This is a genomic window from Oceanicaulis sp. UBA6590, from assembly GCF_002433705.1.
GTDB lineage: Bacteria > Pseudomonadota > Alphaproteobacteria > Caulobacterales > Maricaulaceae > Oceanicaulis.
In genome coordinates, this window is record NZ_DJIQ01000051.1 from 1 (window position 1) to 57671 (window position 57671).

Here is a 57671-nt window from a genome sequence, read left to right on the forward strand (position 1 = left end):
GCTCGCCCGGGAATTCAGCGCTCTACTTTTTATCTCTTCCCCAGCGAAGGCTGGGGCCCAGAGCCGGGAGCGCAGCGTTTCATGATCTCTGGGTCCCCGCCTGCGCGGGGAAAGAGAAGAGAGTTTTCAATAACTCAAACCCTGTCATCCCCCGCTTCATGCGGGGGGATCCATGCCGGTGGGTCCGATGACAGGTCACGGCATGGATTCACCGGATAAACCGGTGAATGACATGGGGAGAGACGGGTGTCGCATGAGCCTCCGGATCAAGTCCGAAGGCCGAGAGGTTCAGGCGCTACATCCCGGTCCTCGGGCTTGACCCGGGGACCCATGCGGCGGCTCAGCGCTGTTCCGCGCGCCAGACCACCTCGCCCTCGACCACGGTCATGACCGGACGGGCCTCGGCCAGTTCGGCGTCCGGCACGGTCATGAGATCACGGTCAAAGACGGAGAAGTCCGCCAGCTTGCCCACCTCGATCGTGCCCAGATCATCCTCGCGGAAGGTGGCGTAGGCGGGCCAGATGGTGAAGAGCTTGAGCGCGGTCTCCCGATCCAGCGCCTGTTCCAGATGCCAGTGCTCATCGGCGAAGCCATTGAGGTCGCGGCGCACGGCGGCGGCGTAGAACTCGATCCGCGCCTCGCCGCGCTCCACAGGCGCGTCAGACCCGCCTGCAATGATGGCTCCGCTGTCGATGAGCGACCGCCAGGCATAGGCGCCCTCAAGACGGTGCAGGCCGATGCGGCTGGCGGCGAAGTGCAGATCGCCAATGGCGTGGCTGGGCTGCATGGAGGCGATGACGTCCATGTCCCCAAAGCGCGGAATGTCGTTGGGGTGCAGCACCTGGGCGTGTTCGACGCGCCAGCGGGGTTCCGCAACAGCACGATCGGATGCGGGGACAGCCTCGAAGCTGTCTTCCATCCAGTTGAGCACATTGCGGTTGCCCGCATCGCCAATGGCGTGAATGGCGAGCTGCACGCCGTCCTCCAGGGCGCGCTGCATCATCGCTTCGGCGCGCTCTTCCTCGGACAGGAACAGGCCGGTGGTGTCCGGCGCATCGTCATAGGGTTCAAGAAGCGCCGCGCCGCGAGACCCAAGCGCGCCGTCCATGTAGAACTTCACGCCGCGCGCAATGACCCGGCCATCCGCCTCCATGCGCGGGGCGCGGCTGGCGACCGCGTCATAGTCTTCGGGATTGGCGTAGACCGAGACCCGGATGGGCAGGTCGCCGGCCTCGGCAAGGCCCGCCATGATGTCCACATCCGCGTAGGGCACGCTCATATCGTGCACGCTGGTCCAGCCCTGGGACGCCATGACTTCCGCGCCCAGCCGGTAGAGCGTCTCGCGCTCCTCGCCCGTGGGCTCGCCCGCCAGCGCCGCGAAGGGGGCCATGGCGGCGTCGATGATCATGCCGTTGGGCTGGCCGGTTTCATCCTTCAGGATGGCGCCGCCTTCGGGGTCGGGGGTTGAAGCGGTGATCTGCGCGGCGTTCAGCGCCGCCGTGTTGGCGACGAGGGCGTGGCCGTCCGCGCGCACCAGGATCACCGGACGTTCCGATTCGACTTCATCAAGATCCGCAGCGGTCGGGAAGCGTCCTTCTGGCCAATGGGTCTCGATCCAGCCGCGACCGGCGATGATCGAGGCGCTGTCGTCAGCCGCCGCTTCGGCGACCCGCGCCTTGAGATCCTCGATCGAGGCCGTGCCTTCAAGGTTCAGAGAGCGTTCGCGTTCGCCCACCCCGATGATATGGGCATGGGCGTCGGTGAAGCCGGGAAAGAGCGTTGCGCCGCCCAGGTCCACCGTGCGCGTGTCATCGCCCATATAGGACTGGCCATCGGCCAGGCTGCCGACAAAGACGATCCGTCCGTCATCCACCGCAATCAGCTCGGCGGTGGGCTGGCTTTCAACGCCGGTATAGATCGGACCGCCGGTGAAGACGGTGTCTGCGGCGTTCAGGCCGGCGGCCTGATTGACCGCTTGCGGATCAAAGCAGCCGGTCAGCGCCAGAGCGCCGGCGCTCAGCGAAAGCATGGCGAGTGTTGAACGGATCATGATGGTTCTCCCCGAAGTCGTTGAGGGGGAAACTAGCGCGGCGCGCCCGTCAGGTCACGGACAGGATGAGCCGGTCGATGATCAGGGGGATGCTGGCCGCCGCCGCCGCCATGATGGGGGGCAGCCCCATCGCGCCCTGGGCCACGCGCCAGTGGATGAACAGGCGCAGCAGGCTGTACAGCGTCATCGCCTGTCCGATCGCGCCCGGATCGGCCAGTCCGGCCGGGTAGAGCGCCAGCAAGAGCGCCTGGACATGGACCAGCACAAAGACGGTCCAGTTATGCACCACCAGCCAGCTGGCGAAGCGGTCCTTGAGACCCATCACCATCACCACGACTGCGGCGACGACCGGGAAGAGCAGCCAGAATCGCGCCCAGCTGATCACCGCGTCGACAAGGGTGAAGCGCATGTCCGCGGTGTAGGCGGCGGCGTTCTCGGCATAGAAATAGTTCACGCCGACAATCAGGAAGAAGAAGGCGGGCAGGGCCAGGATGACGCCCGAGAAGGAGCGGGCCACGCCCTCTGCGCTGACGTCGAAATGCTTGCGCCAGTCAGGTCTGAACGTCAGCAGCGCAAAGACGCCCGCAACGCCGGACCGCATGTCTCTGATAGCCTGTCTCATGATGCGAAAGTCTTGAAATACCTCTGCAGCACGTCGGCATAGATGGCGGCGAGACGGGTCACATCGCTGACCGGCACGCGCTCATCCACCTGATGCATGGTCTCGCCCACGAGGCCGAACTCCGCGACCGGGCAATAATCCTTGATGAAGCGCGCGTCCGAGGTGCCGCCGCCCGTGGTCAGCGCCGGATCATGGCCGGTCTGGTCCCTGACCGCGGCGCGCAGCAGATCGGTGAAGGGGCCGGTCTCGGTCAGGAAGGCGTCGCCGGTGACGGTCAGATCAAGATCGATATCGCCGAAAAACCCCTGTTCCGCGGCGACGGCCTGTTCGCGCAGCCAGGTCTTCAGCCCGTCTCCGGTCTGGGCGGTGTTGAAGCGGATGTTGAACTTCGCCGTCGCTTTCGCCGGGATGACGTTATGGGGGGCATTGCCCACATCGATCGTCGTCACCTCGAGATTGGAGGGCTGGAAGTGCGGCGCGCCCTCGTCCAGCGTCCGCGATGTGATCCGGTTGAGAAAGTCGATCAGCACCGGGATCGGGTTCTCGGCCTTTTCCGGATAGGCCACATGACCCTGCTGGCCCGTGACGGTGACGACGCCGTTGAGCGAGCCGCGGCGGCCCACCTTGATGGTGTCGCCCAGATGGTGCGGGTTGGTGGGTTCGCCCACCAGGCAGTGGTCAAAACGCTCGCCCTTCTCCGCGACAGCCTTGAGCAGCTTCTTCGTGCCGTTCACGGCGGGGCCTTCCTCATCGCCGGTGATCAGGAAGGCGATGGATCCGGCCGGCCGCCCCTGAGACTGAAGCAGCCGGGCGACGCCCGCGACCATGGCGGCGATGGCGCCTTTCATGTCCGACGCGCCGCGTCCCCACAGGACGTCGTCGGCGATCTCGGCCTCGAACGGACCGCGGCTCCAGGCCGCTTCATCGCCGGGCGGGACCACATCGGTATGCCCGGCGAAGCAGAAGACCGGCGCCGTCTGGCCCAGCCGGGCGTAGAGATTGTCCACCTCTTCGAACTTGAAGCGCGTGCATTCAAATCCCAGCGTTTCCAGCGCTTCGGACAACACGTCGAGCGCGCCGGCGTCAGCGGGCGTGACTGACGGCGCCTGGATGAGGCGGCGGGCGAGGGGGATCGGGTCGGTGAGGGCGGACAGATCAAGCATGACGCAGATTTAGGGCGTTTTCGCCACGGGCGCCATGCCTGACTATCGTCTGTCCATTCTAGTCGCGCAGCAGGGCGTTGATGGAGGTCTTGGCGCGGGTCTGGGCGTCGACGCGCTTGACGATGACGGCGCAATAGAGCCCCGGCTTGCCCGCTTCGCCCGGCAGATTGCCCGGCACCACAACGGCGTAGGGCGGCACCTCGCCGCGGAAGATCTCGCCGGTCTCACGATCGACGATCTTGGTGGAGCCGCTCAGGTAAACGCCCATGGCCAGGACCGCGCCCTCGCGCACGATCACGCCTTCGGCGACCTCGGCGCGGGCGCCGATGAAGCAATTGTCCTCGATGATCACCGGATTGGCCTGCAGCGGCTCGAGCACGCCGCCAATCCCGGCGCCGCCGGAAATGTGCACGTTCTTGCCGATCTGCGCGCAGGAGCCGACGGTGGCCCAGGTGTCCACCATCGTGCCTTCATCCACATAGGCGCCGATATTGACGTAGGACGGCATCAGCACCACGCCCTTGCCGATGAAGGCGCCCCGGCGCACGGCGGCGGGCGGCACGGCGCGGAAACCCGCTTCCTGGAATTCCGCCGCGTCCCAGCCTTCGAACTTTGACGCCACCTTGTCCCACCACGGGCCATGATCGGCGCCGCCGGGAATGATGCGGTTCGGGTTCAGACGGAAGGACAGCAGAACCGCTTTCTTCAGCCATTCATGAACGACCCACTGACCGGACTCGTCCCGACTGGCGACACGGGCTTCGCCGCTGTCGAGCAGGTTGAGCGCGGCGTTCACCGCATCGCGGACATCCCCCTGGGTCTGGGTGGTGAGCTGGTCGCGGTCGTCCCAGGCGGCGTCGATGACGGATTTGAGAGCATCACGGTTCATGGCGTCGTCTTCTTCTTGTTCTCGGCGGCGGCGTGCCAGTCGCCCAGGAAGGTGCGCAGGCAGTCCACGGCGTAATGGATGTGGGGAGGATGTACCAAGGGTTCGGGGCGAGCGCCATCCGCAAGCGCTTCGACGGGCGGATGCACCAGCACGGTGGTGAAGCCTACATCATGGGCGGTCTGCAGGTTCTTGACCGAATCCTCGAACATCACTGTGCTTTGCGGCGTGATCGAGAAATGGCCGGTAAAGCGGTCAAAGCCCTCCCGGTGGGGCTTGGGCGTGAAGGCGGCGGCCTCGATGTCATAGAGGTCTTCAAACAGCCCGTTCAGTCCGAGACGGTCGATCACCTTCTCTGCGTGCTTGCGCGAACCATTGGTGTAGACGATGCGTCGGCCGTCCAGCGCTTTGACATGTGCGGCGAGTTCGGGATCAGGCGTGATCACCGAATGATCGACGTCATGAACGAAATCGAGAAAGCTCGCCAGATCCCGCACCTGATTGTTCGCCAGCAATCCGTTCAGCGTGGTGCCGTAGGTCGTGTAGTAATGCTGCTGCATGGCGTGCGCTTCCTCCCGGGTGAGGGAGAATTCGCGCTGGACCCAGTCGGTCATCTTGTCGATGACCTGGCTCATCACGGCGGCGTCGGCGGGGTAGAGCGTCTCATCGAGATCGAACACCCAGGTGTCCACATGATGCAGGTCAGGGGTTCGGGTCACGGAAGCGGTTCCTCAAAGTCATTCAGGTCGAGCCGCATCACGCTGCCGCCGTCTTCGGGGGCGGGCGCAGCGCGGAACAGGGCGGGCTGGAAGCCCGAATTGGTGCATTCGCTCCGGGTCTGGCTCGTAAAGCGCGCCGGGGTGATGCAGAAGGCCTCGGTTCCGCCCGCCAGGGGGCGCAGGGCGTCCGCGTCGATCAGCTGCGCGTAGACATAGGTTTCATTGCTTGTGAGCTGGGCGGAGAGCGTCTGCGCGCAGCCGCCCGGCGCAATGCGCCACCAGCCGCGGGTTTCATATCCATCCCCGGCGGCGCGTGCGACGGCGACGCCCATGGGCAGGTTGGCGTCATTGCAGACCTGCAGCCCCAGCCCGGTATTGCGCGCCAGGGCGCGTTCATGCAGCGCCTCGATCAGAGCGGCGCGGTCCGCGCCGAAACTGCGGCCCTGGTCCTCTTCGAAGGCGGCGACCTGGCGGCGGGTGCGCCGGCCGGCATAGCCGTCGATGACATTGATGTCATAGCCCGCCGATTGCAGCAGGCGTTGCAGCCCGGCCTCCTCGGCCCGATCGCCGAAATCGGCGACCTCGACCAGGACGGCATGATCGCGTTCGGCGTCGGTCAGCTGGCGGAACTTGCGGGTCTCAAGGCCCAGGGTTTCGCAGTCCGCCACGCCTTCAAAGGCGAAGTCGGTCTCGTCCACGCAGATGTCGAGGCTGCCGCGCCATTCGCGCACCCCGCCCAGATAGGCGCGGGTGGTGCGGGCGTAGAGATATTGATCAGAGCTGGTGGACGGGCCGATCTCGGCGCAGCCGCCCGGCGCGATCCGCGCCCAGCCCTCCACGGCGAGCCCGGTGGGCGTGCGCCAGGCCTTGGCGGCTTCGACCATGAAGCTGGTCTCGTTGCACACCTGACCGGCCTGGGCCGCACCGCTGAAGCCCAGGGCGATGAAGGCGGCGATCAGGATCCGGTTCAGCATGTCGACAGTCCCGTTTGGCAGGGCGTGTCAGGGCCCCGGTGGCTATTCCCCGGCCGGCAGGGCCAGGGTGGAGATTTCCCCGCGCAGCTCATCCAGCCCGTCACGCTTGGCGCTGGAGGTGGCCGAGATCACCGGGAAGGCGGCGGGCCGCCGGGCGACTTTCGCCTGGGTTTCCTCAAGGCGCTTCTGCGCTTCGGATGGCTTGAGCTTGTCGGTCTTGGTCAGAACGATCTGGTACACCACCGCGGCGCTATCAAGAACCTTCATGATCGCTTCGTCAGAGGGCTTGATGCCGTGCCGGGAGTCGATCAGCAGGAAGACCCGCTTGAGATTGACCCGGCCGCGCAGATAGTTCTGCGTCAGGCGCGTCCAGCGCGCCGCGACCTCCTTGGGGGCTTTGGCGAAGCCATAGCCGGGCAGGTCGACGATGCGCAGCCGGCCATGCATGTCAAAGAAGTTCAGCTCGCGCGTGCGGCCCGGCTCGGTCGAGGCGCGCGCCAGCTGCTTGCGGCCGGTCAGGGCGTTGATCAGCGAGGACTTCCCCACGTTCGAACGGCCGGCGAAGGCCACTTCCGGCACATGGGTGTCGGGCAGGGTGTCCATGGACACCACGCCCAGCATGAAGTCGATCTGGCCCGAGAACAGCTTGCGACCCGCCGCGAGACGGGCCGCCTGTTCTGCCTGGGCTTCGGGAGAGGGCTCGGTCAGGGCCGCCTCCTATTTCTTCTTGCCGCCGCGCGGTTTTTTCGCTGCGGGGTTGGAGCTGACCCGGCGGCCGGTCGGCGCGGGCTTGGTCTCGGTTGCGGTGTCAGTCGGGGTCTTCCCGTCTGTCGCCGCATCATCGGCGTTGGCGTCATCGGCCAGGTCGCCGACAGCTTCCTCGACCTTGCCCTCAATCACCTGATTGGTGGCGGTCGGGGTGTCCTCGCCCTGGTATTTGACGGGCACGGCCTTGCCGGTCAGCTTTGAGCGCAGCTTGAAGAAGTTGCGATCGAGCTCGGTCACCACGCCCTGACGGCGCATGATCAGGTATTGCTGGCCGATGGTCAGGGTGTTGTTCCAGGACCAGTAGATGATCAGGGCCGCCGGGAAGGGCGCCATGATGATGGTGAAGATCACCGGCATGAAGGCGAAGATCTGGCGCTGGATCTTGTCGGCGGGCGGCGGGTTCAGCGATTGCTGGGCCCACATGGTCACGCCCATCAGGAGCGGCCAGACGCCGATCGCCAGGATCGGGCCGACAATCGGCAGGCCGGACGGATCATAGGGCAACAGGCCGAACAAATTGCCGATCATGGTCGGATCGGGCGCGGACATGTCCTGGATCCAGCCGAAGAAGGGCGCATGGCGCGCATCGAGCGAGATGAACACCGTCTTGTAGAGCGCAAAGAAGATCGGGATCTGCGGCAGCATGGGCAGACAGCCCGCCACCGGGTTGATGCGCTCCTTGCGATAGAGCTCCATCATCGCCTTCTGCTGGGCTTGCGGATCGTCTTTGTAGCGCTCGCGGATCTCGGTCATTTTCGGCGCGGCCGAGCGCATCTTGGCCATGGAGGCGAAGGCGCGGTTGTTCAGCGGGAACAGCACCAGCTTGATCAGAAGCGTCACGACCATGATGGCGAGGCCGTAATTGCCCAGCACGCCGTAGAAGAAGTGCAGCGCCGCGAAGAAGGGCCGGGTCAGGAACCAGAACATGCCCCAGTCGATCGCCATGGTCAGGCGGTCAATGCCCAGATCGTTTTCATAGGCGGCCAGGATCGGCTGTTTCTTGGCGCCGGCGAAGACATAACTCGTGGATTCGAGCGTGGCGCCCGGCGCGAGGGTTTCGGCGTCGCTGAGATAGTTGGACTCAAAGACCGGGCGGTCGGGACGCGAGACGACGCGGAACTGGGCGCGCACATTGGGCTGGCCTTCGGGCGCGACGGCGGCGAGCCAGTATTTGGAGGTGATGCCCATCCAGCCGCCGGGGCCGTTGCGCTCGATCAGGCCTTCATCTTCCCATTTCTTGAACTTGCGATCGAAATGGGTGCCGTCGATGACGCCGACCGCGCCTTCATGGAGCACGAAGAAATTCTGCAGGTCGGTCGGGACGCCATGCTGGCGCACCAGCGCATAGGGGCGAAGGGAGACGGCCGCCGAGCCATTATTGATGACGGTGTCATTGACGGTGAAGAGATAGTTCTCGTCCACCGAGATCGTCCGGCGGAAGGTCAGGTCGCCCGCGGCGTGCTCCAGCACCACCGGCGTGGTTTCGGTCAGCACATCGCCCTCGACCAGCGTCCAGTTCGTGCTCAGCCCCGGCAGGCCCTGGGGCGCATTGGCGCCGCCCAGCCAGCCGCTGGCGGCGAACTGATAGCCGTCAAAACCTTCCGGGCTCATCAAGGTCACCGGCACGCCGGAATCCACTTCGGTCTCGTAGCGCAGCAGCTGCAGGTCATCGATCCGTGCGCCGGTCAGCGACAGCGAGCCAGACAGGGCCTCGGTGCGGATCTCGATGCGCTGGGAGCGGGCGAGGGCGTCTTCACGGCTCATGCCGTTCTCGCCCAGCCCGGCGGCGAAGCCGGAGTCGGCGGCCTGGGGCGCGTCGTCGCCCGTCTCCTGGACCTGGGTTTCTGCCGTCGCCTGCTCAGCCGCTTCACGGTCTCGCGCCATCGGGTCGAGGATGAAGGCCTGATAGAAGAACAGAATGCCGATCGCTATGACGGCCGCGAGCAGGAAATTGCGGTTCTCACCCATGGGAGGAACGGTCCCTTACGGTTTTGAGGGCGTATGATCGCGCGAACCGCCCGTCGGTCCGCGTTCACGCCGCGCGAGGCTTATCAACGCGGCTTTCACATCGTCAAGCAAGGCCGGCCAGGATCGGGCCGCAGTTTGAGCGCGCGCAATGAACACATAGTCGGTTCCGGGCTGTCCGTGGAGGGGCAGCAACAGGCGGGCGGCTGCGCGCAATCGACGCTTGGCGCGATTGCGCGCCACGGCATTGCCGATTTTCTTGGTCGCCGTAAACCCGGCCCGGGTCGGGCCGTCGCGATCATCCTTGCGGACAAGCATCTGAATGACCACGGAGGGTTTGGCGGAACGCGGCGCTTCTCGCGCGCGTAAAAAATCGCGCCGCTCGGTGATCCGTGCGGCGCGATCTGGATACATCGTCGTGTCGTCTGGCGCCTGAATTAGGCGGACAGGCGCTTACGGCCCTTGGCGCGGCGACGCGCCAGAACCTGACGACCGGCTTTGGTGGCGGCGCGGGCACGGAAACCGTGGCGGCGCTTGCGGACCAGTTTGGACGGCTGGAATGTACGTTTCACGGTTCGGCTCCCATGGGGATCAGCGGCCGGTCTCCCGGCGGCTCAAAATTCGAGCCGCGGTGGATACGGGAGGTGAGCGCATGAGTCAAGCGCCCCACCGCCTCCGATTGCGGCTGTTCGCAGAGCTTATAGCATGGCTAGCGATCATATTCCGCCAGAAAACGCGGCGCCGGGGCGGGCAGCTGCAGTGCGCGCCGGACCGCAGGGCGCGCATCAATGCGCGCGATCCACGCCGCAAGGGCGTCGAGACCGTCAATCGAGACCCCAGCCCAGGAATGGCAGCGCACCCAGGGAAACATCGCCATGTCGGCGATCGAATACGCCTCGCCCGCCAGCCAGTCGCGACCGTGCAGGCGCGTGTTCAGGACTTCAAACAGACGCCGGGATTCGGTGGTGAAGCGCTTGAGGGCGCTCTCGCTGGCCTCCTCCTGATGCGGCGCGAAGCGGCGAAAGAACATGGTCTGGCCCATCATCGGACCCACGCCGCCCATCTGCAGCATAAGCCATTGCAGGGTTTCAGAACGGAGCTTGGGATCGTCGGACAGGAACAGATCGGATTTTTCGGCCAGATACCACAGCATGGCGCCTGATTCGAAGACGACGAAGTCTGAGGCGGCGTGATCGACCAGCACGGGAATCTTCCCATTGGGGTTGAGCGCCAGAAACGCAGGCGTCTTGTGGGTGCGGGCCGAGAAATCGATGGGTTCGAGCGAATAGTTCAGTCCGCTCTCTTCCAGAAAGATCAGCGGTTTCCAGCCATTCATCGTGGCGGCGGTGTACAGGGTGATGTCTGCTTCGGGCATGGTGGGGCGTCCTTGGTCACAGGGCGCAAGACGCCCGTCGCGCTGTGACTGCCCGCTCCAGTCGCGATGCGATATCGGGTCATGTCCGCACGGGAAACTACCTAGGCAGGCGATAAATCCGTGATTTTGAAATAAAGTTTCACGCCATGGTGAAGATGGCGCAGCGGGATGTGGTTTTCCCCTACTCGACGGCGCGGTCTATATCCGGTCACAACAGTCACACGAATGCTGAAGGGGTATCCGGATGGACGCCGAACCGAACCTGTCTGAAGACGCGCCAGAGACCGCGCCCTCCAAGCCGCTCTGGCGCCGCCTGGCGCCGCTGGTGATCCTCGTCGCCGGTCTTGCCGCCTTCTTCGCGCTGGGCGGGCAGCAATATCTCGACGCCGACCGCGCCCAGGCCCTGCTGCGTGACATGGACGGCTGGGTTCAGGACAATCTCCTGCTGGCGCTCCTCGCCTACACTGTCTTCTATGCGCTCGCCGTGGCGATTTCCGTGCCGGGCGCTTTGTGGTTCACCATTGGCTCGGGCTTCCTGTTCGGCGCGTATCTGGGCACAGGGGTCGCGGTGATCGGTTCGACCACCGGCGCGACCATCATCTTCCTTGCGGCGCGCTACGCCTTTGCGGACTGGGTGCGCCAGAAATTCCCCGGCTATGTGCAGAAGCTGCAGGACGGCTTCTCGCGGGACGCCTTCACCTACATCGTCATCCTGCGCCTGATCCCGGTGCTGCCCTTCTTCGGCATCAATATCGCGACGGCGCTTCTGAATGTGCCGGTGCGCGCCTATGCGCTGGGCACGCTGGTGGGGGTCATTCCGGGCGCCTATGTGTATGCGACCGTCGGCGCGACCATCAAACGCGCCGCGGCCGAGGGCGTGCCGAGTTTTGGCGCGCTTCTGACGCCGGAACTGATCTTCGCCATGGTCGCCTTCGCCGTGCTGGCGCTGCTGCCGATGGTTCTGCGCCGGGTGCGCAAGGACAAGGGAGAGGCCGCATGAGCCGCGAACGCATCAAGGCCGATCTCGCCATCATTGGCGCAGGCGCGGCGGGTCTTGTGACCGCTTCGGGCGCAGCGCAGCTGGGCCGCAAGGTGGTCCTGTTCGAAGCCGGCGAGATGGGCGGGGATTGCCTGAACTATGGCTGCGTGCCGTCGAAAGCGATCCTGACCGCCGCGCACAAGGTCCACGCCATCCGTGAGGCGGGGAAATATGGCGTCAGCGTGGGCGAGCCGAGCGTGGACTTCGCGAAGGTGCGCGAGACCATCCAGTCCGCCATCACCACCATCGAACCCAATGACAGCCAGGAGCGGTTTGAGGGCTTCGGCGTCCGGGTTGTGCGTGAATACGCCCACTTTGTCAGCGAGGACACGGTCGCGTCCGACAGCATCGAGGTGAAGGCCAAGCGCATCGTTGTCGCCACCGGCACGCGCGCCTTCATTCCGCCGGTCGAAGGGCTGGCCGAGGCGCCGTATCTGACCAATGAAACCATCTGGTCGCTGGAAACCCTGCCCGAGCATCTGATCGTCATGGGCGCAGGCCCGATCGGCATGGAGCTGGGACAGGCCTTCCGCCGGCTGGGCTCAGAAGTCACGATCATCGAAGCAGGCGAGCCGCTGGCGCGGTTCGAACCCGAGCATGCGGGGCTTGTCACCGACCAGCTGATGGCGGACGGCGTCACCCTGCATACGGGCAAGAGCGCGGCGCGCGTTCAGTCTGGCGATGCGGGGATCACGCTCACCCTGTCTGATGGCGAACAGGTCACGGGCAGCCATCTGCTGGTGGCGACGGGCCGCAAGCCGGTGCTCGACGGTCTGGAGCTTGAAGCGGCGGGCGTTGAAACCGACGCGCGGGGCATTGTCTGCGATGACCGTTTGCGGACGTCCAACAAGCGCGTCCTGGCGGCGGGCGACATCGCCGGCAAGGGCGGTTTGACCCATCTGGCGGGCTGGCATGGCAGCGTCATCCTGCGCAATCTCTATTACGGGCTGAGCACGGCTCAGTCCTCCCAGCCCATTCCGGCGGCGGTCTACACCGATCCGCCCATCGCCCAGATCGGCCTGACCGAAAGCCAGGCCCGCGCCGAGCATGGCGACACGGTGAAGACAGCAAGCTGGGGCTTTGACGACAATGACCGCGCGATCGCCGAGCATGATGTGCGCGGCGGCGTGAAGCTGGTTCTGGGCAAGGGCGGCAAGGTGCTGGGCGCACACGCGGCCGGTGCGCGCGCCGATGACCTCATCCAGATCGCGGGCGCGGTGATGGCCAGGGGCGGAACCGTCCGCGACCTCACAAGCCCGGTTGCGCCCTATCCGACGCGCGGCGAGATCTTCAAGCGCGCGGCGGGGTCCTACTATGAACCGGTGGTGTTCGGATCCATGGCGAAACTGCTCGCCCGGATCCTGAGCGCGTTTCACTAGAGCCTAAGTCCGGCTGGGGAGGCGGAGTGGAAATCAGGGCCGACATCCAGACACGCGCCGAACGCCGCGCAGCGCCCCTTGGGGCGATGCAGGCGGTTCGCAAGGCGCTGGTGTCCATGCCGGGCAAGCTCCTGGGCCTGTCCATCGGCTTTGTGCTACTGGCCGAGATCCTGATCTTCTTCCCTTCCGCGGCCAATTACCGCTCGGACTGGCTCACCGAGCGGACCGACGACGCCTATCTCGCCTCGCTCGCCGTGGAGACGGCGGACGAGATGGGGCTGGGCGACGAGATGATCGCCAATCTTCTCTCCAGCGCCGACGCCGTGATCGTGGGCCGGGTCTATGACGGCATGAACGTGCCATTGCTGGCGCAACCGGGCGGGATCGGCGCGGCCCCCGTGGTCGAGGTAATGCTGGCCGAAGAGAATCTCTTCAAGCGCATCTTCAACACCATTGGCGTGTTCCTGGCCCCGGAGGGGCGGTATCTGCTGATCATCGATGAACCCATGGCGGGCGCGGCGGGGCTGATCAGCGTGGTGGTGCCTGAAGCCGGTCTGAAGCGAGACCTCTACGCCTATTCGGGCCGGGTGCTGTGGCTGTCCATTTTCATCGCGGTGATGACGGGCGGGCTGATCTATCTGTGCCTGATGTTCATGTTCGTCCGCCCCATGCGCAAGCTGGCCCAGGCCATGACCCAGTTCCAGCAGGACCCCGGCAATCCCGCCTGCACCGTGGCGCTGTCGCGCCGGTCGGACGAGATCGGGGAGGCGGAAAGCGCGCTCGCGGCCATGCAGGACGAAGTGCGCACGGCCTTCCGCCAGCGCGAACGTCTGGCGGCGCTGGGCGGGGCGGTGGCGCGCATCAATCATGATCTTCGCAATGTGCTGACCAGCGCCCAGCTGATCTCCGATCGCCTGTCGTCGAACGCGGATGAGCGGGTGGCGGCCATGGGCGCGCGCCTGGTGCGCGCGGTCGATCGCGGCATCCGCCTGTGTGAGGACACGCTGCAATATGGCCGATCCGAAGAGCGCCCGCCCGAGCTGCAGCCGGTCAATCTGCGCGCCGCGCTTGATGATGCGGCGGGGGACGCCTTTGCGGCTACTGGCGCTGCGGACTGGCGCAACGAGGTGGATGAGGGATTGCTCGTCGAGGCGGACCCGGACCATCTGCACCGCATTTTCCTGAACCTGTTCCGCAATGCGCTACAGGCCATGGAGAAGACGCCAACGCCGCTGATCCATGTGCGCGCCCGTCTGTTGGGGGCCGGTGAGAGCGTCTGTGTGGAGGTCTGCGATACGGGGCCGGGCGTGCCGGCGCGCATTGCCGAAACCCTGTTCGAGCCTTTCGGACGGACGGGATCCAGAGGCGGGTCTGGGCTGGGCCTGTCCATTGTTCGCGAACTGGCGCGGGTGATGGGCGGCGATGTGCGGCTGCAGTCGAGTTCAGATGCGGGCGCAGTCTTTGAGGTCCGTCTGCGCTTCCAGGAGCGCTGACCGGACGAGGCGTCCTCGTCCGGCCCGGCCTTCAAGCCCGGATCAGCGCCTAGCGCTCCTCGTACTCTCCATCATAGCGATGGTTGTCATTGTCCCAGCGATGGGGATGAAAGCGCGAGGCGCGATCACTCGTCTCAAAGGGATAGCTGGGTGTCCAGGGCGCATTGGCGCGCCGTTTCTTGGCTTTCTGGGCGGGGCCCGTCTTCTTCAATCCGGCCATGGCCGTAGATCCTGATGCTGATGGAGTGTGAAGCCGGGCGGCTTGAGGACCGCCCGGAAATGTCCGCCCGGCCTAGCGGCCGACGGCGGACAGCATGGCCCACAGATCGCGTGCGCGAACCTTGTTGGGACGCGGTTTGTCCGCGCCGGGATGAAGGTGAGCATCGGAGCTGCTGGGTCTGTAAAGAGAGGCGGCTTCACCACCAAACATGGCCGAACGGGCCGAGCTGGCGATTGAGGACTGATACTGCGTGCGCATCGCGCACACTCTCCATAACAAGATAGGCGCCGGCGAATGCTGGGGCGTCGCGACGCGATACGCGCCGCACGCAATAGATGGCGATTGAATTCTGTTTTCGGCAAGTGGAGTTTTGTCGCAACTGAAAACAAATTGTTACAAACCAGGGTCTGCCCTTGTTTCCGGTTGCAGGCGTCGCCCTTCGGGCGTATTGACCGCAGCGATGACGGACCCCGCGCGAGGGCGCGCGGGGCGGACTGTCAGCCTGTGGAGCTCTCGCTTCCATGACGCATGGCGTCAGCATTCGCCCGGCGACGATTTCGGACATTCTGTTTCTGATGCATCTGGAGACCCGGTTTCCCCCGGGAGACCAGATTTCCATGCGCAGCTGGCGGCGTTTCCTGTCGCGCGAAGGCTGCGTCCAGATCGCGGAATCCGCTGACGGGGCCTTGGGCGCTGTGGTCGTGCTTGTGCGGAAGGGCGGGCAGACCGCGCGAATCTACTCTCTCGCCGTGGATGAAACCGCACAGGGCCGTGGAGCAGGCCGCCATCTCGTGGAGGCGGCCATCAACTATGCGGCCCGGGCAGGCTGCTCACGAGTGAGCCTTGAGGTCCGGCCCGACAACGACCCGGCCCGCGCCCTTTATCGCAAGTGCGGTTTTGTGGAACGCGGCGTCAAACCCGAACATTATGCAGACGGTACGTCTGCCCTGGTTATGGACAGAGCGGTCCCGCGCGGACCTGCGGAGACTTTGGAACAATGACGGACTGGCTGATTCTGGTCGAAAGCGATTCCGACCTCAAACAGACCGAAACCCCGCACAAGGTGATGCGGGTGTCAGACTATCTGGCGAACCCGACCCTGTTCGCCGGACGGCGCCCCTATGTGCTCAATCTGGCGCGCTCCTATGCCTATCAGGGCGCGGGCTATTACGCGGCGCTGCTGGCCGAGGCGCGCGGTCACCGGGTCAGTCCGACGGTTCAGACCATGGTCGAGCTGTCGCGCAAGGACCTCTACGCGCACGCCCTGCCGGATTTGAACGCCCGGCTGTCGGACACTCTGGCCAAGGGTGTCGCGCCCGTGGAGGAGGTGTTCATCGCCTTCTCCAAGACGGCCCAGTCTGGCTACGAGCGTCTCGCGCGCGAGGTCAGCGACTGGTTCCGCACGCCGGCGCTGGAGCTGGAGATCAGTCTGGAGCGCACCCCGCGCATCACGCGCATCCGGCCGGTGCCGCTGAACAGGATGAGCGCGGATCAGCGCGCCTTCTTCTTGCAGGCGCTGGCGAGCTATACCCGCACGACCGTGCGCAATCCGAAGGCCAAGGCGCACGCCAAATGGTCGCTGGCGGTGCTGGTCGACCCCAATGAGCACACCCCGCCCTCGCAACCGTCCGACATCAACCGCCTCATCGATGTGGCGGGCAAGATGGGCGTGGATGTGGAAGTGCTCGACACCAATGACCTGCCGAGCCTGGCCGAATTTGACGCGCTCTTCATCCGGGCGACGACCTCGATCGACAATATCACCTATCGCTTCGCCCGCCGCGCCGATCAGGAAGGCATGCCGGTGATTGACGACCCGGTCTCGATGATCCGCTGCACCAACAAGGTGTATCTCAAGGAATTGCTGGAAAAGGCGCATGTGCCGATCCCGCCCACCGAGGTGATCGACAAGAAGTCCGACCTCAAGAAGGTGTTCGAGCGTCTGGGCGCGCCGGTGATCCTGAAGACGCCGGACGGCTCGTTCGGGCTCGACATGGTCAAGGCGCAGACGCTGGAAGAGCTCGAAGCGGGGGCCAAGCGCCTCTTTGCCGAGACCGCGCTTCTGATCGCGCAGGGCTTCGTGCCCACCACCTTCGATTGGCGCATTGGCGTTCTGGGCGGCAAGCCGCTGTTCGCCTGCCGTTATGGCATGGCGAAAGGCCACTGGCAGATCGTCAAGCATGGCGAGAACGGCAAGATGACCGCCGGACGCACCTCCACCCTCGCCATCGAGGACGCGCCGCAGGAGGTGGTGGAGACCGCCGTGCGCGCCGCGCGCCTGATCGGGGACGGGCTGTACGGGGTGGATCTGAAGGAAACCGAGGCGGGGGTCATGGTCATGGAGATCAATGACAACCCCAATCTCGAACACTCCGTCGAGGGCGCGGTCCTCAAGGACGCGCTGTGGAAGGCCATTGTCGACTGGTTCTCGACCCGGCTTGAAAAACGCCTGTCCGCCGGGCGCTAGATGCAAACAGGGCCGCGCAGTGCGCGGCCCTTGTCATTGGAGTTCGTATCAAGCCTAGGGCTGGGCGGCGATGCCGTCCCGGCGCGGGTCCGCCGCGCCGATCAGCGTACCGTCTTCCAGCTCGCGCACGATATGGATGCCGGAGTTTTCCCCGCGTCCGCCCTGAATGGTGAAGCCGCGATCGCGCAGTTCGGCCATGATGGCTTCATCAAAGCCTTCCTCGATATTCACCGTGTCGCCGCGCGCGACCACATTGGGCAGGGCCGCGGCGTCTTCCGGGCTCAGCCCCCAGTCGAGCATGCCGACCAGGGATTTGGCGGTGTAGGCGATGATCGAATTGCCGCCCGGCGAACCGGTGGCCAGCTCGAAATCACCATTGGCGTCCAGAACGATGGTCGGGGACATGGACGAGCGCGGGCGCTTGCCCGGTTGCACGGCGTTGGGCAGCAGGCGACCCTCTTCGTCACGCGCAACGAACGAGAAGTCGGTGAGCTGGTTGTTGAGGAAGAAGCCGCCGACCATGCGGCCCGAACCGAACGGGCTTTCCACGGTGGTGGTCATGGAGACCACATCGCCATCCGCATCCATCACCACGAAATGGCTGGTGCCGGGGCGATCATCGGTGGCGTCTTCAGGGCGGTCTTCCGCGCCCGGCGGCGTGCCGTGGCTGACCTCTGCGATGGCTTGCTGAGGATTGATCAGCTGGGCGCGCGAGGCGAGATAGTCGCGATCGAGAAGCCCCTCGACCGGCACATCCACAAAGTCCGTATCGCCCACATAATGGTCGCGGTCGGCATAGGCGAGGCGGCTGGCCTCGATGAACAGCGCCCAGCCATCGGCCGTTTCCGGACCGTTCGCGCTCATGTCGAACTGTTCAAGCATGCCCAGGATCGCGCCGACGGCGATGCCGCCGGAAGCGGGCGGCGGCGCCGAGCAGATCTGATGGTCGCGATAGGGCGAGCACAGGGCGCTGACCTTCACCGGCTCGTAAGCGGCGAGGTCCTCTTCGCTCAGATAGCCCAGACGCGGCGCTTCATTGACAGCGGCGACGATGGCGCGGGCGAGATCGCCCTCGTAGAAATTGCGCCAGTCGGCGGCGATCAGGCGCAGGCTGTCGGCATAGTCTGGATTGGTGAGCACATGTCCCACCGGCCAGGCCTCGCCAGTCTCGTCGAACAGGTAACCGGCGGCGACGCCGGTCTCTTCCATGTCGGTGAAGCCCGCCATGCGCTGGGAAATGCTGTTCAGGCGCGGGGCGACCTCAAAGCCGTTCTCGGCGAGATCGATGGCGAAACTGAAATTGTCCGCCCAGTCGAGCTGGCCGTGATCGGCGTGGGCCATGTGCAACATGGCGACCGCGCCCGGCGCGCCGGTGGACAGGCCCGAACGCCAGGCTTCCACATAAGGGTAGGGCTGGCCGGTCTCGGGATTGATGAAGAGGTTTTCGTCCGCGCCCATAGGCGCGCGTTCGCGGCCGTTATAGACGTTCACTTCGCCGGTCGAGGCGTCGTAGTGGACCATGAAGGCCCCGCCGCCAATGCCGGAGCTTTGCGGCTCCACAAGGCTGAGCACGGTCTGCACCGCGATGGCGGCGTCCACGGCGTCCCCGCCGGCGCGCAGGGCGGCGAGGCCGGCCTCCACAGCATCCGGGTTGGCCGCCGCGACCATGCCGCCCATAGGGGCGGCGGTTTCGGTCGGCTCCGCCGCAGACGGGGCGGGCGTCTCGGTTTCAGACGGCGCATTGCAGCCCGCAAGGGCGAAGGCGGAGGCGGCGGTGAGCAGGGCGATACGGGTCATGCTATCCTTTCACAGCCTTCAAAGGCCGGTTCTCGTCTGGGCCGTTAGAGGCCGGGAGTTTCAAACGGACGGGCTTCATCCATCAAGAAGTCTTTCAAGCGTCGCGCCGCATTGTGCAGCGCACGTCCTTCTGGCCAGAGCAGATGATATCCCCAGCCAAGTGGGGTCACCCCTGCGCCGATCAAGAACACCAGCCGTCCGGCCTTGATGTCCGGTTCGGCGAGACTGCGGCGCGCCAGCGCCAGCCCGCGCCCCTGACAGGCGGCCTCCAGCACATGATCATGACGATTGTACCGGTCCCCGCTCAGCGTGTCCTGACGCCTGACGCCGCGGTGCTCGAGCCATTGCGCCCAGCTGGGTCCGACCGGTTCGCCCCCCGTGCGTTCATGATGAACAAGGGGGAGGGCGTCGACGGCGGCGCGCCAGTTCACCCGTTCGGCGTCCGGATGCAGCAATTGGGGCGCGACCGCCGGGGTCAGGCTCTCGCTGAGCAATTCCAGAGTCTGCACGCCCTGGGGCGGGGCGGGCATGAACCGGATCTCGATATCAAGCTGGAAGCGATGCAGGCTTTCCGGCGTCGGATCGGTGATCAGCTGGACGCGGTATTCAGGATGGTCCGCCTCGAAGCGATTGATCCGCGCGGACAGCCACCGCGCGGCGAAGGCGCCCGGCGCGCCCAGTCGAATCAGGCCGGGATCCTGATGAGCGCTCAGCCTGATGCTGGCTTCGCGCAGGCGCTGGAAGGCGTCATGGACCATTTCGGCTGTGGCGCGGCCCTGGGCGGTCAGGGCGAGTCCGCGTCCGGCGCGGACAGTCAGCTTGGTCCCGATCAGTTCTTCCAGCAATCGGACCTGTTGCGAAACCGCACCACTGGTCACACCCAACTCAGCCGCCGCCCGGGTCACGCTTCCGTGACGGGCCACGCACTCAAAGGTCCGCAAGGCATTGAGCGGCAAGGAAGAAGCGGTCTCTGCTGTTAGTTTATCTAAATCCATGTTGAGCGCTTCTTAATTGTGTCACGATGCGACATCCGTCAGCGTCCTGCTCGACCCTAGCGTCATATTCACGCCCGAACCTTGAAAAAACGGGTATTTTTTTATGACCGGGGTGAGCGTGCATAGAGGGGTGCACTTGGTTTTGTGTCTTTTCAGCATATGGGGTGTGACACAATGAAGAAACTTCTTGGAGCCGTTTCCTTAGCTGCGCTTACGGCCGCCACGGCTTATGCACAATCAGCGGACAATGATGACGTCATTGTCGTCGTCGGGACCCGGTCAGAAGGGCGAACCGCCCTTGAAACCACCGCGCCCGTCGATGTCGTTGACGTCAGCGCGCTTGAGAACACCGGGATCACGGAACTGAATGCGGCGCTGGCCTACACGCTGCCCTCATTCAACTTTCCGAGCCCGTCCATCACCGACGGGACGGACCATGTGCGTCCGGCCACGCTGCGCGGCCTCGGCCCGGACCAGACGCTGGTCCTCGTGAACTCCCGCCGCCGCCATTCGTCCGCACTCGTCAATCTGGGCGGGTCTGTCGGACGTGGCTCCGCCGCCGTCGATCTGAACACCATTCCCACCTCCGCCGTGGGCTCGGTGCAGGTGCTGCGTGACGGCGCCTCGGCGCAATATGGCTCTGACGCCATTGCCGGCGTCATCGACGTCCAGCTGCGCGAAGCGAGCGAGGGCGGTCAGGTCAGCGCCACCTATGGCCAGTACGCCACCGATATTCCGCTGACCACGGGCGAACGCTCGGCCAGTGACGGCGACACGCTGAACGTGTCGGGCTGGGTCGGCCTCCCGCTGGGACGGGACGGCTTCCTCACCCTGTCGGCGGAGTATCTTGATCGCGAGCCCACCAACCGCGCCGGCCCGGATTCGCGTCAGCAATATCCCAGCCTGCCCGGCGGCGGACTGGATCCGCGCGAACTGAGCTTTGATCGCATCAATCACCGGTTCGGTCTGGCCGAGGCGGAAGCCTTCTCCTTCTTCGCCAATGCCGGTCTGCCGATCAATGCGACGACCGAGCTCTATGGCTGGGCGGGCTATCAGACCCGCGAGGGCGAGGCGGCCGGCTTCTACCGTCGCGCTCAGGACAGCCGCAACACGCCCGCCATCTATCCTGATGGCTTCCTGCCGCTCATCACCACCGATATCGAGGATTTCTCCGCGGTCGGCGGCGCGCGCGGGGAGTGGGCCGGCTGGGACTGGGATGCGTCCCTGGGCTATGGCCGCAACGAGCTGGGCTATGGCGTCGAGAACTCGCTCAACACCTCGCTGGGCGCTTCCAGCCCGACCTCCTTTGATGCGGGCGCGCTGATCTATGACCAGATCACCGCGAATCTTGACTTCGTGCGCTCGTATGATCTCGATGCGTTCGCCGGACCGCTCTCGGTCGCCTTCGGCGCCGAATACCGTCTGGAAGGCTATGAGATCCAGGCCGGGGAAGAGGCGAGCTACATCACCGGCGACCCGACCAAGGCCGGCGGCAGCCAGGTCTTCCCGGGCTTCCAGCCAAGCAATGAGATTGACGAGGATCGCGATTCCATCGGCGTCTATCTCGATCTGGAAGCGGATGTCACCGATCGACTGCTGCTGACTGGCGCGGTGCGGGCGGAAAGCTATTCCGACTTTGGTGAAACCGTGACCGGCCGGGTGTCCGCGCGCTATGAGCTGACCCCGTCGCTCGCCCTGCGCGGCGCGATCTCCAACGGCTTCCGCGCCCCGTCGCTGCAACAGGCCTATTTCACCTCGACCTCCACGGTGTTCACCGGCACGCCGCCGACGCCGGTGGAAGTGGGGACCTTCCCCGCCGACAGCCCGGTTGCGGCCGCTCTGGGCGGTGAGCCGCTTGATGCCGAGGAATCGGTGAACTATTCGGGCGGCGTCGTGTTCACCCAGGGCGCCTTCAGCCTGACGGTGGACGCCTACGCCATTGATATCGACAACCGGATCGTGCTGTCCGAGAACCTCTCGGGCGCGACGGTGGAAAACCTGCTGCAAGCCGCCGGGATCAATGGCGTCACCAGCGCGCGCTTCTTCATCAATGGCGTGGAAACCGAGACCCGCGGCATCGATATCGTGGCCACCTATGGCGTGGGTACGGAGCGTTACGGCGATTTCGACTTCACCCTGGGCTATAACCGCAACGACACGGAAGTGACCCAGGCGCCGAGCTCGGAAGTGCTGCCCGGCGTCACCCTGTTCGCACGCCGCGAGATCGCCCGGTTCGAGGAAGGTCAGCCTGATGACAAGCTGATCGCATCCATGACCTGGAGCCGGGGCGCCTTTGGCGGCGTGCTGCGCGCCACCCGCTTCGGCGAAACCGTGGATCCGGGTTCCGCGGCGGACGGTTCGGGCGATGAGGTTCTGGATCCGAAGACGATCGTGGATGCGGAGTTCTCCGCAGACGTGGTCGAGGGGCTGACCGTGTCGTTCGGCGCGAACAATCTCTTCGACGAGTATCCGGACGCCACGTCGCTGAACCCGAATCTGGCGGGCACGTTCTCGGACATCTTCCCGTTCTCCGGCTTCAGCCCGTTCGGCTTTTCCGGACGCTATGTCTACGGCCGCATCCGCTACACCTGGTAAGCTGAGGCGTTCGTGAAGACCCGACCCCCGCCGGAGCCCTCCGGCGGGGGTCGTTTTTTGTCGGGGTTCCGGGCAAGCTGGGGTGACATGCACGGGTTGCGAACCGAGCGCTCTGGGGGAGCCTGTGCCGCATTTGGATCGACGATCTTTCATGATGCTTGCGCCGACACTGGCGTGCGTCGCTACGACAGGAGCCAGCGCGATGGGCGGACCGGCCAGCCGAAACGATATTACCGACATTGCCGGATTGCGGGTCGGGCGCGCAGAGCATGACGGCGCGAACACCGGGGTGAGCGTCATCCTGTGCGACCAGCCCTTTACGGCGGCGGTGGATGTCCGGGGCGGCGGCGCCTGCACGCGCGAGACCGATGTGATGAATCCGGGCGGTCTTGTGGAGACGGTTGACGCGCTGGTGCTCTCGGGGGGCTCTGTCTACGGGCTGGCCGCTGCGGACGCTGTCACGGCGGCGATTGGGGAAGCCGGCGGGGGTTTTGCGCTCTTTGACATGCCGGGCATTCCCGCTTCGCCCATCGTGCCGGCGGCGTGCCTTTATGATCTCGCCAATGGCGTGGACAAGAACTGGGGGCGCACGCCGCCCTATCGGGAGCTGGGTTTCTCGGCGCTGGAGGATGCGCGCCAGGGCGGCCCGGTCCTGATCGGGCGCCATGGCGCCGGATACGGCGCCAGCGCCGGAACCCTGCCGGGCGCTGTCGGTTCGGCCAGCTGGCGCGGGGAGGACGGGGTGACCGTCGCCGCCTTTGTCGCTGTGAACTGCTTCGGCTCCGTGACCATGCCCGGCCAGGACGATGTCTACTGGGCCTGGCCTTTCGAGGTGGGGGATGAATTCGGCGGCCGTCGCCCGGATGTGAGCCGGCTGGCGGATCTCGAGGATTGGGGCGCGGCCAAGTTGAATCCGGGCGTGCGTACGCAAACCACCCTGGCGGTCGTGGCCACGGACGCCGCGCTGTCACGAGATGAGACTCGGAGGATGACAGTCATGGCGCAAGATGGACTTGCGCGGGCGATCCGGCCAGTACACGCACCCGTTGATGGGGATGTCGTGTTCGGACTTTCAAGCGGTGCGCGAGAAATCGAGGAGCCTCGAGCGATCGCTTTGACGCGTCTCGGGAATCTCGCTGCAGATTGCTTAACGCGTTCAATCGCGCGTGCGGTGCATGCCGCACGACCTTGATGAATGCGACAATAACTCCACAAATAAAATAACATAATTCTAAACAATTGAAATATATAATGAATATGCGTATTTCTCGCGCCAGGGGAACACTCGATTAAGAGGTCATTCACGGCTTAACCGGCATCTCTCCCATGAACGAGTTCACTATACTTGTGTTGGGGTATGAGAATGATCCGCATTTTAAGCGCAGTCGGTCTGGCCGTTCTGCTCAGCAGCGCGGCTTCCGCGCAAACCACCGAGCGTGATCTGGCCGTCGTTGGTCGCGCGCTCAGCTTCCTGGAAGGCGCGTCCGGCTCGGACCGGACGGTCGCCATAGTCTTCGACCCGGCAAGTGCGGCGGAAGCCGAAGCCCTGAACGCCGCCATGGCCGGCGGGCTCAGCGCGGGTCGCGTCACGCTGAACGGACAGCTTGTGCCGGTTGGCCAGGCGGTCAGCGGCGTGGACGCCGCCCTCTTCGTGGGCGGCGCGGCGTCGAACGCCGGCGCGGTTCAGGCCGCGACCTCGGCGGGCGTGATGACGGTCTCCACGGACATGGCCTGTGTTCAGGCCGGCAATTGCGTGATGGGCGTCCAGAGCGAACCGTCTGTCCGCATCGTGGTGAACAGCGCCGCCGCCAGCTCGGCCTCGGTCAGCTTCTCCACCGCTTTCGCCATGATGGTCGAAGAAATCTAACGCTGCCTCGGAAGGATTCGAGACGATGAAAAATACACTGCTTTATTCCGCGGCGGCGCTGATTGCGACCTCCGCAGCCGCCAACGCCCAGTCCATCGACTATCAGGTGATGAGCGAAATGTTCGGCGAGCCGGTGACCACCGGCGCCACCGGCGCGCCTCAGCGCTCCACCGATGTCCCGGCGACGATGATCATCATCACCCAGGACGATATCGCCAATGCGCCGGAATACGACATCCCCGGCATCCTGCGTCATTACAGCGGCGTGGATGTCGCCCGCTTCTCCATGGGCCAGGGCGAGGTCGGCATCCGTTCGGCGGCGTCTCCCTACACGCCGCGCCTGCTGGTGCTGGTGAATGGCCGCGAAGTGTATCTGGACAGCTATGGCTACACCGCCTGGTCGACCCTGCCGGTCAGCCTGGACGAGATCCAGCAGATCGAAGTGGTCAAGGGCCCGCAATCGGCGCTCTACGGCTTCAACGCGGTCGCCGGCGTGGTCAACATCATCACCCGCAATCCCGCGTTTGGCGACTACGCCAACGCCACCGCGGAAGTCGGCACGAACGGGTATCAGCAATATCGCCTGTCGGGTGGTCGCGCGCTGAATGACCAGATCGCGCTGCGCTTCAGCTATGGCCGCACCGATGGCCGCGATTTTGACGTCGAGCCGGACGCCACCGAGGCGGTGGGGCTGCGCGCCGCCAACCCGGATTTCTCTCGCGAGCATTTCGCGCTGGGCGGCTCGGTGCAGTTCACCGACAAGGTGGGCCTGACCTTTGAATACACCCAGTCTGAAGCTGAAGTGCTCGAGCTGACGTCCGTGTATTCGTCCGCCGCCAACGCCTATGACCTCACGTCCTATCAGGGCGAGCTCGGCGCGGACACGGAATTCGGCTACATCACGCTGAGCGCCTATCGCAACGAATCCCAGATCGCCTACAGCTTCGGCGACCTTGATGGCGAACTGACCTCGTTCAAGCTGCAGGACCTGATCAAGGTCGGGACCAACGACACGCTGCGCTTTGCGGTGGAGTTCCGGACCGCCAAGACCGCGTCCTTCCCCGATACGACCGCCGGTGATCTGAACTACGAGACCCTGGCGTTCTCGGGCATGTGGAACCACAAGTTCTCCAACCGGCTCGAGACCACCCTCGCAGTTCGCTATGACATGGTGGACTGGAGCCGTGACGGTAGCCCGAATCCGGCGCTCTATCCGTATACGCAGTCCGATTACGACGTCAGCTTTGAAGAGTTCAGCTATAACGCGGCTCTGGTCTACAAGCCCGAAGCGGGCGGCACGGTGCGTCTGTCCGCAGCGCGCGGCATCCAGGCGCCGACCATGTTCGACATGGGCTTCCTGCTGCCGGTGGGAGCGGCGGTCCTGATCGGCGATCCGGGCATCCAGCCGTCCATCGTGGACAATATCGAACTGGCCTATGATCGCAGCCTGTCCAACGGCGTGCAGCTGCGCACGGCGCTGTTCTGGCAGAACACCGATGACGTGAAGTCCTCTCTGGGCGGCGCCCCGGGGCTTTTCCCGCCGAACGCGCCGCTGCCGGCTTATGTCTTCGGCAACCGCGGTGAATCCCGCCTGTGGGGCTTTGAAGGCTCGCTGGCCGGCATGATCGGCGAGAATGTCGATTGGGATCTGAACTACACCTACAAATCGGTGGAAGACGATCTCGCGCCGTTCCCGACCAGCACCTTGCTCGATTTTGAAGGCATCACGCCCGAGCATACGGTCAACGCCCATCTGGGCTGGACGTCCGGTCGGATCAGCCTGGACGGCTACGCCAACTATGTGTCCGACACGACCATGCCGTTCCAGCCGGTCTTCGGCGCGGTGGCGTCGCGTGAGATTGACGGCCACATCTCCTTCTCGGGACGAGCCAGCTATGCGCTGAGTGACAATCTGGACCTCAGCCTGACGGCCCAGAACGTGAACTTCGGTGATGGCGAGCTCACCACGCCCGTCTACGAAACCGAGGCCCGCTACTGGGTCAGCCTGCGGGCGAATTTCTAACTGCCTGCCAATTCCGCCGTCCCGCATCCGCGGGGCGGCGGGATACGAGGGCGAGCATGCATAACCTATTAAACAATCAGGCTTAGGTTGGTGATAACCATATGCTCGCGCTGGGATTTAAAGGGGTCGCATAGTGATGTTCAAGCGTCTGAGTTTTAACGACTGGCCATTTTCGCTGAAGTTCGGCGTTGCGCCGGCTTTCGCGGTTCTGGCCCTGATCGGCATCGCCCTGATGGGTGGGTTCGCCCTGAACGGCGTTGCGAACAGCCAGCGGGACACGGTCGAGCGTCTGACCAATGTGATCGCACTGGACTCCCTGCGCACGGAGACCGAATCCCTGAACGCGGATGTCTATCAGACCCTGACCGCTGTGGCGGCGGGCCGACAGGTGGACGTGTTCACGCAATTTGACGGCTATATGGCCCGTGTGGGCGAGCTGCGCGCGCGCTTTGAAGGGATCCATCAGCGCTCCGGCGGCACGAATGAAGAGGTGTTCTCCAATCTGGACGAACAGCTTGAGCTCTATGCGGGCGGCCTCGAGGTTGTCGGTTCCATGCTGGAAATGGATTTCGCCAGCGCCGTGAGCTTCATCGAACCGTTTGACGAAGTCTTCGACCAGATGAACGCCGACATTGTCAGCCTGAGTGAAGCGGCGATCGCCGAGGCGAACGCCCGGGCGGAAGCTGCGAATGCGTCGGCGGCCCGCACCAAATGGATGTTCGGCATTGCGACCCTGATCGTCGCTCTGGGTCTGACGGCGGTGGCCTTCGGCTTTGGCCGTGCGGTCAGCCGCTCCGTGAAGTCCATCGCCGGCGCCACCCAGAAGCTGGCTGCAGGCGATTTCTCGGTGAATGTGACCCATCTCAAGCGCGCCGATGAGCTCGGCGCCATCGTTGAATCGCTTGAAACCTTCCGCAATAGCGGCGAAGAGGCCGCTCGCTTGCAGCAGGAAAGCCTGCGCGCCAGCGAGGCCGAAGCCGAGCGCGCACGCAAGATCGAACAGCTGGCGGCTGATTTTGACGCCGCCGTGGAGCGCACGCTCGAGGCGGTGACCATGTCCGCCAGCGCCCTGCAGGAAACCGCCGAGGTTCTCGTGGGAGCGTCGGCCAACACCACCAGCCGGGCCGGTGAAGTGTCGGGCGCGGGCGCGGTGGCGTCCGAAGCGGTCGCCACCGTGGCGTCTGCGGCCGAAGAACTGTCCGCCTCCGTTTCCGAGATCGCGGCGCAGGTCGAACGCTCGAGCGATGTGTCGGGGCAGGCGAAGGACCGGATGGAGCGCGCTTCGTCTGAAATGAGCCAGCTCACCGCAGCGGCCAACGAAATCGACCAGGTGGTCAAGCTGATCTCCGACATTGCCGAGCAGACCAATCTTCTGGCGCTCAACGCCACCATCGAGGCGGCCCGTGCGGGCGAGGCCGGCAAGGGCTTCGCCGTGGTCGCCAGCGAGGTGAAGACCCTGGCTGAACAGACCGGCCGGGCGACGGGCCAGATCTCCAACCAGATCACCCAGATCCAGTCCGCCACCGGCGCGGTGGAAAGCGCCATGCAGGAAGTGCGCGGCGTGATCGATGAGATGCTCAATGTGGCGTCGGCCATCAACGCTGCGATCGACGAGCAGCGCGCCGCGTCCACCGAGATCGCCAGCTCGGCCCAGAGCGCGGCGGCGGAGACCCAGCGGGTTTCGGCCAATATCGAACAGGTCAGCCGCTCGGCCGACGAGACCAGCTCCCAGGCCGGCACGGTGCAGGAAACCGCCGCCACGGTCCGCCAGGAAGCGGGTGGTCTGGCGAGCCGCGTGCGCGACTTCCTGTCCGCAGTTCGCGCGGCCTAGGACTTTCGCGACGGGGCCGGATGCGCGCCTGATCCCTTGTGATCCGGCCGTCTCCGGCCCCGCTGCATCAAAGGTGAGAAAAGCGCAGTCAGGACGCTTGCCAAGCCGTCAAGCCTTGGCTAGTTTCCGCGCCTCGCCGACAGGGACCTTAAGGGTTCCGGACGACGAAACAGGCGCCGGTAGCTCAGCTGGATAGAGCACCAGACTACGAATCTGGGGGTCGGGAGTTCGAATCTTCCCCGGCGCGCCATTCCTCCCAAAGAATATCTTGAATGCAGAGCTGTTGCGTTTCGCGGCGCAGGGTTCGCTTGTCCGCGCGATCGGTGTCGAGTGTCGCTCGCGACCCGTCGCATCGCCCGTTCCGGACTCTGCTCCTGGCGCTGAACCGATACGCCCTGCCTTCGCACCCCGAATTCTGATCAAGCAAACCTGCGCAGCCCGCACAGGGCGCTGAACGTCAAGACGCGGGCCCGCCGGAGCGGGCCCGCGTCCTGTTCATCTGTCCAAGGCGTTCAGCGGTCCTGATAGGCTTCCGCCTGGCTCTCGGCGAGATCGATCAGATCGCCCATGACCACGTGCATGTCGATCAGATGCAGGCCCCAGTCCGTCAGCACCTGACCGTTGGCGACCACGTCGCCGGTCAGGATGTCGGTGCGCGGATCTGACGGGTCGGCATTGACGGTCACCGACAGGTATTGCGCGCCATCGCGATTGACGCACTGGCCGCTGAGAAAGCCGGGCAGTTTGACAAAGCGGGCATCCACCTCCTGGGTCTCGGTCCAGCTCTGTGTCGCCATGTCGTACCCGTCCGAGCCATTGCTGAGATAGGAGTCCAGCATGACCGGGCCATCGCCCGTGAGGCTGGCGGGATTGACGCAGGCGATCTGGTTGGCCGGGTCCGGGCTGCGTCCGAAGCGCGTATTGGGCGGCGGCGGGACATCGTCGCGGAAGGTGACATAGGACACCACGCAGCCGGTCTGGTCCGCCTCGGTGCACAAGGGCAGGGCGCTGAAGTCGCCGCCCACGGTCTCGCCTTCAGGCACCTGGACGTTCCAGCCGATCAGATAGGCGGAAATGACCTGATCCTGGACCGGTTCGCCCTCGATCTCCTGATTGATCAGCGTCTGCAGCATGCGCGCGCCCTGGCTGTGTCCGACCAGGATGACGCCGCGACCCTCATTGTCGTGCTCGAGATAATGACGCCAGGCGTCGCGGACATCGCCATAGGCGAGGGCGCCGCCCGACATGGCGTCGCCATTGCCGGCCATGGCGGCGCGCAGGGCGGTCAGGGTCACCTGCCGGTAGAGCGGTGCAAACGGGCGACAGACTTCGCTGAAGCGGGCGAACTGGGCGTGCACCACGCCGCGCTCTTCCGGGCCGATCTCGAGATCGCTGTTCACGCCCGGATCGACCGAAACCGTCGGATAGACGTAAAAGCAATCCACTGCGGGGTCCTGTGCGGGCTGGTGAATATCCATGGTCACCGAGCCATCCGCCTGAACGACGGCAGCGTCCAGATCGACCGCGCACGCATCCTCGCGCCCCGGGCGGCACAGCCAGACCGAGCCGTCGCTGTAGTCCGGCGCGGCGCCCGCGTCGCCCTGTGCGTAAGCGGCGCCGGGCAATGCGGTTGCAGCGGACAGCAAAGCCGCCCCTGCCCAAGTGCGAATAAGGCCTCCTGATGTGAGCGCCATGATGTCCTCCCCTGTCAATATTTGTGTATCGGGTATGTAGAATTCTGACGCAGCTGCACTGAAATGTCGACATATAACGCCGTGTTATTGCGATTTCTGCGCGATCGCGGCATAACCGCTTCCTGAAAATAGAAAGAGCGGTATGGGTTGCCCGCCCGCCTGGGGAGAGTGTCATGACACGCGAAGCCGCAATCGTCTCAACAGCGCGCACGCCGATCGGCAAGGCTCATCGCGGCGCCTTCAACGACACCGCGCCGGACCGGCTGGCCGCTCATGTCATGAAAGCGGCGGTCGAGCGCGCGGGCGTGGATCCGCAAAGGCTCGATGATGTGATCTTCGGCGCGGGTAATCAGTACGGTCCTCAATTCTACAACCTTGCCCGCATGAGCCTGTTCACGGCGGGCCTGCCCCAGTCGCTGGGGGCGACCACGCTGGATCGCAAATGCGCCTCCGGCCTCACCGCCGTCGCCTTGGCGGCGCGCTCCATCATGGCCGATGATGCGGACATGATCCTGGCGGGCGGGGTGGAGTCGGTCTCCATGACGCGGCTGCCAGGCCTGCCCGATGAAAGCTGGCGGTCACAAAGCGTTATCGCCGCCGAGCCGGACGCCTATATGGCGATGATCGAGACCGCCGAAGTGGTGGCCGAGCGCTATGGCGTCAGCCGGGAGGCGCAGGACCGCTACGCCGTTGAAAGCCAGCACCGCGCGGCCGCCGCGATTGAAGCGGGGCGGCAGGCGGCGGAAATCGCGCCCTTGCCCACCGAGAAGATCGTGCGCGCCAAGGACGGGTCCGAAACCGGGCGCGAGGAAGTCAATCTGACAGCGGATGAAGGCGTGCGCCCGGACACGAGCTATGCGGCGCTCAGCAGTCTCAAGCCGGTCTGGAGCGGGGGCGAGGCTGTTGCGGAAGGCCGTTTTGTCACGGCGGGCAATGCCAGCCAGCTGTCGGATGGGGCGGCGGCGCAAGTGGTCATGGATCACGCAACCGCCAGGGCCGAAGGCCGCGAGGTGCTGGGCGTGTTCCGGGGCTTTCAGGTCGCCGGCTGCGCGCCGGACGAAATGGGCATCGGCCCGGTGTTCGCCATTCCGAAACTGCTCAAGCGCGCCGGTCTCGGGGTCGGGGATATCGGTCTGTGGGAGATCAACGAGGCCTTCGCCAGCCAGATCGTGTACTGCCGCGACCGGTTGGACCTGCCGTCAGACAGGCTCAATGTGAACGGAGGCGCGATCGCGGTGGGCCACCCGTTCGGCATGACCGGATCGCGCCTCGTGGGGGCGGCGCTGCTGGAAGGCCGGCGCCGGGGTGTTAGATATGTCGTCGTATCCATGTGCGTCGCAGGCGGCATGGGCGCGGCCGGCCTGTTCGAGCTGGTCGACTAGAAAAGCGGAGGAGACCGTCATGGATCTCGATTTCACCGAAAAGGACGAAGCCTTCCGCGAGGAAGTGCGCGAATTCCTGAACGAGAAGCTGCCCAAGCGCCTGTCAGACAAGGTGCGCTACGGACAGCGGCTGACCAAGGCCGACATGGAGGAATGGCACGCCATCCTCAATGAGCGCGGCTGGCTGGCGCCGCACTGGCCCGTGGAATGGGGCGGCACGGACTGGAGCGTGGTCCAGCGCTTCATCTTCGAAACCGAAACCGCCATGGCGCATGCGCCGCGGGTCGTGCCCTTCGGCGTGTCCATGCTGGGCCCGGTGCTGATCAAGTTCGGCACCGAAGAGCAGAAGAAACACTGGTTGCCACGCATCCTGGACGGGTCTGACTGGTGGTGTCAGGGCTATTCCGAGCCGGGCGCCGGGTCGGATCTGGCGAGCCTGAAAACCTCCGCCGTGCGCGAGGGCGACCATTACGTCATCAATGGCCAGAAGACCTGGACCACCCTGGCCCAATGCGCCAACAAGATCTTCTGCCTGGTGCGCACCAGCAAGGGAGGCAAGAAGCAGGAAGGCATTTCCTTCCTCCTCGTCGACATGGACACGCCCGGCGTCGAAGTGCGCCCGATCAAGCTGCTTGATGGCGATCACGAGGTGAACGAGGTCTGGTTCTCCGATGTGAAAGTGCCCGTCGAGAACCTGGTGGGGGAAGAGAACAAGGGCTGGACCTGCGCCAAATACCTCTTGAGCTATGAGCGCACCAATATCGCCGGCGTCGGCGCCTCCATGGCGGCGTTCGAGCGGCTCAAGGAAGTGGCGCGCACGACCCGGCGCAACGGGTCCGCGCTGGCCGAGGACCCGCTGTTCGCAGCCCGCATGGCGGAAGTGGAAATCGACCTTGAGAACATGCGCACGACCAATCTGCGCGTGCTCGACAGCGTCGGCCGCGGTCAGACGCCGATGGCGGAATCCTCGATGCTGAAAATTCGCGGCACCGAGATCCGCCAGAAAATCACGGCGCTCATGCGTCGGGCGGCGGGGCGCTACGCCCAGCCCTTCCTGGATGAAGCGCTGGAAGGCGGCTTCAACGGCGAACCGGTCGGTCCGGGCTGGGCCGCGCCTGTGGCGTCGCAGTATTTCAACAATCGCAAGCTTTCGATCTTTGGCGGCTCCAATGAGGTGCAGCGCGAGATCATCGGCAAATCGATGATGGGGCTCTGATCATGGATTTTTCTCTGGGTGATGATCGCCGGATGATGGCGGACTCGCTGTCGCGCTATTTCGCCGACACGCTGGGCTGGGAAGCCCGTCAGGCCGCGGCCGAAAGCGAAGCGGGTTTCAGCCGTGACATGTGGGCGGGCCTCGCTGAACTGGGCGTGCTGGGCATGCTGTTCGGGGAAGAGGCCGGCGGCTATGGCGGGTCGGCCTTTGACGCGGGCGCCGTGTTCGCCGAAGTCGGCAAGGCGCTCGCGACCGGGCCGTTCCTGGCCACGCTGCTCGCTGGCAATATCCTGGAGGCTGCGGGTGAAGCGGATCTTCTGGGCGAGGTGATCGCGGGCTCGAAGATCCTGACCTTCGCCGATGATCCGGCCATGGATGCCAATGGCGTCGTGACCGACCCGCTCAAGGCGGTCAAGGAGGGTGACGCCTGGCGTCTGACCGGCGCGAAAGGCGTGGTGGACTATCTGGGCTCTGCGGACCTGATCGTGGTGACGGCCGAGACCAGCGATGGCTGGGCCAGCTTCCTGGTCGAGGCGGACGCCAAGGGCGTCAAGCGTCGCGCCTATCCCCTGGTGGATGGCGGCGCGGCGGGCGAGCTGACCCTGGACGGCGCGTCTGCCCGGCTTCTGGTGTCCGGAGAGGACGCCATCTCGAAGGCGCGCGCGCTGGGGCTGGTCGCCACGGTCTGGGAAGCGGTCGCGATCATGGAAGTCCTGCGCGATGCGACCATCGAGTATCTGGGCACACGCAAGCAGTTCGGCGTGCCGATCGGCGCCTTCCAGGCGCTCAAGCACCGCATGACTAGCGTGGCGCTGGAAATCGAACAGGCGCGCTCGGCGGCCATCAATGCCGCGGCGTATTTCGCCAAGGACCCGAGAACGCGCGATCGCTATGGCTCTGCGGCGAAATACACCGCCGGCAAGGTGGGCGCCCTGACCGCCGAAGAGGCGATCCAGATGCATGGCGGCATCGGCATGTCCTGGGAAATGCCGCTGTCGCATTTCGCCAAGCGGCTGGTCATGCTTGACCATGTGCTCGGCGATGAAGACGCCCATATGGCGCGCTATCTCAAGCTCGCCAGCGCGGCCTGAGGCACAGACCGTCGGCGTTCCTATTCAAGGACGCCGGCGGTCACCCCGCCATCAATCACCATCATCTGACCGGTCATCCAGGCGCCCGCCTGACCGGCGAGGTAGACGGCGGCGCCCGCAATGTCGTCAGGCTCGCCCAGGCGGCGCAGGGGCGTGCGTCTGGACACCGCCGCCTCGGCCTTGGGGTCTTCCCACAGGGCGCGGGCGAAATCGGTTTTCACGACGCCGGGCGCGATGGCGTTGACGCGGATATTGTCCGGGCCCGCTTCCAGGGCGTAATTGCGCACGAGCTGGAAGTCCGCGGCCTTGGAAATGTTGTAGGCGCCGATGGTCTGCGAGCCGCGCAAGCCGCCGATGGACGAGATCACGATGATGGCGCCCTCCTTGGCCTTGCGCATGTCCGGCAGCGCCAACTGGATCAGCCAGTGATTCGAGATGATGTTGTTGTTCAGGACCTTCTGGAACTGCTCGTCCGTGATCCCGTCCATGGAGCCGTAATAGGGATTGCTCGCCGCGTTGCAGACCAGAATGTCCACCGGTCCGAAACCGGCGCGGGTCTTTTCAAACAGGGCTTGCAGTTCGGGCTTGGAGGAAATGCTGGCGGCGATCGCCAGCGCGCGGGTTTCGCCATGCTCTTCATTGATGGCGTTCGCCACGTCCTCACAGGCGTCCTGATTGCGGCTGGAGATCACCACGCGGGCGCCGTGGCGGGCAAGCTGTTCAGCGATGGCGCGGCCAATGCCGCGTGAAGAGCCGGTGATCACGGCGGTTTTTCCGGTGAGGTCGAAAAGCGTCATGGAAGGCGCTCCTTGCGCAGAGTTCAAAAAGAAAAGGGCCGGGCTGAGCCCGGCCCACAGAGGGGAGACGTCCCGGACCTAGAAGCGGGCTGTCAGTCCCAGCCGGTACACCCGACCCAGCGGGTTGCCGACATAGGGATCGTAGCTCAACTCCAGACGCGCGGCAGGCGGATCAGTGTCGAAGATATTCTCAACACCGGCCTGCAATTGCACATCCGCGCCGAAGGCGGCGAGATCCACCGTGCCCAGAAGGTCATGCTGGGTATAGGATTCCACCGTGCGTCCGAAATCGGTCGGACCGAATTCGGGCGTCTGGGTGCACGCCCCCGTGTCCGGACAGCGATTGTCGTCCACGCCATCGATATAGGTCAGCGAATAGGTCGCGTTGTAGCGGCCATAGGTGAAGCTCGCGAAACCGCTGGCGCGCCAGGGCGAGACCGTGCCTGGGGCGCGGTCATAATTGGCGAAGCCGGCCGCGTCATAGGAGCCGTCAAACGTCAGCCCTTCATAGACGAACTCGCCGAACTCGTACTTGGCGGTATAGGTGGCGTTCACCCCGCCGCTAAAGTCGAACGGACCGACATCACCGCGATAGTTGAGCGAGAAATCGAGACCGTTCGTGGTGACGTCCGGACCGTTCACGACCTGCACCAGGATGCGGGAGATGTCGTTCGCAGTGGTGCCGGCGGTGCAGCTGCCCCCGGCGAACACCACGAATTCGGTGAACGGGCTGGCGCAATCCACCGCCTGGGTGCCGTCCGTGACCGGGCCGGGCGCGACCGCGCTGGCGATGGCCTGAACCGGCAGTTCGGTGAACCGGCCTTCAAAGTCATAGTTCCAGAAATCGACGCTGGCGCTGAAGCCGCCCGATTCAAACAGAATGCCGAAATTGTAGGTGAAGGCGGTTTCCGGATCGAGATCGGGGTTGCCGGCGATCTGGTTGGCCTTGAAGGCGCCGCCGGCGGCGTCAATGCCCTCGACCAGGGTCAGGCCGTCGCCTTCCAGATCACTGGGCAGCGGCGCGCGGAAGGTGTCGCCGACCGAGGCGCGCAGGGCGACATTGTCGCTGACCTGCCAGCGCGCCGAGATCTTGGGATTGAAGGTGGAGCCGACCGGATTGCCATAGTCCTCGTAACGGACCGCGCCGGTCACTTCAAAGCCGTCAAACGGTTCGATCTGGGCTTCGGCGAACAGGGCGTAGACATCCTGCTCCACATTCACCGTGGAGTACTGGCCCAGGAAGATGAACGGCCCTGTCGGCAGGTTGTTGTCGTTGGGATCGTCCAGGCAGGAGCGATCCCCTTCAATTGCGCACGGGAAGCCGACCGGGTCGCTGAAGATGTTGGCGGGCAGGGATTCATATTCGGTGCGGCGGTATTGCGCGCCGAAGGCGTAGTCGATCTCCTGGCCGAACAGCGTGTCATAGCCGCTGAAGATCAGGTCGACGATGAACTGGTCCTCGGTCTGGTCGGTGCCGCTGGGCTGGTACATCCACTCGATCAGGGCGGGATCGTTCTCGTTGCCGGGCACATAGGCCGGATTGGTCAGCCCCAGGGTCGGATGGCCCGGCGCGGAATTGATGAACGGGTTGAAGTACTGGCACCCGTTCGCGCCGGGCGTGCTGCCTGTGCAGCTGGCGCCGCCAAAGCCGTTGATGGCTCGCTGCAGGCGGTCGCCGACGAAGTCGCGGACCGCATTCTTGCGGTTGGAGTGAATGAGGGTGGCGTAGAGCTGGGCGCTGAAATTGTCCGAGAAGTCATGCTCGAACCCGCCCGAGATGCGCCAGGCCTCGTTTTCCGCACTGCCCAGGCCCGCGCCGCGCTCATCAAGCGGATTGCCGCCAAGCGCGAAGGGGCGGAAGAACAAGATGTTCGACAGCGAGGACAGATAGGCGGGCGAGCCGGCCGGGAAGGTTTGCGCCAGATAGGCCGCATAGCCCGGGTTTGAGGCCGGCACGGAGAACGCATTCGCGCTGCCCGGGCCCAGCGGCCCCTGAACCGGCGGATAGCTGGGCGAACCGGCGTAATCGATCATTTCCATGCCCGCATAGATCGCCTCGGCGTGGAAGGTGGTGTTCGGGCCCAGATCCACATCGATCTGGCCATAGATCTGATAGCGATCCTCTTCTTCAACCAGATTGCTGAAATCCACATAGGAATAGCGGCAGACCGGGAAGGCGCTGGTCGGCGAGGTCGGGAAGGTTCCCTGGATGCCACCCATGGCGGTGCAGGTGTCCAGCTGTTGACCGTCAATGCCGATGCCCACGACGCCGAAGCCGGGAATGATCGGCAGATAGGTGCCCGGATTGGACAGGAAGGAATAGCCGGTCGGGTTCACGTCGTATTCGGTCTGGGTGAAGGCGCGCTCGGTATTGGGCAGTTCATTGCGCCGCTGCCAGCCGGCGCCGACCATGACATCCACATTGCCGAAGCGCTCGCCCGCCAGCACGCTGGCCTGGTAATTGCCGTCAGAGCCGTCGATGAAATTGTAGCTGCCGGACACTTCCACGCCTTCAAAGGCGTTGTAGGTCACGAAGTTGGCCACCCCGGCGATGGCGTCGGAGCCATAGGTCGACGCCGCGCCGTCCTTGAGGACTTCCACGCGCTGAACCGCGAAGAAGGGGATGAGATTGGTGTCGGTCGAACCGGTGCCGGGGCTGGAGATCGTCCGGCGGCCATTGAACAGCACCAGCGTGCGCTCACGGCCGAGGCTGCGCAGGTTGATCGAGCCCACGCCCTGTTCGGTGCCGGCGGCGAACTGGTTGGAATCGCCCAGGACCGGGCCTACCGACGGCAGGGTTTTCATGAATTCGAGCGGGCTGTCGATGCCGCGATTATCCAGCTCCTGAGCGCCGAACACATCCACCGGCAATGCGCCGTCTTCACCACGTCCGCGGATGTAGGAGCCGGTGATGACCACGCGATCAACCGGCATCGCGGCGTCATCAGATTGTGCAGGGTTGGCGCTCTCCTGAGCGGAAGCGGCCGAGACCGCCATGAAGGCCAGTGGCGCGCAAACCGCCCCCAGCATGAGCTTTGACTTGATCGTCATCGTGTTCTCCTCCCGACCTGTCATGCAGGCCATGTCCCTCGCGGTTGTGACCGCAGTTCGTCGCGCCTTTCCGGCGCTTGTTCTTTCGGGCCGTTGATGCGTTCGCACAGGCCGACCCCGGCCTTCCCTCAGGCGCGGTTCGCGCCGGACGCAGTGCGTTCGAGTGTGAGCCTCCCATCCGCCCCGATCGCAAAAACGCTACAGCTTCTACGGTCGCTTTCAAGAAAAAAGAAAAAGCGGTACGTATTAAATTTCTCGCTATTGCGACGTGTTGCGGCGCAATATCGATGCTTTTTGAATATCGGGTTTGTAGGCGCTCGCGAACACAATCCGCCTGTCAGCCTGAAGGGGCGAGGCCGTCCGCAGCGTCTAGCGGTTGGGGATGAGCCCGCGCGTGATGATCGACGCGTAGGTCTTTATGGCCTGCTCGGGCGATTGGACCTCGGCCCAGCGCCGCATCTCATAGGCCGTATTCAGCGTCGCCATGATCATCTGCGCGGCGATCAGCGGATCGATCGCCTTGATCGAGGATTCGGTGATCCCGTCGATCAGGACGCCCGCATAGCGGCGCGCCATCCGGTTGGAGCGTTCGATCACGCCGGCGCGGACATCCGGGGGCAGGGCGTAGAGCGCCGTGGTCCGCAGGAGCGGGGAATCCCCGTAGAACTGCAGCGCCAGCAAGGAAGCGACCGAGGCGCACAGCTTGCGGTGATGGTCGCCTTCAATGCGCTCGGCGGCCCTCTGGGCGAGCGAGACCCGGGCATAGCTCAGGTCAAAGCAGGCCAGGACCAAATCGTCCTTGCTCTGCAAATGGTGATAGAAGCTGCCCTTGGTGACGGACAGCTCGGCCGCGATGCGATCCACGGACGCGCCGCGATAGCCCCAGTCATTGATGGTGATGGCGGCCGCCTTGAGAAAGGCGATATTCATGTCGCCCAGCCCCTTGACGGTTTCGGGCTCTTCAAGGGTCAGCAAGGCCGGGTCCCAGTCCCGTCCCGCGCCGGAAACGCCATAGGCCAGCACTTCGCTGAAGCGATGGGCCACGCGTTCGAAATCGCCCAGCGAATAGCGTCGCAACCAGGCCTGGGCCCAGAACAGGTTCTCGAGCAGGACATGGGTTTGCGCGGTCGCCAGATGCTTGCGTGACCCGTCCTCTTCCTCGAAGAACCGGCGCACGCGTCGGAACATGACGATGTACTGGTCGCTGAGGCGCGTGCGCAGCGGTTCGTTCAGGCTGCGAATGTGGGACAGGTTCGCGACCGGCGGCGCATCGCCCGAGCGGATCTGCGCAAACTGTTCCAGCGTCGCCCAGACCATGCGGTGCAGCTTGTCAAAGGGGGTTGGCTCAAGCTCGGCCTGATCGACGATGCGATTATAGCGCTCGATCGCCGCTTCCAGAATGGCTTCCGCCAGCAATTCCTTGCGCTTGAAGTAATAGGTGATGCTGGTCGTGTTCAGATCGATGGCCTGGGCCACCTTCGTCAGGGTCATGCCTTTATAGCCGAGCTCGTTGATCAGCTCGGTCGCCGCAGCAATGATCTGGTCGCGCTTGCGGTCATAGCGACTCGCCGCGGCGGAAAGGCCTGTCTCGGTCATGGCGTTAATCTAAAGCGCTTGCTGATAAACGCCACCGCTATAGCGCGTCTCGCCGTCATGCCGAGGCGCGCGTGGCAGCGAGTTCCGCCAGAATGCGCCTGACTTCGGTTTTCAGGATCTTCCCGCTGGCGTTGCGCGGCAGGGGGCCGTCATGAATGTGCACCAGAACCGGCGTCTTGAAGCTCGCCAGCGCCTCGCGCACGAAGGCCTGAAGCTCCGCCTCGTCCGCCTGTGCGCCGGACGCCAGGGTGACAAGGGCGGCCGGCTCCTCTCCCAGGGTGCGATGGGGGATCGCGGCCACGGCGGCGTCCACAATGGCGGCGTGCTCATAGAGGCGGTTCTCGATCTCCACAGGGTAGATGTTCTCGCCGCCGCGAATGATCACATCCTTCGCGCGATCAACGATGTAGCAAAAACCCTCCTCATCGAGCCGGGCGACGTCGCCGGTGCGCACCCAGCCCTCCTTGAAGGTCTCTGCGGTTGCGTCGGGCCGATTCCAGTATTCGCGAACAACCATCGGACCGCGCGCCCACAATTCGCCCGACTGGCCGGCAGGCAGTTCGGTTTCGCCGTCCAGGCTCATGATCTTGAGTTCCGCCACCGGCACGGGCGGGCCGCAACTGTCGGGCCGGTTCAGATAATCCTCGCCGTCATGGCGGGTGACCGTGCCGCTGGTTTCGGTCATGCCCCAGCCCGTACCCGGCTCGCAGTTCAGATCCTCGGCGATAAGGCGCACCAGCTCGGGCGCAGCGGGCGCGCCGCCATAGGCGACCCCGGTCAGGGAGGAGAGGTCAAACTCCTTGCGGCGCGGATGCTCGATCAGGCTCCAGGCGATGGCGGGCACGCCGCCCGTATGGGTGATCTGTTCGCGTTCGATCAACTGGAGCGCTTCCAGCGGATCCCATTTGTCCATCAGCACGGTCTTGTGGCCCACATGCACGCTCGACAGCATGCGCGCATTGCAGGCGGTGACGTGAAACAGCGGGATGGGCAGGAGCGAGGCGCGCGGTTCAGGCTCGGGAACCGGCTCGCCGCGACGCAGGGCGGCGAACGCGCCGGCATAGGCGGTGGACAGCACATTGCTCATCGAACTGCGATGGGTGCCCAGTGCGCCCTTGGGCTTGCCGGTTGTGCCGGAGGTGTAGAACAGGGTGGCCGGATCGTCCGGGGCGATATGGATTTCGGGCAGGGGACGCGGCGACAGCGTCGCCCAGTCGTTCGGCGCTCCGATCAGGTCTTCAAGGCGTTCGGGCGCTGCGCCCGGCGTTGCGCGACAGACCAGGGCGTCACATGCGATCGCCTGACCGGCCAGGACTTGCCAGCGCGCGGCGTCGCAGATCAGGGTGCGCGCGCCGCTGTCCCTTATCGCATAATCGAGCTCGGGCCCGGTCCACCAGGCGTTCAGCGGCACGACGATGGCGCCGATGGCGGTAATGGCGAAATAGGCGATGGGGAATTCAGGCAGGTTGCGCATGGCGATCGCCACCCGGTCGCCCGGCTCGACGCCGCGAGCCAGCAGCGCTTCGGCCAGGTGCGCCGTGGCGCGCCGGAAGGCGTCAAAGCTGACCCGCTCATCATTGAGCACCATGAAGTCCCGGTCGCCGTGCGCCTTTGCGGCTTCGAGCAGATCGGGCAGGATTTGCGGTCCGTTCTTCCACACCCGAACGGGCGCGCCATTGATCTGTTGTACCGTAAATTCGAAAAGCGCCCCCGGCGCGCAGAGCTGCTCCTGAGCGGCTTGCGCCGTAAGCGCGGGCCATTCGCGCGCGCCCATCATGTTTCCTCCAAGGCTTATATATATTGTATTTTCAAACGCTAGATCATGCTTGCGCGAACCGCAAATGATCAAATCTCATCGCACGATCCTTGACCGCCGTGATCAGGCGATAGAAAAATCGGTATGCTGAAGCAAGACGCAAAGAGGCAAACGCAATGACAGTGAAGACTCAGGTGACGGACGGCGTGCTGGTGATCGTCTCGGACAATCCGCCGGTGAACGCGCTTTCCCATGCGTTGCGGTCCGGCCTCATGGACGCTGTCACAGCCGCCGGGTCCGATGCCGCAGTGAAGGCCGTGGTGATCGCCGCTGACGGACGGACCTTCCATGCGGGCGCCGACATCACCGAGTTCGGAAAGCCGCCCCAATCCCCCTCGCTGCCCGAAGTGATCGAAGCGATCGAAGCGCTGGACAAGCCCGTTGTCGCGGCTCTGCATGGCACGACGCTGGGCGGCGGGCTGGAAGTGGCCTTGGGCGCGCATTATCGCGTGGCCGCACGCGGCTCGAAGCTGGGACTTCCCGAAGTCAAACTTGGCCTGTTGCCGGGCGCAGGCGGCACCCAGCGATTGCCGCGGGTGGTCGGTGTGGAAGCTGCGCTCGAGATGATCGCGAAAGGTGACCCGATCTCGGCGGAAAAGGCGGAGAGCCTGGGTCTGGTGGATGAGCTGGTGGAGGCGGATAAGCTGCGGCAGGCGGCCATCGCATTCGCCAGGGCCAGGATTTCCGACGGTCCGCGCCGCTCCGGCGCGCGAACGGACAAGCTCTCTGCGGATGCAGACGTCTTTCATGATTTCGCCAAAGCCAATGCCCGCCGCTTCCGCGGCATGGACGCGCCGCAAGCGTGTATCGAGGCAGTGAAAGCGGCGACTGAAAAGCCGCTGGAAGAGGGTTTGAAAATCGAGCGCGCCCTGTTCGCCAAGCTCATGGCGGGCGACCAGTCCGCCGCGCTGCGACACCTGTTCTTCGCCGAACGCGCCGCCGCCAAGATCGATGACATCGCCAAGGACACGCCGCGCAAGACTGTCTCCAGTGTCGGCGTGATCGGCGCGGGCACCATGGGCGGCGGGATCACCATGAATTTTCTGTCCGCCGGCATCCCTGTGACCCTTGTGGAGCGCGAACAGGCTGCGCTTGATCGCGGCGTGGCGACCATTCGCAAGAATTACGAGGCCAGCGCCGCCAAGGGACGGTTGAGCCAGGACCAGGTTGAAAAGGCCATGGCGCTGCTGACGCCGACACTGAAGATGGACGCCCTGTCGGACTGTGACCTGATCATCGAGGCGGTCTTCGAGCTGATGCGGATCAAGAAGGAGATCTTCACGGCTCTGGATTCGATCGCCAAGAAAGACGCCATCCTCGCCACCAACACCAGCTATCTGGATGTGAACGAGATCGCGGCGGTGACCCAGCGGCCTGAATCGGTGCTAGGCCTGCACTTCTTCTCACCCGCCAATATCATGAAATTGCTGGAGATTGTTCGCGGCGCGAAGACTGCCGACACGGTTCTGGCGACCGCCATGGATCTGTCGCGCAGGATCGGCAAGGTGGCTGTGGTCGCCGGGGTCTGCCATGGCTTCATCGGCAATCGCATGCTGGCCCAGCGCCAGGCGGAAGCGAACAGCCTGATCCTTGAGGGCGCCAAGCCCTGGGATGTGGACCGGGTGCTGGTGGAGTTCGGCCTGCCCATGGGGCCGTTCCAGATGGCGGATCTGGCAGGTCTGGACATTGGCTGGGATCCGGACGCCACCTCGTCTTCCACGGTGCGCGAAATCCTGTGCGAACAGGATCGCCGGGGTCAGAAGACCGGCGCAGGCTTTTACGATTACGACCAGAACCGCCGCGGCGCGCCGTCCGAGCACGTCGAGCGCCTGATCGCCGAGTTCGCCGAAAAGGCCGGCTATGAGCAACGCGCGATTGACGATCAGGAGATTCGCGAACGCCTGCTCTATCCCATGGTCAATGAAGGGGCCAAGATCCTCGATGAAGGCATCGCCCAGCGCGCCTCCGACATCGATGTGGTCTGGGTGTATGGCTATGGCTGGCCGACCTATCGCGGCGGGCCGATGTTCTGGGCGGACCAGATCGGCGCGAAAACCGTGCTCGACGGTCTGGAAAAGCATGCCGACCGCCTCGCGGACGGCTTCGAGATCAGCCCGTTCCTGCGGCGCAAGGCGGAAGAGAACGGGCGGTTCAACTAGGACCTGCAATCCGGCTCTGGCGCGCAGCCGTTAAACGCGCGCCAACAAAAAACAAAACAAGATTTCCGGGGAGTCCATCATGGCCGAGGCCGCATCCGAACATCCAACCGTTCCGCCCCTGGCGGCGCCCAAGCGGCGTTATGCCCTGACGGTGCTGTTGGTGATCTACATCCTGAACTTTCTTGACCGTCAGGTGGTCAACATCCTGGCCGAGCCGATCAAGCTCGAGCTGGGCCTGGCGGACTGGCAGGTCGGCGTGCTGACCGGCCTGGCCTTCGCCCTGTTCTACACCTTTCTCGGCCTGCCCATCGCGCGGCTCGCAGAACGCGGCAATCGGGTGAAGATCATTTCCGTCGCCGTGGCGATCTGGAGTCTGTTCACCATGGCGTGCGGTCTGGCGACCAATTTCGTCCAGCTGCTTCTGGCGCGGATCGGCGTCGGGGTGGGCGAGGCGGGGTGCACGCCGCCCGCGCACTCGCTGATCTCCGATTACGCGCCCAAGGAGAAACGCGCCTCGGCGCTGGCCTTCTATTCGCTCGGCATTCCGCTGGGCTCTCTGGCAGGCATGGCGCTGGGCGGTCTTATCGCGGACGCGTATGGCTGGCGAGCCGCCTTCCTGGTGGCGGGCGCGCCGGGCGTGCTGATGGCGCTGCTTGCCTGGTTCACCCTGCCCGAGCCGCGTGCGGACCGGCCCAAGGAGCCGACCGATACCGGCCCGACCCTTGGCGACGCCGCCCGCGAATTGCGCGGCAAATCCGCCTTCTGGTGGATTGCGTTCGGCGCGGCGATCAATGCCATGGTGTCCTACGGCCATATCGCCTTTTACGGCTCGTTCTACATGCGCAATCATACTGACGGTCTGGCGGCGATTTCCCAGAATCTGGAAAATCTCACCGGTCTGGCGCTGGGCCCGATCGGCTTCATCGGTCTGGTGCTCGGGATCCTGATCGGGATTTTCGGCGCGATCGGGACCTATCTGGGCGGGTTCATTTCCGACCATGTGGGCCGCAAGGATGCTCGCGCCTACACCTTGGTGCCCGCCATTGCCTCGGTGTTGTCCGTGCCGCCCTTCCTGTGGGCCATGCTGACCCCTTCGGTGTCGCTGTCTCTGATCCTTCTGACCATTCCGGTGCTGCTGAACGCGGTCTGGTACGGGCCGATCTTCGCAACGGCCCAGGGGCTGGTGCGTCCGCAGACCCGCGCGACCGCTTCGGCGCTTCTGCTGTTCGTGATCAATCTGATCGGTCTGGGGCTTGGGCCGCTGAGTGTCGGCCTGCTCTCTGACAGCTTCTCGGCCAGCGGCATGGATGTGGCTGAAGGCTTGCGCTGGGCCATCATCGTGGTGGCGGTGTTCGGCGCGACCAGCCTGATCGGCTTTGTCATGGCGTCGCGCAAACTGCGTGAGCAGCTGGTCAGCTAGACGTCTTGCGCGCACCAGGCGTGCTTGTCCGGACGGGCGGTGTTGGCTATCGTTGCGACGATGCTGCACCGACCGTTTCATATGCTGCTGCTGGCGCTGACCGTCCTGATGGTCAGTGCGCAGATGGCGTGTGCGGCGGACGATCTGACAGTCGGCGCAGGCGAGGGGCATTCGGTTCATCATGCCGAGGCTGATCATGACCACCATGAGGTCGACGCGCCGTGCCAGGACGCCTGTGTGACCCACCATCTTGTCCTTCTGCCCGGACTGGTCGAACCGGCCATGGTGTCTGAAAGCGCCATGAAGCGGGTCCTGCGTCCCCAGTCCTTCAGCACGCGGATCACCGCGCCGCCCTATTCCCCGCCCCGGAGCGTCATCGTCTGAACCTGTTTCCGACGCACTGACCTTCAGGGATACCCATGACTTTCCAGATTGATGGAGGGCGTTTCGCCTTCCCCCTCGCTGCATGTATGGCAGCGATTTCGCTCGCGCTTGCCGGGTGTGACGATGCGCCTTCCAGGCCAGACTCGCACGACCATGATGAAACCGACGCCGATCACGGGAGTGAAAGCGCCCATGATCATGAGGACGGTGAAGCGCACGACCTGATCAGCCTTTCGCCCGAGGACCGCCAGGCCTTGGGCATCGCCCTCGGCGCAGTAAGCACCGGCCCGGTTGGCGGCTGGATCGAGCTGCCCGGCGAAGTCCGATTTGACGAGAACCGCATTGCGCTTGTCTCCGCCCCGGTGGAAGGCGTGATCCGGGAGGTCCATGCCAGCATGGGCGACAGCGTCGAGGCCGGAGATCTGCTGGCCATAGTTGACAGCCGCGAGCTCGCGGAAGCCAAGGCGGCCTATCTTTCCGCGCTGGCCTCGCTGGAGCTGGTGCGGCCCGAATTCGAGCGTGAACGCGAGCTGTTTGACCGCGGCGTCTCCACCGAGAGCCGGTTCCAGACCGCGCGTCGGGAGCTTGAGGAAGCACGGATCGCGGTGCGCAGCGCCGAGTTCCAGCTGGATGCGCTGGGTATTGATGAAGCGGCGCGTGACACTCTGGCCGATCCCGAGACCGGCGCGCTGAGCCGATATGCCCTGAGGGCGCCCATGAGCGGGGTGATCACCCAACGCCATGCGGTGCGCGGCGAGTTCGCCGAAGCCGGCGACGTCATGCCGACCTTCACCATCGCCGACGCCTCCCGGGTGTGGGTTGATGCGGCCATCTACGGCCCGGACCTGATGCGGGTCCGCCCCGGCGCCCGCGCGCGCATTCGTCTGAGCGAGAGCGAGATCATCGAGACCGAGGTGAGTTTCGTCGCGCCCCAGATCGGCGCGGAGACGCGTACAGGCCTCGCCCGGCTGATCGTGGACAATGAGACATCCCGGCTGATGCCCGGCGCCTTCGTCACTGTTGAACTGGAGGACGGTCAGGCGGGGCGGCTGCTGCGCGCGCCGGCAAGCGCGGTTCAGACCCTCAATGGAGAGAGCGTGATCTTCGTGCCCGAGGATGACGGCTTCGAGCCCCGACCGGTGCGGCTTGGACGCCGCGGCGCGGATTTTGTCGAGATTGTCTCCGGCCTTCAGGAGGGTGATCCGATTGTCGTGACCGGCGCCTTCGCCCTGAAATCAGAACTTCAGAAGGGGGCGTTCGGCGATGGCCATAACCACTAGCGTCTCAGGGGCGGCCCGCCGGAGCTGGGCCGAGCGCATCGTCTCCGCCCGCGGTTTCGCCGTGATCGCCTTCGTGGCCGTCTTCCTGGCGGGGGGCTGGTCCTGGCGGACCCTGCCGGTGGACGCCTTTCCCGATATCACGCCGCCCCTGGTTCAGGTGTTCACGGTCACCGACGGGCTCTCCCCGCAGGAGGTGGAGCGCTATGTGACCTTTCCGGTGGAGGCCGCGATGAGCGGCCTTCCGGGCCTTGAGGAAGTGCGGTCAAACTCCACTTTCGGCCTGTCCGTGGTGACGGCGTATTTCGAGGATGGGACAGATATCTATCTGGCCCGGCAGCTCGTTTCCGAACGCCTGTCGGCGGCGCGGGAGGATATCCCGCAGGGGTTTGGCGAGCCTGAACTCGGGCCGATCACGACCGGGCTGGGTCAGGTGCTCTTCTATTATCTCGACAGTGCGGACGCGGATCTGATCGGCCTGCGCACTTTGCAGGACTGGCTGGTGAAGCTGGACCTCCAGACCGTGCCCGGGGTCACCGAAGTGCTCTCGCTCGGCGGGTATGAGCGGCAATACCAGGTCAATGTCCGGCCTCAGGCGCTGATCCAGTACGACCTCTCCATGGCGGACGTCATCACGGCGCTCGAGCGGGCGAACCTCAACGCGGGCGCGCAGTACATTGTCGAGAATGACGAACAATACACGGTGCGCGCCGAGGGGCTGCTGCATGGCGAGGCGGATTTGCGCCAGGTCGTGGTGAAGGCCGTAAATGGCGTGCCGGTGGTGATGAACGAGATCGCCGACATCGTCGTGGGCGGCGCCCCGCGCCAGGGACTCGCCACCATGAACGGGGATGGAGAGGTGGTCGCCGGCCTTGTCCTGAAGCTGACCGGCGCCAACACCAACGCGGTCATCGCCGCCGTGACGGAGCGGCTGGAAGCGGTCAACGCCGCTTTGCCTGAAGGCGTCGTCGCGCGCCCCTATTATGACCAGTCAGAACTGGTGAACCAGGCGGTTTCCACAATGACGACGGCCTTATGGCAGGGCGCGCTTCTGGTGGTGGTGCTGCTCATGGCGTTCATGGGCGGCTGGCGGCCCGGCCTGATCGTCGCCGCCTCCATTCCGTTCTCGGTCGCTTTCGCGCTGATCGCCATGCGCTTGCTGGGCGTTTCGGCGAACCTGATGTCTCTGGGCGGGATCGCCATCGCCATCGGCATGATGGTGGATGGCGCGGTCGTGATCGTGGAGAATGCGCGCCGACGTTTGGCGGAGGGCGCGGGCGGCGAGCGGACCTTGCTGCTCGCCTCTTCACTGGCTGAGGTGATCAAGCCTCTCGGCTTCTCGATCGCGATCGTGATGCTGGTCTTCCTGCCCATTGTCACCTTGCAGGGGGTTGAGGGGAAGACCTTCCGCCCGCTGGCCTTCGCCGTGATCCTCGCCATGGCGGGGTCGCTGGTGTTCGCCCTGGTCATCGCGCCGGCCGCCAGCCGCTTGCTCAAAGCGCCCCCGCGTCCTGCCCAGACGGATGCAGCGCCCGGGGCGGACCATCGTCTGGGCGCCGCCATCGGTTACCTCGTGGCGCGACGGGGGCTGGCTGTCGGGCTCGCCGCCTTGATGCTGGCCACGGGAGCGCTCGCCTTCACCCGCCTGGGGTCTGAATTCTCGCCGCGGCTCAATGAAGGCGACATTCTGGTGCGCATGACCATGGCGCCCTCGATTTCGCTCGATGCGGCGCGGGAGACCGTCACCCGCTTTGAACGGGATGTGCTCGAACGCTTCCCGCAGGTCGAGCGCGTCGTCACGCGCGTGGGCCGGGGCGAGGTGGGCGCCCATGCCGACCCGGTCAACAATGCGGAATCCTTTCTGGCGCTGAAACCCCGATCCGAATGGGGGGCTGTGCGCAATCAGGAGGCTCTGCTGGCGCAGATGAGCGAAGCGTTCGAGGACTTTCCCGGAGCCCAGTTCAACTTCACCCAGCCCATCGCCGCAGCGACGGACGAGCTTCTGACCGGCTCGCGCGCCGAGATCGCCATCAAGCTCTTCGGCCCCGACACCGAGGTGTTGGCGCAGGAGGCGAGCGAAATCGCCGCGGTTGTCGGAGCCGTCAGGGGCGCGGCGGACGTGCAGGTCGAACATGTCGGCGGCGCCCCGCAAATCAGCATCGAGGTCGATCGCGCCGCCATCGCCCGCTACGGGCTGCAGGTGGCCGATGTGCTGGAGACGGTGCAGGATGCGATCGGCGGCGCGGACGCGGGTCAGGTGTTTGACGGCGTGCGCCGCTTTGACATCATCGCCCGCTATGCCGAAGGCGACCGGAACACGCCCGAGCGCATTGCCCGAACCCTGATCGAGGGGCCCAATGGCGAACGTCTGCCCCTGGGCGCACTGGCGCGGGTGGAGCGGATCGAGGGACCGCGTCAGGTCACGCGGGAGAATGGTCGGCGTTTCATCACGATCCAGTCCAATGTGCGCGATCGCGATATCGGCTCCTTTGTTGAAGAGGCGCAGGCCGCGGTTCAGGCCGAGCTTGATCTGCCGCCAGGCTATCTTCTGGAATGGGGCGGGCAGTTCGAGCTGCAACAGCAGGCCAATGCCCGCTTCGCCCTGATCGTGCCGGTGACGCTCGGGCTGGTCTTCCTTCTCTTGCTGGCTGCCTTCGGGCGGGTGAAGAGCGCGCTGCTGATCGTGCTGAACATCCCGCTGGCGCTGGTGGGCGGCCTTGTCGCGCTCTGGCTGGCCGGGCTGAACCTGTCCGTGCCGGCGTCGGTGGGCTTCATTGCTCTCTTTGGCATCGCGCTCGGCAACGCCATGGTGCTGGTCTCGTTTCTGGACCGGTTGGCGCTCGAGGGCGGAGATCGTGAGGCCCTGAGCGTTCAGGGCGCGCTCCTGCGGGTGCGGCCCGTGCTCATGACGGCCGCGACCACCATGCTCGGCCTTGCGCCCCTGCTGTTCGCCAGCGGGGTCGGGTCCGAGGTCCAGCGACCATTGGCGGTCGTGGTGATCGGGGGGCTGATCAGCTCGACGCTTGTGACCTTGTTCATCCTGCCGGCGGTCTACGCCTGGTTTGCCCCAGCGACAGACCAAACCTCTGAGGCCAAAGCCGTTTGACGGGCGCGCTGAAAAGCGTCGTCAGTTGGTTAATAATCGATTAAAATGCGCCCATGGTCTCGGAGGGGCGCATGCAAGGACGGGCGGCGCGACGCATTGCCATCATTCTGGCCGGAGGGGCTCTGGCGGGGGTGATGGCGTGCGCCGCCAGCGCCCAGCCTGCCCGTCTGGGCGCGGCTCAGCCCGTCCGTCCCCAGCCCGACACGCCGATTGCTGTCGACGTGGACTGGCAGGCTGTGCGCCAGGACGTGCTCCAGCGCCAGCGGGCCGGGTTCACGGCGGTTCGCGCCATGCCGCGACCCGTCATCCCGGAAAACGTGACGGTGGAACAGGGGGGTGAGACCGAAGTTCCGATCCTCACGCCAACGCAGGAAGCGCTGCGGTTCAATCCGCTTGCGGGTGCGCGTCTCTACGCGCGGGGCGATTTCTATACGCTCGTCATCCAGGGCGAGGGGCTGTTGATCGAGGTCTTCGGCACGCGCCTCGCGCATGCTGCGCCGCCGGACGCGCTCACCGCCCGTCATCTGCGCGGCGCGGGGGCGGAAGGCTATCGCAGCACGCCCACCGCCTATGGCCGGGAAATCACGTTCAACCGCTATAACGCGGCCTATTCCATAACGCTGGAATGCGAGGCGCCCGAGACGGATCCGCGCTGCACCGCGCCGGAGTATGGCGAGGGGCTCTGGGCGTCCTTGCAGCTCATGCCCGGTACGCGTGACAGGGAGGCCCCATGATGCCGCGTCCTGTCGAGCTGGTTCTTGCGGTTCTGGTCGCGATCCTGGGTGGCGCGCTTCTGGTGCTCTGGCCAATTCAGGCGCCGCCGCCGGCGCCTGATGCGCCTGTGATGGACGAAGACCCCCTCATGGAGCCTGAGCCCGAACCCGAACCCGAGCCGGAACCTGAGCCTGAGCCTGAGCCGGAAGGTCCGTTGCTGGATGACGGTCTGGACCCTGTGGCCTTCTTGCCGCCGGGCGATCTGGCGCCCGATAGCGGCGTTGGGCAGGCCTTGCAGATCAATTACGCGCCGCAGATGCGCTTCCCGCTCGAGGCGGGTCAGGCGTATGCGAACTCTCAGGTCTATGGTCATGGCGGGTATCTGGGCCCCGGCGGCGGTCAGTGCGACGCCGAGAATTACAGCTATGCCTGGCGTGACAATTTCTGCGAGACGCGCGGTTACGCCACGCCACTGTGTCCGGCCGGAACGGGGCATCAGGGCCAGGACATTCGTCCGGCCAGCTGTGAGGACGCCCGTCACTGGGCGGTGGCGGCGGGGGACGGCGTGATCACCTCAGTGGGAAGTTATTCGGTCAGGCTGATGAGCCCGGAGGGCGTGCGTTACACCTATCTGCATCTGGACCGGGACAGCCTGCTGATTGCGCCGGGCGATGAGGTTGTGCGGGGCCAGCGCCTTGGGCTCGTCTCCAACGAGTTTGGCGGGAATGCGACGACCATCCATCTTCATTTCGAGATCCGGATGGCTGTCGAGACGGGGCAGGGGCTGCAGAACACCCATGTTCCGCCCTATCTGGCGCTGGTGGAGAGTTACCAACGCCTCCTCACGGAACCGGAGAGCGAGCACGGCTAGACGATCGGTTGCAGCATGGGGCCGCAGGCGGTCGAACGTGTTCATCTTGATTTCGATGAACTGATTCGGCGAATGGAAAGCTCACGCAGCGATTGGCCAGGGTTCCACCAAGGTCTATGTGCCGCTTCGGCACGCTGACCGTAGCGGTGCAATAAAATCAGTATTTTGAAAGAGATAATTGAGAGTTATTCGCATATAACTCATGAATTCTCGAAATTATTCATTAAGACAATTCGACGAATATGTTTATTAGACAAACTCATTATACGCATTCAGAATCACTGAAGCGTGGGCATAGGGGGCTCTTATGGCTGCACTTGCTGAACGGACGGATTTCACCCTGCGGGACCCGGGCGCGCTGGGCGCACTGCTGGTCTATGATTGGCGCCTTCGCAAGCTGCTCACCGATGACGAAGTGATCACCGAAGCGGTGGATCGTCCGGTCTCGACAGGCGTGCTGCGTCACCTTCAGCGGCTGGGCTTCATCAAGGCGGTGCATGGCGTGCGTCCCCATGGCGGCCGGATGCGCCTCTGGCCGATCGAGGAAGTGCTCAAGCTGCAGATCGTCCTCGATCTGCGCCACACGACGGGCGCCCGGCTCTCGGCGTGTGTCGACGCCCTCAATCTTGATCCCCAGGCTGTCGAAGAGGCGCTGGACGACTGGGAGCGTCATGTGGGCGGCATGAGTGATGACCGCAGCCAGATCAAGCCGTCAGCGGATGGCCGACACCCGCTGACCGACCCGGACTTCATTTCCGGCCTTTCGAACGCATCGGTGCAGGCTTTCATCTGCCGCAGCGGGTTCGACCGGGTGGCTGAGCCGGCCTTTCTTTTATAGCTTAAGTACCTTGCGCGGCGCCGCAGCAATTGCTTTCCTGATCAAAACCGGTTCGCATACGCGAAAAGACCGATTGATCAGGGAGGCATTTTGCCATGAGCGATATTCGTTTTGATGGCCGCGTCGCCATTGTAACCGGCGCCGGCGCCGGTCTTGGACGTTCACACGCACTGGAGCTGGCGCGTCGCGGCGCTAAGGTGGTCGTCAACGATCTGGGCGGCGCGGTGGATGGCACCGGTTCGTCCCTGAGCGCGGCGGAAACCGTCGTTGAAGAGATCAAGGCCGCCGGCGGCGAGGCCATCGCCAACGGCGCCAACGTCACCAAGCCTGATGAAGTCACCGCCATGGTCGACGCCGCGCGCGAGACCTGGGGCAAGGTCGACATCCTGGTCAACAATGCCGGGATCCTGCGCGACAAGAGCTTCTCCAAGATGACCCTGGATGACTTCCGCGCCGTGATGGAAGTCCATCTCTGGGGCTCGGTCGTCTGCACCAAGGCGGTCTGGGATCACATGAAGGAGGCCGGATATGGCCGGATCGTGATGACCAGCTCATCCTCTGGAATCTATGGCAATTTCGGCCAGTCCAACTATGGCGCCGCCAAGATGGGGGTTGTGGGCCTGATGAACGTCCTCCATCTGGAAGGGCGCAAGAACAACATCAAGGTCAACACCCTGTCCCCGACCGCTCATACCCGGATGACCGAAGGGCTGATCCCTGAAGAGGCCGCCAAGCTGATGACGCCGGAAAGCGTCACCGCCGGCCTGGTCGCCCTGTGCGCCGAAACCGCGCCCGAGCGCACCATTCTGTGCGCCGGCGCGGGCGGTTACGCCGCCACCAAGATCTATGAAACGCCGGGCATCTATCTGCCGCCGGAAGACCAGACGGCGGAGAACGTGCTCGCCAATATCGACAAGATCACCTCTGATCACGGCCAGGAGGAATTTGAAGAGGGCGCGCGCCAGACCTTCAAGTTCATCCAGTACGCCGCCAAGCATTTCGACCTCGCCCTGGGCTAGGTTCCCATCCTTTAAGCCAGCAAAGGAGCCTCACCATGCGTGAAGCGCTTATCGTCTCCACCGCCCGTACGCCGATCGGCAAGGCCTATCGCGGCGCCTTCAACGACACCCAGGCCCAGGAACTGGGCGGCCACGCCATCAAGCACGCCGTGGAACGCTCCAAGGTCGCCCCCGACGAGATCGAGGACGTGATCATCGGCGCCGCCATGCAGCAGGGTTCGACCTTCCAGAACATTGGCCGCCAGGCGGCCATCCGCGCCGGCCTGCCGACCTCTGTGTCAGGCATGAGCATGGACCGCCAGTGCGCCTCGGGCATGATGGCGATCGCCACCGCCGCCAAGCAGATCATCTCGGACGGCATGAACGTCACCGTGGGCGGCGGCCTTGAGTCGATCTCCCTCGTGCAGAACGAGCACATGAACCTGCACAAGGCGTTTGATCCGTGGATCAATGAGCACCGCCCGGATCTGTACATGTCCATGCTGGAAACCGCCGAGATCGTGGCCGAACGCTACGGCGTCTCGCGCGAGGCCCAGGACGAGTACGCCCTGCAATCGCAACAACGCACCGCTGCGGCGCAGGAAGCGGGCAAGTTCAACGACGAGATCGTGCCGCTGCCCTCCACCATGCTGGTGAAGGACAAGGCGACCGGCGAAATCTCCAAGCAGGAGGTCACGCTGGAGAAGGACGAGGGCAACCGTCCGTCCACCACGCTGGATAACCTGCAATCGCTGAACCCCGTCTTCGCCAATGGTCAGCAGATCAAGGAAGGCAAGTTCATCACGGCGGGCAACGCCTCCCAGCTGTCTGACGGCGCATCCGCAGCCGTGCTGATGGAAGGCAAGGAAGCGGAGAAACGCGGTCTTCAGCCGCTGGGCGCCTATCGCGGCATTGCGGTGGCGGGCCTCGACCCGGATGAGATGGGCATCGGTCCGGTCTACGCCGTGCCGAAGCTTCTCAAGGCCAATGGCCTGACCATGGATGATATCGGTCTGTGGGAACTGAACGAAGCGTTCGCCGTGCAGGTCCTGTACTGCCGTGACAAGCTGGGCATTCCCAACGAGAACCTCAATGTCAATGGCGGCGCGATCTCGGTCGGCCACCCCTATGGCATGTCGGGCGCCCGCATGGTCGGCCACGCCCTGATCGAGGGCAAGCGCCGCGGCGTGAAATACGTCGTCTGCACCATGTGCGTGGGCGGCGGCATGGGCGCTGCGGGTCTGTTCGAAGTCCTCTAGGCGACTTTGCAGACCTGAAAAGTTAAAGGCCGGCCTGGAAAACCAGGCCGGCCTTTTTAACGACGCCGCAGGGTCTGCAGCTCCTTAGGCGTCGCATTTCGATGGGTCAGGCGGCGTTCAGGGCATAGCCGGCCGAGCGAACGGTCCGGATCGGATCGTGTTCTCCGCCTGCGCTGAGCGCCTTTCTCAGGCGACCAATATGCACGTCTACCGTGCGCGCCTCCACATAAACATCAGAGCCCCACACCGCATCAAGCAGTTGCTCGCGCGAGAACACGCGCCCAGGGTGCTGCATCAGATAGTCCAGAAGGCGAAATTCGGTCGGACCCAGATGGATTTCAAGGTCGGATCGCACCACCCGGTGGGCGACGCGGTCGATCGTGATGTCCCCGACGGTGACAGAGTCCTCCGCCAGGCCCGGCCGGATGCGGCGCAGGACGGCGCGAACCCGCGCGAACAGCTCCTTCATCAGGAAGGGTTTGACGATGTAGTCGTCCGCCCCGGTGTCGAGGCCGCGGATCCGATCGGCTTCCTCGCCGCGCGCCGTCAGCATGATGATCGGCAGGTTGCGCGTCTCGTGACGGCTTCTGAGCCGACGACAGACCTCGATGCCGGAGATCTTCGGCAGCATCCAGTCGAGCACCACCACATCGGGTTGGCGCTCTTCCACCAGCATCATCGCCTCTTCGCCATCGGCGGCGAGGGAGACCCGGAAGCCTTCCTTCTTGAGATTGTACGAGAGCAGCTCGGACAGAGCGTCTTCGTCTTCTACGACCAGTACATGCGGTTGCATGGCGAACCCCCTTCGCTAGGACGTTTCTGGACGAGGGCCGCGCGGCCGATCAGCCGTCAGCTCTTGCCCGGTAACCAGGTAATGGACCACTTCGGCGACGTTCGTGGCATGGTCGCCGATACGCTCGAGATTCTTCGCGATGAAGAGCAGATGCGCGCCCGGCTCGATCATCGAGCCGTCCTCGCGCATGGCGGTGACGAGGTCGCGGAACAGGGCGTTGTAATGCTCGTCCACATCGTCATCGCGTTCCCAGACGGCGACGGCGCGGCTGGCTTCGCCCGTCGCGTACGCGTCCAGAACCTGGTGCAGATGGCTTTGCACGACGCGGCCCATGCGCTCGACGGCGCCGTTGAGGGCGGTCGGGTCGGAGGCGTTCAGCGTGTGCACGCGCCGGGCGATGGATTTGGCCAGATCGCCCACGCGTTCGAGATCGGAGACGATCTTCAGGGCGGCGATGCAAACCCGCAAATCCTGGGCGATCGGCTGGCGCAGGGCCAGCAGCCGGATGATCTTCTTCTCGATATCGCGCTGCATCTGGTCGACCTGGGCGTCCCGCAGGCGCACTTCGTCGGCCAGATCCCCGTCACGGCTGGATGCAGCCTGAAGCGCGTCGCTGACCATGCTCTCGGCCAGCCCGCCCATGGCCGCCACATCGGCGGTCAATTGTTCAAGCTCTTCGGAGAAGGCTTTGACGATATGCGGCGCGGTATGCGGCGTGTTCATTGCGTTGGCCTTTCAAAGGTCCGATTGCGCGGGGCTTATCCGAAACGTCCGGTGATGTAGTCCTGGGTGCGTTGATCGAGCGGGTTGGTGAAGATCTCCTCGGTCGGCCCGTATTCCACGAGCTTTCCGAGGTGGAAGAAGGCCGTCATCTGGGACACCCGTGCGGCCTGGGCCATGGAGTGGGTCACGATGATCAGCGAATAGTTCTCGCGCAGTTCGTCGATCAGTTCCTCGATGCGTGCGGTCGCGATGGGGTCCAGCGCCGAGCACGGCTCATCCATCAGGATCACCTCGGGGTTCACCGCGATGGCGCGGGCGATGACGAGACGCTGCTGCTGGCCGCCCGAGAGCGAGGTGCCCGGATGATGCAGACGGTCGGCCACTTCCGCCCAGAGACCCGCCTTGATCAGGCTGGTCTCGACGATGTGGTCAAGCTCGGCCTTGGTTTCCGCCAGCCCGTGAATGCGCGGGCCATAGGCGACGTTCTCATAGATCGATTTCGGGAAGGGGTTGGGCTTCTGGAACACCATGCCCACCCGGGCGCGCAGCACCACCGGGTCCACATCGCGGCCGTTCACTTCCTCGGAATCAATGCGGATCGATCCGCTGACGCGCGCGGTGTCGATGGTGTCGTTCATCCGGTTCAGACAGCGCAGAAAGGTGGATTTGCCGCAGCCGGACGGACCGATGCAGGCGGTGACCGCCCGATCCGGAATCTCCAGCGAGACATCCTCGAGCGCCAGCTTGTCGCCATAGCGCACGCTGACCGCATCGGTGGCGACCTTGATCGGCAATTGCGTCGTCAGCGGGTGATACCGCGTCGGCGGGTTGTCGACCGGAAAATCGAGACTCATGGACATCTACCTACCATCTCCGTTCGAAGCGGCGCCGCAGATAGATGGCGACGGCGTTGAAGCTGACGAGCAGCGTCAACAGCGCCAGGATCGCTGCGGCGGTGCGCGCTTCGAAGGCGCGCTCTGCGCTTGAAGACCAAATGTAAATCTGAACCGGCATCACGGTGGCCGGTTCGGTGAAGCCCGACAGGCCCAGCGTGGGCGGGTCGGCGATGAAGGCGACCATGCCGATCATCAGAAGCGGGGCCGTCTCGCCCAGGGCTTGCGCCAGACCAATGATGGAGCCGGTCAGGATGCCGGGCATGGCCAGCGGCAGCACGTGGTGGAACACCGCTTGGGTGCGCGAGGCGCCGACGCCAAGCGCAGCCTCCCGGATAGAGGGTGGCACGGCCTTGAGCGCGGCGCGAGCGGAAATGATCACAGTGGGCAGGGTCATCAGCGCCAGAACCATGCCGCCGACCAGGGGCGCCGAACGCGGCATGCCGAACAGGTTGATGAAGACCGCAAGCCCGAGCAGGCCAAAGACGATCGAGGGGACGGCGGCGAGGTTGTTGATATTGACCTCGATGAAATCGGTCAGCCGGTTCTTGGGCGCGAATTCTTCCAGATAGATCGCGGCGCCCACCCCGATCGGCACGGCCAGCAGCATGGTGACGATCATGGTCAGGATCGACCCGGCAAGGGCGCCCGCAACGCCCGCCAGTTCCGGCTCGCGGCTGTCGGCATTGGTGAACAGCGTCGTGTTCAGGCCGTTGCGGATCAGGCCGCGCTCCTTGAGCGTGCGCGCCCAGACGATCTGGCGGTCAGTGATCCGTCGGGCGATGGACGGGGTCTCGATCACCCAGAGCGACCAGGTCTCTGCGCTGTCCGAGGCGTGATCGGGGCCGATGAGCCAATCGCCCTGAGCGCTGCGGCCGTCCTGTTGCAATTGTGAAATGCGCAGAACCCCGCCCTGGGCGCGCAGCATCAGGGAGGCCGTCTGGGAATTCAGCTGCACCGGCGCCGTGTCCGAGCGCGCCATCTCAAGCGCCCGGACCAGATCGCGGGCGCGCTGGGCCTCCGCCTCCAGGCTGTTGCGGGTGTCCGTATCGAGTTCTTCGGCGGCCTGGGCGGCGGTCTGTTCGGCCCGGCGCCGCGCCTGCGCGAGGGCGGCGTCCTGGCGCGCCTGCACAAGGTCCAGAAAGCCATCGAAAACGGGCGCACCCGTCCGGGAGCGAAGGATGACCCCGCCATCAGCCGCCGGGACGAGGCTGAGCGGGGCGGCGCCAGGCAGGAATTCCTCTTCGGTGGTGAGACCTTTCAGATAGAGGTCCGCATCATCGGAGATGGGCAGGGTGAACCGGATGGTCTCACCCAGAACGTCGGGATTGTTCACGACCTCATTGAGCAGGCGTGCGGCGTTCA

At 64.8% G+C, this 57671-nt stretch carries 47 protein-coding genes and 1 tRNA gene (1 of these 48 running past the window's edge); 24 read left to right on the top strand and 24 right to left on the bottom strand.

Annotation, left to right across the window (positions count from 1 at the left end; genetic code table 11):
* Window positions 1-340: 340 nt before the first annotated feature.
* The 11 genes from B2Z70_RS10500 to B2Z70_RS10550 form a co-directional block, all read right to left on the bottom strand.
* On the bottom strand, window positions 341-2050 hold the full coding sequence (locus B2Z70_RS10500; protein WP_292983119.1) for an amidohydrolase: 1710 nt from the start codon (window positions 2048-2050) through the stop codon (window positions 341-343).
* Window positions 2051-2099: 49 nt separating this feature from the next.
* Window positions 2100-2672: a hypothetical protein gene (locus B2Z70_RS10505; protein ID WP_292983121.1), complete on the bottom strand. Its 573-nt coding sequence runs from the start codon at window positions 2670-2672 to the stop codon at window positions 2100-2102.
* Window positions 2669-3835, bottom strand: coding sequence for a succinyl-diaminopimelate desuccinylase (dapE, locus tag B2Z70_RS10510; protein ID WP_292983123.1), 1167 nt, complete (start codon window positions 3833-3835; stop codon window positions 2669-2671). The genes B2Z70_RS10505 and dapE overlap by 4 nt, the downstream gene beginning before the upstream one ends.
* A 58-nt stretch (window positions 3836-3893) precedes the next feature.
* Window positions 3894-4724 (bottom strand): 2,3,4,5-tetrahydropyridine-2,6-dicarboxylate N-succinyltransferase, encoded by an 831-nt coding sequence (gene dapD / locus B2Z70_RS10515; RefSeq protein WP_009802956.1) that lies wholly within the window; start codon window positions 4722-4724, stop codon window positions 3894-3896.
* Entirely contained in the window at window positions 4721-5440 is a 720-nt protein-coding gene (locus tag B2Z70_RS10520) for a pyrimidine 5'-nucleotidase (protein ID WP_292983125.1), read from the bottom strand. The genes dapD and B2Z70_RS10520 overlap by 4 nt, the downstream gene beginning before the upstream one ends.
* Window positions 5437-6414 carry a DUF1036 domain-containing protein gene (locus B2Z70_RS10525; protein ID WP_009802958.1) on the bottom strand — a complete coding sequence of 326 codons (978 nt, stop codon included), beginning with the start codon at window positions 6412-6414 and terminating at the stop codon, window positions 5437-5439. Before B2Z70_RS10525 ends, B2Z70_RS10520 begins: the two co-directional genes overlap by 4 nt.
* Before the next feature lie 42 nt (window positions 6415-6456).
* Complete coding sequence (yihA, locus tag B2Z70_RS10530) at window positions 6457-7035, bottom strand: ribosome biogenesis GTP-binding protein YihA/YsxC (RefSeq protein WP_009802959.1); 579 nt, start codon at window positions 7033-7035, stop codon at window positions 6457-6459.
* Window positions 7036-7131: 96 nt separating this feature from the next.
* Window positions 7132-9150, bottom strand: coding sequence for a membrane protein insertase YidC (yidC, locus tag B2Z70_RS10535; protein WP_292983128.1), 2019 nt, complete (start codon window positions 9148-9150; stop codon window positions 7132-7134).
* A gap of 15 nt (window positions 9151-9165) precedes the next feature.
* Entirely contained in the window at window positions 9166-9561 is a 396-nt protein-coding gene (gene rnpA / locus B2Z70_RS15425) for a ribonuclease P protein component (RefSeq protein ID WP_009802961.1), read from the bottom strand.
* Window positions 9562-9584: 23 nt separating this feature from the next.
* Complete coding sequence (gene rpmH, locus B2Z70_RS10545; RefSeq protein WP_040612710.1) at window positions 9585-9719, bottom strand: 50S ribosomal protein L34; 135 nt, start codon at window positions 9717-9719, stop codon at window positions 9585-9587.
* A 137-nt stretch (window positions 9720-9856) separates the two neighbouring features.
* Entirely contained in the window at window positions 9857-10522 is a 666-nt protein-coding gene (locus B2Z70_RS10550) for a glutathione S-transferase family protein (protein ID WP_292983133.1), read from the bottom strand.
* 244 nt (window positions 10523-10766) lie between these two features.
* Between B2Z70_RS10550 and B2Z70_RS10555 the strand changes: the two genes are divergently transcribed.
* The 3 genes from B2Z70_RS10555 to B2Z70_RS10565 are packed head-to-tail and all read left to right on the top strand — an operon-like array spanning window position 10767 to window position 14433.
* A complete protein-coding gene (locus B2Z70_RS10555) occupies window positions 10767-11522 on the top strand; it encodes a TVP38/TMEM64 family protein (protein ID WP_009802963.1) in 756 nt (251 codons plus the stop codon).
* A complete protein-coding gene (locus tag B2Z70_RS10560; RefSeq protein WP_292983135.1) occupies window positions 11519-12940 on the top strand; it encodes a dihydrolipoyl dehydrogenase family protein in 1422 nt (473 codons plus the stop codon). The genes B2Z70_RS10555 and B2Z70_RS10560 overlap by 4 nt, the downstream gene beginning before the upstream one ends.
* A gap of 26 nt (window positions 12941-12966) precedes the next feature.
* Window positions 12967-14433, top strand: coding sequence for a sensor histidine kinase (locus tag B2Z70_RS10565; protein WP_292983137.1), 1467 nt, complete (start codon window positions 12967-12969; stop codon window positions 14431-14433).
* A 49-nt stretch (window positions 14434-14482) separates the two neighbouring features.
* On the opposite strand, the gene B2Z70_RS10570 is transcribed toward B2Z70_RS10565, so the two are convergent.
* Both B2Z70_RS10570 and B2Z70_RS10575 read right to left on the bottom strand, forming a co-directional pair.
* Window positions 14483-14653 (bottom strand): hypothetical protein, encoded by a 171-nt coding sequence (locus B2Z70_RS10570; protein WP_009802966.1) that lies wholly within the window; start codon window positions 14651-14653, stop codon window positions 14483-14485.
* A 72-nt stretch (window positions 14654-14725) separates the two neighbouring features.
* Window positions 14726-14911 (bottom strand): hypothetical protein, encoded by a 186-nt coding sequence (locus tag B2Z70_RS10575; protein ID WP_009802967.1) that lies wholly within the window; start codon window positions 14909-14911, stop codon window positions 14726-14728.
* 263 nt (window positions 14912-15174) lie between these two features.
* Here B2Z70_RS10575 and B2Z70_RS10580 point away from each other — a divergent pair, with 263 nt between their 5' ends.
* Both B2Z70_RS10580 and B2Z70_RS10585 read left to right on the top strand, forming a co-directional pair.
* Window positions 15175-15654 (top strand): GNAT family N-acetyltransferase, encoded by a 480-nt coding sequence (locus tag B2Z70_RS10580; protein WP_292983139.1) that lies wholly within the window; start codon window positions 15175-15177, stop codon window positions 15652-15654.
* Window positions 15651-17120 (top strand): RimK family ATP-grasp domain-containing protein, encoded by a 1470-nt coding sequence (locus B2Z70_RS10585; protein ID WP_292983141.1) that lies wholly within the window; start codon window positions 15651-15653, stop codon window positions 17118-17120. Before B2Z70_RS10580 ends, B2Z70_RS10585 begins: the two co-directional genes overlap by 4 nt.
* A gap of 54 nt (window positions 17121-17174) precedes the next feature.
* Here B2Z70_RS10585 and ggt read toward each other — a convergent pair whose 3' ends face one another.
* A complete protein-coding gene (ggt, locus tag B2Z70_RS10590) occupies window positions 17175-18917 on the bottom strand; it encodes a gamma-glutamyltransferase (protein WP_292983143.1) in 1743 nt (580 codons plus the stop codon).
* 44 nt (window positions 18918-18961) lie between these two features.
* On the bottom strand, window positions 18962-19912 hold the full coding sequence (locus B2Z70_RS10595; protein ID WP_292983145.1) for a LysR substrate-binding domain-containing protein: 951 nt from the start codon (window positions 19910-19912) through the stop codon (window positions 18962-18964).
* Window positions 19913-20086: 174 nt separating this feature from the next.
* Here B2Z70_RS10595 and B2Z70_RS10600 point away from each other — a divergent pair, with 174 nt between their 5' ends.
* The 6 genes from B2Z70_RS10600 to B2Z70_RS10625 all read left to right on the top strand — a co-directional run bounded on the left by B2Z70_RS10600 (window position 20087) and on the right by B2Z70_RS10625 (window position 28478).
* Window positions 20087-22507 carry a TonB-dependent receptor plug domain-containing protein gene (locus B2Z70_RS10600; RefSeq protein WP_009802972.1) on the top strand — a complete coding sequence of 807 codons (2421 nt, stop codon included), beginning with the start codon at window positions 20087-20089 and terminating at the stop codon, window positions 22505-22507.
* 151 nt (window positions 22508-22658) lie between these two features.
* Window positions 22659-23699 (top strand): P1 family peptidase, encoded by a 1041-nt coding sequence (locus B2Z70_RS10605; protein WP_292983147.1) that lies wholly within the window; start codon window positions 22659-22661, stop codon window positions 23697-23699.
* 171 nt (window positions 23700-23870) lie between these two features.
* The gene (locus tag B2Z70_RS10610) at window positions 23871-24374 is read left to right on the top strand and encodes a hypothetical protein (RefSeq protein WP_009802974.1); all 504 of its coding nucleotides are present in this window, start codon (window positions 23871-23873) and stop codon (window positions 24372-24374) included.
* 25 nt (window positions 24375-24399) lie between these two features.
* Window positions 24400-26397 carry a TonB-dependent receptor plug domain-containing protein gene (locus B2Z70_RS10615; RefSeq protein ID WP_292983149.1) on the top strand — a complete coding sequence of 666 codons (1998 nt, stop codon included), beginning with the start codon at window positions 24400-24402 and terminating at the stop codon, window positions 26395-26397.
* 136 nt (window positions 26398-26533) lie between these two features.
* Window positions 26534-28228: a methyl-accepting chemotaxis protein gene (locus tag B2Z70_RS10620; RefSeq protein WP_292983151.1), complete on the top strand. Its 1695-nt coding sequence runs from the start codon at window positions 26534-26536 to the stop codon at window positions 28226-28228.
* 173 nt (window positions 28229-28401) lie between these two features.
* Window positions 28402-28478 (top strand) — tRNA-Arg (locus B2Z70_RS10625).
* A 262-nt stretch (window positions 28479-28740) separates the two neighbouring features.
* On the opposite strand, the gene B2Z70_RS10630 is transcribed toward B2Z70_RS10625, so the two are convergent.
* Window positions 28741-29922 (bottom strand): DUF3089 domain-containing protein, encoded by a 1182-nt coding sequence (locus B2Z70_RS10630; protein ID WP_292983153.1) that lies wholly within the window; start codon window positions 29920-29922, stop codon window positions 28741-28743.
* A gap of 173 nt (window positions 29923-30095) precedes the next feature.
* On the opposite strand from B2Z70_RS10630, the gene B2Z70_RS10635 reads away from it, so the two are divergent.
* The 3 genes from B2Z70_RS10635 to B2Z70_RS10645 are packed head-to-tail and all read left to right on the top strand — an operon-like array spanning window position 30096 to window position 33611.
* Complete coding sequence (locus B2Z70_RS10635) at window positions 30096-31304, top strand: thiolase family protein (protein WP_292983155.1); 1209 nt, start codon at window positions 30096-30098, stop codon at window positions 31302-31304.
* A gap of 19 nt (window positions 31305-31323) precedes the next feature.
* Window positions 31324-32520 (top strand): acyl-CoA dehydrogenase family protein, encoded by a 1197-nt coding sequence (locus tag B2Z70_RS10640; protein ID WP_292983157.1) that lies wholly within the window; start codon window positions 31324-31326, stop codon window positions 32518-32520.
* A gap of 2 nt (window positions 32521-32522) precedes the next feature.
* Window positions 32523-33611: an acyl-CoA dehydrogenase family protein gene (locus B2Z70_RS10645; RefSeq protein WP_292983159.1), complete on the top strand. Its 1089-nt coding sequence runs from the start codon at window positions 32523-32525 to the stop codon at window positions 33609-33611.
* Between the two features lie 20 nt (window positions 33612-33631).
* On the opposite strand, the gene B2Z70_RS10650 is transcribed toward B2Z70_RS10645, so the two are convergent.
* The 4 genes from B2Z70_RS10650 to B2Z70_RS10665 form a co-directional block, all read right to left on the bottom strand.
* Window positions 33632-34408: an SDR family NAD(P)-dependent oxidoreductase gene (locus B2Z70_RS10650; protein WP_292983161.1), complete on the bottom strand. Its 777-nt coding sequence runs from the start codon at window positions 34406-34408 to the stop codon at window positions 33632-33634.
* Window positions 34409-34486: 78 nt separating this feature from the next.
* Window positions 34487-37459, bottom strand: coding sequence for a TonB-dependent receptor domain-containing protein (locus tag B2Z70_RS10655; RefSeq protein WP_292983163.1), 2973 nt, complete (start codon window positions 37457-37459; stop codon window positions 34487-34489).
* A 369-nt stretch (window positions 37460-37828) separates the two neighbouring features.
* Window positions 37829-39055 carry a TetR/AcrR family transcriptional regulator gene (locus B2Z70_RS10660; RefSeq protein WP_292983165.1) on the bottom strand — a complete coding sequence of 409 codons (1227 nt, stop codon included), beginning with the start codon at window positions 39053-39055 and terminating at the stop codon, window positions 37829-37831.
* A gap of 55 nt (window positions 39056-39110) precedes the next feature.
* Entirely contained in the window at window positions 39111-40829 is a 1719-nt protein-coding gene (locus tag B2Z70_RS10665; protein ID WP_348764600.1) for a class I adenylate-forming enzyme family protein, read from the bottom strand.
* 158 nt (window positions 40830-40987) lie between these two features.
* Here B2Z70_RS10665 and B2Z70_RS10670 point away from each other — a divergent pair, with 158 nt between their 5' ends.
* The 10 genes from B2Z70_RS10670 to B2Z70_RS10715 all read left to right on the top strand — a co-directional run bounded on the left by B2Z70_RS10670 (window position 40988) and on the right by B2Z70_RS10715 (window position 53897).
* A complete protein-coding gene (locus B2Z70_RS10670; RefSeq protein ID WP_292983169.1) occupies window positions 40988-43030 on the top strand; it encodes a 3-hydroxyacyl-CoA dehydrogenase NAD-binding domain-containing protein in 2043 nt (680 codons plus the stop codon).
* A gap of 79 nt (window positions 43031-43109) precedes the next feature.
* A complete protein-coding gene (locus tag B2Z70_RS10675) occupies window positions 43110-44450 on the top strand; it encodes a spinster family MFS transporter (RefSeq protein ID WP_292983171.1) in 1341 nt (446 codons plus the stop codon).
* 60 nt (window positions 44451-44510) lie between these two features.
* Entirely contained in the window at window positions 44511-44834 is a 324-nt protein-coding gene (locus B2Z70_RS10680; protein WP_292983173.1) for a hypothetical protein, read from the top strand.
* Window positions 44835-44920: 86 nt separating this feature from the next.
* A complete protein-coding gene (locus B2Z70_RS10685; RefSeq protein ID WP_292983175.1) occupies window positions 44921-46114 on the top strand; it encodes an efflux RND transporter periplasmic adaptor subunit in 1194 nt (397 codons plus the stop codon).
* Complete coding sequence (locus B2Z70_RS10690) at window positions 46098-49217, top strand: efflux RND transporter permease subunit (RefSeq protein ID WP_292983177.1); 3120 nt, start codon at window positions 46098-46100, stop codon at window positions 49215-49217. Before B2Z70_RS10685 ends, B2Z70_RS10690 begins: the two co-directional genes overlap by 17 nt.
* Window positions 49218-49288: 71 nt before the next feature.
* Window positions 49289-49951: a hypothetical protein gene (locus B2Z70_RS10695; protein ID WP_292983179.1), complete on the top strand. Its 663-nt coding sequence runs from the start codon at window positions 49289-49291 to the stop codon at window positions 49949-49951.
* The gene (locus B2Z70_RS10700) at window positions 49948-50802 is read left to right on the top strand and encodes a M23 family metallopeptidase (protein WP_292983181.1); all 855 of its coding nucleotides are present in this window, start codon (window positions 49948-49950) and stop codon (window positions 50800-50802) included. The genes B2Z70_RS10695 and B2Z70_RS10700 overlap by 4 nt, the downstream gene beginning before the upstream one ends.
* Before the next feature lie 307 nt (window positions 50803-51109).
* Window positions 51110-51640: a hypothetical protein gene (locus B2Z70_RS10705; RefSeq protein WP_009802993.1), complete on the top strand. Its 531-nt coding sequence runs from the start codon at window positions 51110-51112 to the stop codon at window positions 51638-51640.
* Window positions 51641-51735: 95 nt separating this feature from the next.
* Window positions 51736-52659, top strand: a complete 924-nt coding sequence (locus B2Z70_RS10710) for an SDR family NAD(P)-dependent oxidoreductase (protein WP_009802994.1) — start codon at window positions 51736-51738, stop codon at window positions 52657-52659.
* A gap of 35 nt (window positions 52660-52694) precedes the next feature.
* Complete coding sequence (locus B2Z70_RS10715; protein ID WP_009802995.1) at window positions 52695-53897, top strand: acetyl-CoA C-acyltransferase; 1203 nt, start codon at window positions 52695-52697, stop codon at window positions 53895-53897.
* 106 nt (window positions 53898-54003) lie between these two features.
* On the opposite strand, the gene phoB is transcribed toward B2Z70_RS10715, so the two are convergent.
* The 4 genes in view from phoB to pstA are tightly spaced (at most 35 nt apart) and all read right to left on the bottom strand, a layout consistent with a single transcriptional unit that may run on beyond the window.
* Entirely contained in the window at window positions 54004-54690 is a 687-nt protein-coding gene (gene phoB / locus B2Z70_RS10720; protein ID WP_009802996.1) for a phosphate regulon transcriptional regulator PhoB, read from the bottom strand.
* A gap of 15 nt (window positions 54691-54705) precedes the next feature.
* Window positions 54706-55413, bottom strand: a complete 708-nt coding sequence (gene phoU / locus B2Z70_RS10725) for a phosphate signaling complex protein PhoU (RefSeq protein ID WP_292983185.1) — start codon at window positions 55411-55413, stop codon at window positions 54706-54708.
* 35 nt (window positions 55414-55448) lie between these two features.
* A complete protein-coding gene (pstB, locus tag B2Z70_RS10730; RefSeq protein ID WP_156776257.1) occupies window positions 55449-56267 on the bottom strand; it encodes a phosphate ABC transporter ATP-binding protein PstB in 819 nt (272 codons plus the stop codon).
* Between the two features lie 10 nt (window positions 56268-56277).
* A protein-coding gene (pstA, locus tag B2Z70_RS10735; protein WP_292983186.1) for a phosphate ABC transporter permease PstA crosses the window boundary here: on the bottom strand, window positions 56278-57671 show its 3' portion. Its footprint extends 352 nt past the window's final position; 1394 of the gene's 1746 nt are visible here — the last part of the coding sequence; its start codon lies off the right edge, out of view; its stop codon occupies window positions 56278-56280.

What these genes read in the sequence shown, in the direction of transcription:
- B2Z70_RS10500 (WP_292983119.1), bottom strand. Translation starts at nt 2,050, where the DNA reads ATGATCCGTTCAACACTCGCCATGCTTTCGCTGAGCGCCGGCGCTCTG.
- B2Z70_RS10505 (WP_292983121.1), bottom strand. Translation starts at nt 2,672, where the DNA reads ATGAGACAGGCTATCAGAGACATGCGGTCCGGCGTTGCGGGCGTCTTT.
- dapE (WP_292983123.1), bottom strand. Translation starts at nt 3,835, where the DNA reads ATGCTTGATCTGTCCGCCCTCACCGACCCGATCCCCCTCGCCCGCCGC.
- dapD (WP_009802956.1), bottom strand. Translation starts at nt 4,724, where the DNA reads ATGAACCGTGATGCTCTCAAATCCGTCATCGACGCCGCCTGGGACGAC.
- B2Z70_RS10525 (WP_009802958.1), bottom strand. Translation starts at nt 6,414, where the DNA reads ATGCTGAACCGGATCCTGATCGCCGCCTTCATCGCCCTGGGCTTCAGC.
- yihA (WP_009802959.1), bottom strand. Translation starts at nt 7,035, where the DNA reads ATGCTGGGCGTGGTGTCCATGGACACCCTGCCCGACACCCATGTGCCG.
- yidC (WP_292983128.1), bottom strand. Translation starts at nt 9,150, where the DNA reads ATGGGTGAGAACCGCAATTTCCTGCTCGCGGCCGTCATAGCGATCGGC.
- rnpA (WP_009802961.1), bottom strand. Translation starts at nt 9,561, where the DNA reads ATGTATCCAGATCGCGCCGCACGGATCACCGAGCGGCGCGATTTTTTA.
- B2Z70_RS10550 (WP_292983133.1), bottom strand. Translation starts at nt 10,522, where the DNA reads ATGCCCGAAGCAGACATCACCCTGTACACCGCCGCCACGATGAATGGC.
- B2Z70_RS10555 (WP_009802963.1), top strand. Translation starts at nt 10,767, where the DNA reads ATGGACGCCGAACCGAACCTGTCTGAAGACGCGCCAGAGACCGCGCCC.
- B2Z70_RS10560 (WP_292983135.1), top strand. Translation starts at nt 11,519, where the DNA reads ATGAGCCGCGAACGCATCAAGGCCGATCTCGCCATCATTGGCGCAGGC.
- B2Z70_RS10570 (WP_009802966.1), bottom strand. Translation starts at nt 14,653, where the DNA reads ATGGCCGGATTGAAGAAGACGGGCCCCGCCCAGAAAGCCAAGAAACGG.
- B2Z70_RS10575 (WP_009802967.1), bottom strand. Translation starts at nt 14,911, where the DNA reads ATGCGCACGCAGTATCAGTCCTCAATCGCCAGCTCGGCCCGTTCGGCC.
- B2Z70_RS10580 (WP_292983139.1), top strand. Translation starts at nt 15,175, where the DNA reads ATGACGCATGGCGTCAGCATTCGCCCGGCGACGATTTCGGACATTCTG.
- B2Z70_RS10585 (WP_292983141.1), top strand. Translation starts at nt 15,651, where the DNA reads ATGACGGACTGGCTGATTCTGGTCGAAAGCGATTCCGACCTCAAACAG.
- ggt (WP_292983143.1), bottom strand. Translation starts at nt 18,917, where the DNA reads ATGACCCGTATCGCCCTGCTCACCGCCGCCTCCGCCTTCGCCCTTGCG.
- B2Z70_RS10595 (WP_292983145.1), bottom strand. Translation starts at nt 19,912, where the DNA reads ATGGATTTAGATAAACTAACAGCAGAGACCGCTTCTTCCTTGCCGCTC.
- B2Z70_RS10600 (WP_009802972.1), top strand. Translation starts at nt 20,087, where the DNA reads ATGAAGAAACTTCTTGGAGCCGTTTCCTTAGCTGCGCTTACGGCCGCC.
- B2Z70_RS10605 (WP_292983147.1), top strand. Translation starts at nt 22,659, where the DNA reads ATGATGCTTGCGCCGACACTGGCGTGCGTCGCTACGACAGGAGCCAGC.
- B2Z70_RS10610 (WP_009802974.1), top strand. Translation starts at nt 23,871, where the DNA reads ATGATCCGCATTTTAAGCGCAGTCGGTCTGGCCGTTCTGCTCAGCAGC.
- B2Z70_RS10615 (WP_292983149.1), top strand. Translation starts at nt 24,400, where the DNA reads ATGAAAAATACACTGCTTTATTCCGCGGCGGCGCTGATTGCGACCTCC.
- B2Z70_RS10620 (WP_292983151.1), top strand. Translation starts at nt 26,534, where the DNA reads ATGTTCAAGCGTCTGAGTTTTAACGACTGGCCATTTTCGCTGAAGTTC.
- B2Z70_RS10630 (WP_292983153.1), bottom strand. Translation starts at nt 29,922, where the DNA reads ATGGCGCTCACATCAGGAGGCCTTATTCGCACTTGGGCAGGGGCGGCT.
- B2Z70_RS10635 (WP_292983155.1), top strand. Translation starts at nt 30,096, where the DNA reads ATGACACGCGAAGCCGCAATCGTCTCAACAGCGCGCACGCCGATCGGC.
- B2Z70_RS10640 (WP_292983157.1), top strand. Translation starts at nt 31,324, where the DNA reads ATGGATCTCGATTTCACCGAAAAGGACGAAGCCTTCCGCGAGGAAGTG.
- B2Z70_RS10645 (WP_292983159.1), top strand. Translation starts at nt 32,523, where the DNA reads ATGGATTTTTCTCTGGGTGATGATCGCCGGATGATGGCGGACTCGCTG.
- B2Z70_RS10650 (WP_292983161.1), bottom strand. Translation starts at nt 34,408, where the DNA reads ATGACGCTTTTCGACCTCACCGGAAAAACCGCCGTGATCACCGGCTCT.
- B2Z70_RS10655 (WP_292983163.1), bottom strand. Translation starts at nt 37,459, where the DNA reads ATGACGATCAAGTCAAAGCTCATGCTGGGGGCGGTTTGCGCGCCACTG.
- B2Z70_RS10660 (WP_292983165.1), bottom strand. Translation starts at nt 39,055, where the DNA reads ATGACCGAGACAGGCCTTTCCGCCGCGGCGAGTCGCTATGACCGCAAG.
- B2Z70_RS10665 (WP_348764600.1), bottom strand. Translation starts at nt 40,829, where the DNA reads ATGGGCGCGCGCGAATGGCCCGCGCTTACGGCGCAAGCCGCTCAGGAG.
- B2Z70_RS10670 (WP_292983169.1), top strand. Translation starts at nt 40,988, where the DNA reads ATGACAGTGAAGACTCAGGTGACGGACGGCGTGCTGGTGATCGTCTCG.
- B2Z70_RS10675 (WP_292983171.1), top strand. Translation starts at nt 43,110, where the DNA reads ATGGCCGAGGCCGCATCCGAACATCCAACCGTTCCGCCCCTGGCGGCG.
- B2Z70_RS10680 (WP_292983173.1), top strand. Translation starts at nt 44,511, where the DNA reads ATGCTGCACCGACCGTTTCATATGCTGCTGCTGGCGCTGACCGTCCTG.
- B2Z70_RS10685 (WP_292983175.1), top strand. Translation starts at nt 44,921, where the DNA reads ATGGCAGCGATTTCGCTCGCGCTTGCCGGGTGTGACGATGCGCCTTCC.
- B2Z70_RS10690 (WP_292983177.1), top strand. Translation starts at nt 46,098, where the DNA reads ATGGCCATAACCACTAGCGTCTCAGGGGCGGCCCGCCGGAGCTGGGCC.
- B2Z70_RS10695 (WP_292983179.1), top strand. Translation starts at nt 49,289, where the DNA reads ATGCAAGGACGGGCGGCGCGACGCATTGCCATCATTCTGGCCGGAGGG.
- B2Z70_RS10700 (WP_292983181.1), top strand. Translation starts at nt 49,948, where the DNA reads ATGATGCCGCGTCCTGTCGAGCTGGTTCTTGCGGTTCTGGTCGCGATC.
- B2Z70_RS10705 (WP_009802993.1), top strand. Translation starts at nt 51,110, where the DNA reads ATGGCTGCACTTGCTGAACGGACGGATTTCACCCTGCGGGACCCGGGC.
- B2Z70_RS10710 (WP_009802994.1), top strand. Translation starts at nt 51,736, where the DNA reads ATGAGCGATATTCGTTTTGATGGCCGCGTCGCCATTGTAACCGGCGCC.
- B2Z70_RS10715 (WP_009802995.1), top strand. Translation starts at nt 52,695, where the DNA reads ATGCGTGAAGCGCTTATCGTCTCCACCGCCCGTACGCCGATCGGCAAG.
- phoB (WP_009802996.1), bottom strand. Translation starts at nt 54,690, where the DNA reads ATGCAACCGCATGTACTGGTCGTAGAAGACGAAGACGCTCTGTCCGAG.
- phoU (WP_292983185.1), bottom strand. Translation starts at nt 55,413, where the DNA reads ATGAACACGCCGCATACCGCGCCGCATATCGTCAAAGCCTTCTCCGAA.
- pstB (WP_156776257.1), bottom strand. Translation starts at nt 56,267, where the DNA reads ATGAGTCTCGATTTTCCGGTCGACAACCCGCCGACGCGGTATCACCCG.